This window comes from Sphingobium sp. B8D3A, from assembly GCF_025961995.1.
Lineage (GTDB): Bacteria > Pseudomonadota > Alphaproteobacteria > Sphingomonadales > Sphingomonadaceae > Sphingobium.
In genome coordinates, this window is sequence record NZ_JAOQOS010000001.1 from 166,855 (window position 1) to 222,632 (window position 55,778).

The window sequence follows — 55,778 nt, forward strand, 5'->3', positions numbered from 1 at the left end:
CCCGCGGTTGTGGCTTCCGGGGCAACGATGGGGGCGGTCGTTAAGGCGCTCGATGAAGGCGCTGCCGGGCTCTGCGTGACGATCGGAGCCACGGTCGTCAGCGGCGGCGCGGTTGTCGGGAGCGGGACCGCCGCAGGCGCACGCTGCGCATCCGGAATCACGATCTCACTCCCTGCGGGATCGACCGCGGGTGGAGCGGTTCCGGCCTCCTGCGCCAGAGCCGAGGTGGAGCCAAGCGCCAAGACGGCGGCAATCGCGGTCAGCGCTGTACGAGGGGTTTCATGGTTGCGTGTCATAGTATGGGAAAAACCGCTGAACACGTCGGCTGGTTTCGCGTCCCCCGGCTGAATCCGGCCAGTTGTTAGGCAATGGCGACAAGTTGAACGGAAAATTTACTTGGCAGCCGGCGCGTAAGGCAATGAGTTTTCGTTGTTTTTTCGTCACTGATCTATTGGGGGCCGACTCTATCCTCATGTTCCCCCAGAAAAGTCCTACTTCAGCCGTTTTTCCTTCTCCAGCAGGACCGTCTTGCGATCCGTCCCATAGGCATAACCGCCCAATCCGCCATCGCTGCGAAGAACCCGGTGGCAGGGAATGAGCACCGCCAGCTTGTTATCGCCACAGGCCGACCCCGCCGCGCGGACGGCAGCCGGCTTGCCGACCGCTGCTGCGATCTGCGTGTAGGTGCGCGTTTCACCGATGGGGATCGCCCGCAAGGCCGCCCATACCGCCTGCTGGAATGCTGTGCCGGCGACATCGACCGGCAGATCGACCGCGCGTGTCGGATCGTCGACCAGCGCCACGACCTGCGCTACCAATGCCGCAAAATCGGCACCCCCGGCAACGATCGTCGCGCGCGGGAAATGCCGCCGCAGGTCGCTTTCCTGCTCGTCGAAGCTGATCCGGCACAGGCCCTTGGCGGTCGCCGCGACCAGCATGTCGCCCAGAGAGGTCGCCGTGACCGTGAAGCGAATCGTCACGTCCGCGCCGCCGTTGCGCCAGGCGGACGGTGTCATGCCAAGTCGCGTCCGCGCATCGGCATAAGCGCGGCTGGGTGCTTCATAGCCGGCATCGTAGATCGCATCTGTGATCCTTTCGGCCTTGTGGAGCGCGCGCGTCAGCCGATCCGCCCGAAGGCCGCGCCAGTAAGCCGCCGGCGAGACTCCGACGGCCCGCTTGAACAGGCGCTGGAAATGGTGGGGCGTGTAGCCGACGGCGCGTGCCAGCTCGGCCAGCGGCGGCATGACCTCACCAGCTTCTAGCAACGCCAGCGCTTGCGTGACGGCAGCGCGATCCGGCGCGACATCGTCCGGGCGGCAGCGCAGGCAGGGACGGTAACCCTCCGCTCGTGCCGCGCCGCCATCGGGCAGGATCGTGACATGCTCCGGCCGGGGGCGGCGCGCAGGACAGCTCGGTCGACAATAGATGCCGGTCGTCTTGACCGCGACGACGAAATGCCCGTCCATGCGGCGGTCGCGCGCCGCGAAGGCCGCCCATGCCGTCTCTTCATCAATGGCCGGCGCGATGGCGGGCATAGCAATTTTCCTGTCTCTTCCGCAATCGAGCGGGGGCTATCCGATGTAAGCGGGCCGGTCATGCTTACGCAAGGCGCGGGGTCAGCGGCGGGTCCTTGTCGCACCGGCAATGCGGGCAAGCTTCCCGTAAATTGCTTTCAAAGCGCGTGGACCGTGAAAACCTCTGTCGAGAGCTCGAAGGGCGCGTTAAAGGTTCCCCATGATCAAGCCTCGCACCGGACTGTTCGGTTCCTTCAAAGCGGTCCTCCACCTCGCCCTTGCGCTGCTGCTGCCTCTTGCCCTGACGCCGGCGCTGGCAGATGTGCAGGACATCGCCGCCGCCTCGCGCAGCGTCGTGCGGGTGGCGCTGGTGGCAACGGACGGCCAGAATGCCTATTTCGTGGGCCATGGCAGCGGCGTCATGATCGCGCCGGGCCGCGTGCTCACCAACGCCCATGTCGTCGAACTCGCCCGCAGCGAGTCCAACATCGTCATCGGCATCATCCCCTCCGAGGGCACGAACAGCTATGGCGGCCGCATCCTGGCCTATTCGCCGGGCAATGATCTGGCCTTGCTGGCGGTTGATGACGCGCCGTCGATCCCCATCGCGACCTTCCTGGCCGGCCCGGTGGAAGACGGCACGCGGGTGACCGCCATTGGCTATCCCGGCTCGGTCGATCGCGCGCAGGGCATGAGCATCGAGGATATCATCCGCCCCATGAGCGCCGTGCGCACCTCTGGCAATGTCTCGGCAGGGCGCGCCTCCCGCCAGTTCGACACCGTGCTGCACACCGCCCCACTGGCGGCGGGAAACAGTGGCGGGCCGCTAGTGGACGATTGCGGCCGCGTCATCGGCATCAACAGCTTTGGCTCGCTCTCGGACGGCAGCGATGCTGAATATGGTTTTGCGGTATCGACGCGCGAGATTGCGAGCTTTCTGCGGCAGGCCAATGTTCAGGTACGCCGATCCAGCGAAACCTGCCGATCCATGGCGGAAATCGATGCCGCCCAACAGGCCGCCGACGAGCGCGCTCGGGCTGAGGCGGCGCGACGGCAGAACGAAGCCGCCCTGAAGGACCGCGAGCGCGCCATCGCCGCGCGCGAGCAGGCCCAGCAGCAGGTCATCGCCCGGCGCGAGAACATGATCGCCATCGCCGCGCTGCTTCTCGCCGCTGCGGCTCTGACCGGTGGTGCCGCCGTACTGGGCCAGTCGCGCGGCAACATCCGCCACGCCCGGAGGTTCGGGGGTGCGGCAGGTGTGCTGCTGCTGGCTGCAGTGCTGACCTTCGCGTTGCGCCCGAGTTTCGACAGCGCCGACGCACCGGCCGAGCCGCTGCCGGATGCCGGCAATGCGGTCGGCAACGAGACGGACGGCGCGGCGTCGGCCGAAAGCGGTCGCTGGCTATGCCGGCTCGAACCGGGGCTGAGCCGGGTGACCGTCTCGGAAACGGCGGACCTGAGCTTTACTTGGACGCAGCAGGGGTGCCTCGACGGGCGCACCCAGTTCCAGAATGGCGCGACCGGCTGGTCCCGCGCCCTCGTGCCGGCAGACGAGGCCGCTGTTTCGGTGCGGCGCTTCGACCCCGCTATCGGCCGCTACCGCACCGATAACTATCTCGTGAGCGCACAGAGCGCCGCAGAGATGCGCGCGCTGCGGGACAAGATCGGCTGGTCCGGCTGCTCGAGCGACCCAGAGCGGCTCGCCAAGCTGATGCAGATTCAGGGCGAGATCGAGGCGCGGCTGCCATCCAGCCCGAACGAGCGCCTCGTCTATCGCTGCGAGCGGCAGGCGCCGAAGGCGGCGGGGCAAAGCACAGCACCCTGAGGCCTGACGCCCTGCCCGCCACCATGGCCCCTCAGTGGCTGACAGACTGGATGCGCAGCCGCCGCCGCTTGCCGCTGCGGTCCGGCCAGTTGATTGACTGACCCTGGCGCAGGCCGATCAGCGCCGCGCCGATCAGAGTGAGGATGGAGACGCGCCCGGCATTGATGTCCGCCTCGCCGGGATAGACGAGCTGGACAGACCGCTCGGCGCCGCTTTCTTCATCGATGAACGCCACCGTGGATTGCATCCTGACGACATCGGGGCCGATCTGGCTGGCGGTCTTCACCGTCGCGCGCCCGACTTCGTCGAGCAACAAGGCGCTGACCTCGGGAAACCGGTCTTCGGCGCCGAGCGCCAGTTCGGTCAGGCGATCGGCTTCGGTGTCGATCATATGGATGGCCGGCCTGCGGCCCGCCTGTGTGCTGGTCATGGATGGATCTTTCAAGATGGAGGGCCAGCGCCACCTATCGGGGACGCTGGGCAAGATGCGCGAATTCACCCCGACAGTCGGGGCGAGCTGCGCCGACTCCCGGGGCTATCGTCCCGTGAGGATCTGACCTCGATAAGATCGGTTGCCCGACGGGCAACGAGGCTGGCCACCATGCTCAGTCATGCCTGCAAGCTGTCATTGCCTGATCGGGAAGTCAATCGACGCGCCCCGGCGCGCCATCCTAGCGCCTGCGGAGCAGGCCCGCGCAGGCAGCGGCGTCCATGTCATCGCCCGCGCTGTTGCGTGCATCGACATGCGTCACAACGGGCTCCCGATTCGCGGCCGGGGGATAGAGATAGGCATCCAGCACGCACTGGCCGTTGGCGAACTGCAGCTTGCGCACTGCAGGATCGCGAATGTCCAGCCGAGGCTCCCCGAAGAGCCGTTGCAGGCCCCGCGCATCCGCCCCGACGATGCCGCCCGGCTGGGGCCGCTTAGCAGGGGCATAGCCGACCGCGGGCGCCTGGCCGCCAGTCTGCGGGACCAGCGACGCGCCGCAGCCGGAGAGGAGCAGGGCAAGCAGGGGAAAGCCAAAGCGCAAGAGCATCTGTTCAGGTCTTCCGCCGCGCGTGGAACATGTGCGCGGCCATAGCCACGCTCCAGATCGGCGCCAACAGGTTCACGACGGGTGGCAGGAATAGAAGCGCCGAAACGAGGCCCAGCTGCCAGCGCTGGCCAGCCGTGAACACCGTCAGGCCCGGATGCCGCCCCTTGATCAGTTCGGCAAGGTCGCGGCCGAGCAGATAGGCATTGAGCACAAGGAACAGGATCGGTGCGCCAACGCCGGTGACCAGCAGCGCCAGATAGAGCGGCAGCACCGCCAGATTCCAGCCGACCGCGCGGCCGACCGAGCGCAAGGCGATCCGCATTCCGGTGGCGAAAGGCACGGCCGCCGCCTGCGCATGGCGTGTGGGATAGTCCGTCTGCTCGACCACCGCCACGATGCGATCCGCGTAAAGCCCGACGATGGCGATGGCCACGGCGCGAAACAGCAGCCAGCCGATGACCAGCGCGATTGCGACGGCGAGCGCTGCGCCGGCGAAACCGTCTGCATCCAGCCAGCCGGTCCGGGTCAGCAGCAGGCGCAATCCAAACCAGACGCCCGCGCCGATAAGCGCAAAGATCGCCACGGTGATGGCGAGACTCTGCCAGAGCACCGCGCGAATGCCGGGCAACAGGATTTGCGGGAGGGCGCGCAGCAAGGCGGGAAACACCATGGGACAGGTTTTGCCCGAGCACGCGCGGCGGTCAAGCGGCCGGCGTTCCCCATGCCCTGTCCCACGCTGCTTGCCGGGGCGAGATCAGGCGGATAAGGACGGGCTTCTCCCGCCCTGCCTCATCCTTCATGAAGGAATGCCTTTTGTCCGAAGCTGTTCTTGATGTCGTCGCCATCGGCAATGCCATTGTCGATGTGATTTCCCAGGAAAACGATGCCTTCATCGCCAGCCGCGCGCTCACCAAGGGCGGGATGCAGCTTATCGATGCCGAGCAGGCCGAGGCGCTCTATGCCGATATGGCGAGCGGCCTCGAGATTTCCGGTGGGTCGGCGGCCAATACCCTAGCCGGCATGGCCGCGCTGGGCGGCAAATGCGGCTTCATCGGCCAGGTCGCTGACGACCAGCTGGGCCGCATCTTCGCGCATGATATTCGCGCACTGGGCATTCGCTATGAAACCGAGGTGGCGAGCGACGGTCCGCCCACCGCGCGCTGCCTCATCATGGTGACGCCCGATGCTCAGCGGACGATGAACACCTTCCTTGGCGCATCCCAGTTCCTGCCCGCGGCCGCGCTCGATCTCGACATGATCCGCTCGGCCCGCATCCTGTATCTCGAAGGCTATCTGTGGGACCCGGAGCAGCCCCGCGCCGCGATGCGCGATGCCATCGCCGCCGCGCGCGAGGCCGGCCGCGAGGTGGCCTTCACGCTGTCCGACGCCTTCGTCATCGAGCGCCATCGCGAGGACTTCATCAGCCTGATCGACGGCGGGATGATCGACATCCTCTTCTCCAACGAAACCGAGATCTGCTCGCTGGCGCAAACGCAGGACTGCGAAAAGGCCATTGCGCGCTTTGCCGACAAGCTGCCGACGCTGATCGTCACCCGCAGCGAGAAGGGCGCCATCGCCATCCAGAACGGCACGCGCTATGAAGTGGCGGCAGCGCCCGTCGAGCGAGTGATCGACACGACCGGCGCGGGCGATCTCTTCGCCGCTGGCTTCCTGACCGGCCATGTGCGTGGGCAGGACCCGACGACCTGCCTTACGCTCGGCGCCATCGCCGCTGCAGAGGTCATCTCACATTATGGCGCGCGGCCCGAGGCCGATCTCAAGGACCTGGCCGGCACGCTGCTCGCCTGAGGCTTGGCAGGCGCCGGAACACCGGCGCCTATCCTGCCCGCACCAGCAACCAGCACCGGATCGCGCTGGCGAGGTTGGGCGGCTCGCTCTGTTGAATCCGCTCGGCATCGATGCGGGCGACGAGCGCGCTCAGCGGCAGGTCTGCCGCGCGGGCACTGTCTTCCAGCGCTCGCCAGAAGACAGGCTCCAGGCTGATCGAGGTCGTGTGGCCGGCAATGGTCATGCTGCGCTTGACCGGGCCGGCATAAAGCGGTGGCGTCTCTTCCACCGCCCGGCTCAATACATGTGCTGGCCGCCGTTGATCGACAGGGTCGATCCGGTCACGAACCCGGCATCCTCGCTGCACAGGAAGGCGACGCCGCGCGCGATTTCTTCCGCATGGCCCAGACGCCCGACGGGAATGCGCGCCACGATCTTCTCCAGCACCGCGGCCGGCACGGCGGCGACCATGTCGGTATCGATATAGCCCGGCGCGATGGCGTTGACGGTGACGCCATATTTGGCGCCTTCCTGCGCCAGCGCCTTGGTAAAGCCGTGGATGCCCGACTTGGCGGCGGCATAGTTCACCTGGCCATATTGGCCGGCCTGACCGTTGATCGAGCCGATGTTGACGATGCGCCCCCAGCCGCGCTCGCGCATGCCGGGGAAGGTGGCCTTGGCCATGTTGAAGCAGCCGCCGAGGTTGATGCGCATCACCTCGTTCCAGTCCTCGAAGCTCATCTTCATGAGCACGCCGTCTCGCGTGATGCCGGCGTTGTTCACGACAACGTCGATCGGGCCGAGATCGGACGCGACTTGGGCGCAGCCATCGAGGCAGGCCTGATGATCACCCACGTCCCACGCGTAGGACCGAATGCCGGTCTTGTCCGTGAAGGCCTTGGCGCGCTCGCTATTGCCCGCATAGTTGGCAGCGACCTCAAACCCCTTCTCGCGCAGTGCCAGACTGATTGCTTCGCCGATGCCGCGGGTTCCGCCGGTCACGATCGCTACTCTGCTCATTCAATGCCTCTCCTGCGCGTCATCAAGGGTTCGGTCAAATGCTGGACGGCTCTACCCAGCCGGCAAGTTCTCGCCCGAGAAGCTGCCGATACATGGCAATAGCGTCCGCCTGAGCGTTAAGACAGGGCAAAAAGGCGAAATGCTCGCCACCCGCGGCGACGAAGCTCTCCTTGCCGCGCAGGGCGATTTCCTCGAGCGTCTCCAGGCAGTCCGCCGAGAAGCCCGGAGTCATCACCGCCACTGAGCGCACGCCCTGGCCGGGCAGTCCCTCAAGCACGGTGTCCGTCGCCGGCTCCAGCCATTTGGCGGGGCCGAAGCGGGACTGGAAGGTGACGATGATCTCACGCCCGAGCGCCTCGCCGAGCAGACGCGCCGTCTCCACGCACTGCGCATAATAAGGATCGCCCAGTTCGCGGGTGCGCTTGGGCATGCCGTGGAAGCTCACCAGCAGGCGATCCGGGGCGAATGGCAGGGCCGCCAACTGGCTTTGCGTGCGGGCGCGCAATGCTTCGATATAGGCGGAATCGTCGAAATAGGGCGGCAGGGTGCGGATGGCGGGCTGCCACCGCATCGCTTCCAGCGCCTGACCGACCGCATCCATCACGCTCGCCGTCGTGGCGCCGCAATATTGGGGATAGAGCGGGGCGATCAGAATGCGCTCGTGGCCGCTCTCTTTCAGCGCGGTCAGCCGGTCGGCAATGGATGGCGCGCCATAGCGCATCGCCCAGTCGACCGTGATCGCATCCCCCCAGATGACCCGCAGGCCCCGCGCCGTATCCCGCGTGTGCATCGCCAGCGGAGAGCCATCGTCCGTCCACACCTGCTGATAGGCATGCGCCGACTTGCGCGGGCGCACATTGAGCACGACACCGCGCAAGATCGGCTGCCAGACCGCTTGCGGAATCTCGACGACGCGCGGATCGGACAGAAACTCGCGCAGATAGCGCTTCACCGCTGCTGGCGTCGGCGCATCAGGGGTGCCGAGATTGACGACCAGCACGGCCACCCGGCCACCTTGAGCGCCGATAGCGTCGCCCGTCATCTGCGATTCGTTCATCCATCCTCTCCCATGACCGGCAAGCGACGGTAGCGCCTCCCCGTGACCGTCGCCAGCGCACTGGCGAGCGCTGGCGCAACCGCCGGCACGCCGATTTCCCCAAGGCCGGACTGGGCCGCGCTGCTGTCGATGAATTCCACGCTCACCTCCCCCACATCCGCCATGCGCGGCAGGGCATAATCGCCAAGCTGCAGACCGGCTGGCAATGATCCGGCATAAGCCGGCGCGCCACCGAGCGCCATGGCGAGGCCGAAGATTAGCCCCCCTTCGATCTGCTGACGCGCGATCCCCGGATTGATCAGCTTCCCGCAGTCGGCAACCGCGCAGATTTTCTTCACCGCGACCCGTCCCTGCGACAAGCCAGCCTCCACCAGCACCGCGATGTGGCCGCCAGCCATGCTGTGGCAGGCGATGCCCTGGCCGCTGCCCGGCACGCCGCCCTGCCAATCGCCAAGCGCGGTGACGGCGGTGAGGCATTGCGCCAGACGGGGATTGTTGCCGAGCAACTGCATCCGGAAGGAGAGCGGCTCGATCTGCGACACCACCGCCAGTTCGTCGATGAAGCTCTCGGAAAAGAAGCAGCCATAGCTGTCCGCATTGCCCCGCCAGCGACCGGTCGCCAGCGCGAGGTCGGCGGGGAAATGATCCACCGCGGAATTGGGAATCGCATAGGGCAGGTCCATGCCGGAGACGGCCAGAGCGTCGGCCTTGTTTGCTGTGTCGGCCCGCGCTTGCGCGCGCGTGCGGCCATGCGCGATTCGCCGCCACTGCTGGGCCAGCGTGGCGGGCGCAGCCACCTTCGCGGACCAGCCCTCGATCAGACCGGTCGGCCCCAGCTTGGCAACCATCCGCGCGCGGGCCGGCGGCCGCGGATAATCGCGGATGATATCCTCCGCACGGGACCACATGAGCTGCACCGGGGCATTGGCGGCACGGGCGATGAGCGCCGCCTGAACGCCAGCATCGACCTCCATCTTGAGCCCGAAGGAGCCGCCCGCGAACAAGGGATAAATGGTCACGTCGCGGGCTGACACGCCCAGTGCCTTGGCCACGGCATCGCGGGCCAGTGTCGGGGCCTGCGTCGGCATCCACAGCTCCACGCCCTCCGGCCGCACGCGCGCCGTTGCCGCCAGCGGTTCAAGCGCCAGATGCAGCGCCGGCGCCACATCGTAGACGGCGCTGACGACCTGCGCACCGGCAAAGACCGGCTCCAGATCGCCACGGTGGAAATAGCGCCCGCCCTGGCCGCTCTCGAACGCGGCTTCCAGCGCGGTATCGATGACTGCATCGTCCAGCTCCGGCCCATCGAGCCGGAATACGGGATCGAGCCGGCTCAACGCCTGATTCGCCGCCCACCAGGTGCGGCCGGTCACCGCGACCCAGCCTATCTCCCGCACGATGTCGATCATGCCGGGCACAGCACGCGCCTCCGCCTCGTTGATCGATTCGAGCGCGATGGCATTGACTGGCCCCTGCCGAATCGAGGCGTAGATCATGTCCGGCAACCGAATGTCGGCCGCATAATTGGCCGATCCGTCGATCTTCGCCGGCACATCCAACCTGGGTGCTTCGGTGCCGATCAAGGCATCCTCGCGCCCTTCTGGCCGGAAGGGCAGCGGATCGGGCGGCGTGAAAGCGGCGGCCTCTTCGGCCAGCGCGCCGATCCGCGCCTTGTTCGTCCCATCGCTGACAATCCCCGCGACGATATCGCAGCTTTCCCAGCCGACCCCCCAGCGATCCGCCGCCGCCATGCAGAGCAGCACCCGCGCGGTTGCACCGGCCTCGCGCAAGGCGTTGCGGAAATTGGCAACCGAGGTCGCCCCGCCCGTCAGGACCAGATTATACCGACGCGCATATTCCTCGATCGCCCGAAAGCTCAGATCCCCGAACTGCTCGGTGACCGGCCCGGAGAACCATTGCCGCAGGAGCGTGGGATTGGCGTAAAGCGGTCCGGGCGGGGCGGGCTGGACCGCGACGGTGCGCCAGTCAGCGCCGAGTTCATCCGCAACGAGTTGCGCGAACAGCGTGAAGACGCCCTGCCCCAGCTCCGCTTGCGGCACCATGACGATGACCTGCCCATTCCGGTCGATCTTCAGGAACGCGCCGAACGCGGTCTCGCTCTCCGTTGCATCCGCGGTTTGCGCGTAGTCGCGCGGCCAGAGCCCCCAGGCCAGGGCCAGTCCGCCGCCTGCCGCAGCCCCGATCAGGAGCGTTCGGCGGTTGATGGATGAAGGAAGTCCCTTGCCGGACTTCTCTGCGCCGCCGCTGCTGCCCATCCTGTTGCGCGGCGTCTGCATCAACCGGCCGTGGCGCCCGACCCGTTTCGATCAAGCCAGCGGGCAACCCGCTCGGCAATGGCGCGGAACGGCTGGCCAGCCACGCCCTCATCCGCAGCGGGCGGCTTGCCCGCATCCGATGCGGTGCGGACTGCGATATCCAGCGGCACGCGCCCGAGGAACGGTAGACCCATTTGCGCGGCGCTCGCTTCTGCTCCGCCGGACCCGAACGGATCGGATACCTCGCCGCAATGCGGGCAGACATAGCCTGCCATATTCTCCACCATGCCGATGACCGGCACCTTCGCCTGATCGAAGAAGCTGACCGCGCGCGTTGCATCGATTAGCGCCAGATCCTGCGGCGTGGAGATGATCACCGCCCCGGCCGGCTTGTAGCGCTGGATCATGGTGAGCTGCACGTCGCCTGTGCCCGGCGGCAAATCGACCACCAGAAGGTCGATGCCCTGCCAGTCCGCATCCAGCAATTGCCCGAGTGCATTGCCGGCCATCGGACCACGCCAGGCAATCGCCTGCCCCTTTTTGGCCAGATGCCCCATGGACAGCATCGGGATGCCATAGGCGTTCTGGACCGGAAACAGGCGGTTGCCTTCCGCCTTGGGTTTAGCATCCTCGCTGTCCAGCAGGCGGGGCAGAGAGGGGCCATAAATGTCCGCATCCACCATGCCGACACGTTTGCCGAGCGCCTTGAGGGCGACGGCGAGGTTCACCGAGAGCGTCGACTTGCCGACACCGCCCTTGCCCGACCCCACCGCGATGATCGTGGGGCGCGCGGCGCGTTCCGCCGTCATCGCGACCCGCACATCCTCCAGACCGAATTCGCTCGTGCCCGCCGCGACGAGTTGGGCGGCGAGGGAATCGCGCTGCTCGGCGTCCAGTCCGCTCACATCCAGCACCAGGCTGAGGACATTGTCGCGCAGGCGAAGTCCCCCGGCGCGGCCCGCTGCCAGGCCTTCAATCCGGGCGGTCAGAGCGGGCGGAAGGGCGGACGCATCATCGATCGGAGAGTCAGTCATGCGGGCGCTCTAGAACATGCCGACTGTTTTGTGAATCGAAGAGCGCCCGAATACGCCCTCACCAAGGGGCAATTATCGCAGCACGGCCCTGTATTTCCGCAAAGACCGTCCCTATAACCACGGCATGAGTAAGGAATTGATGGAAAATCCCGGCCAGACTTTGCCAATGAGCGAAGGTGGTCCTTGGGGCACGCAGGGCGAGGAGCCGTCTTCCGGTAAAGGCAAGGAAGGTCCGCGCAACCCGTGGACCCCACCGCCCCGCGATGACAGAGGTGGCGCGGATTCGCGCGGCCCGAGCGCAATCGATGAGTTGATGCGCCGCGCGCGGGACAGCTTCGGCGGCCAGGGCGGCGGTACGCCGCGCAGCCCGGGTGGACGCGCGATCTGGTTCTATGCCGCCATCGCCATCGTCGTGCTTTGGATCGCCACCACCAGCATTCACCGGATCGGCCCGCAAGAGCGCGGCATCGTCTCCATCCTGGGCAGCTACAGCCGCACCCTTGGCCCCGGCATCAACTGGTCGCTGCCCGCCCCGCTCGAAAATGTGACCATCCTCGACGTCGAAGAGATCCGCACCGTCGATCTCGGCTCGGCTGGCGATGAGTCAGAGAAGCTGGTGCTCACTGGGGACCAGAACATCATCAATCTGGGCTATTCTGTCCGCTGGAATATCCGCGACCCGCAGCAATATCTCTTCCAGATCGCCAATCCTGAGGAAACGATCACCGCCGTTTCCGAATCCGCCATGCGCGCAGTGGTGGCGACAGTCTCGCTGACCGACGCGCTCGGCGCCGGGCGGAATGCCATCGAGGCACAGGTGCAGGAGCGGATGCAGCAGATTCTCGACAGCTACGGCGCGGGCGTGCGCATTCAGGGCGTCGCCATCAAGCAGGCCGATCCGCCAGCCGCCGTGAACGATGCCTTCAAGGAAGTCAGTGCGGCGCAGCAGGCTGCCGAAACCTATCTCAATCAGGCCCGCGCCTATGCGCAGCAGCTCTCTGCCCGCTCACAGGGTGAGGCCGCCGCGTTCGACAAGGTGTATGAGGAGTATCGCCTCGCACCCGACGTGACGCGTCGCCGCATGTATTATGAAACCATGGAAAGTGTGCTCTCCGGCGTGAACAAGACCATTGTCGAAACCCCCGGTGTGACGCCCTATCTGCCGCTCCCAGCCCTTCGCCCCCGCGCGAATGTGAGTGTGGAGACGCCCGCACAGCCGCAAGCCCAGCAGCAGGGAGGAGCACAATGAACCTCTCCTTGCGCAACCCCATCCTGCTGGCCGTTCTGGCGACTGTCGGCCTGATCCTGCTGGCCAGCACCTTCTCGATCGTCCCGGAAACCAAGCAGGCCGTCGTGCTGCGCTTCGGCGAACCGGTCCGCATCTACAATGCCTACAAGCCCAATGAGGTGTTCGGGAACACCGGTGCCGGCCTCAAGGTCCGGCTGCCGTTCGTCGATCAGGTCGTGTGGATCGACAAGCGCGTGCAGTCGGTCGCCATGGAGCGCCAGCAGGTGCTCTCCACCGATCAGCTGCGTCTGCAGGTCGATGCCTTTGCACGCTACCGCATCGTCGACCCCCGACGCATGTTCATCTCGGCCGGTAGCGAGACCCGAGTTGAGGACGCGCTGCGCCCGATCCTGGGTTCGGCCCTGCGTAACGAGCTGGGCCGCCGCCGCTTCGACCTGTTGCTCAGCCCGGAACGCAGCGAGGTGATGAACAACATCACCGCCAGCCTGAACCGGGTCGCGCGGCAGTATGGCGCCGAGATCATCGACGTGCGGATCATGCGCGCCGACCTGCCCGACGGTACACCGCTGCAGAGCGCGTTCCAGCGGATGCGCACCGCGCGCGAGCAGGAGGCGCTGACCATCCGCGCAGAGGGCGCCCGGCGCGCCCAGCTGATCCGCGCCGATGCCGATGCCGCCGCAGCAAAGGTGTATGCGGCCAGCTTCGGCAAGGATGCGCAGTTCTACGATTTCTATCGCGCCATGCAGTCCTACCGGACGACCTTTGCCGAAACCGCACCGGGCGAGACCAGCGCCGTCCTGTCCACGGACAACGACTATCTCCGCCAGTTCCGGGGGCGCTAAAGTTGATTGAGGGCGCGGCGTCTTTACGTCGCGCCCTGACCATTCAATGCCCGTTCATCCGGGCGATTCCATGGCCGGTGGGTCACTCCCCGGCTCCGGGCCTTCCGTTCCGGAACACCCGGCGAAAGATGAAGAGAAGAGGAACATCTTCGTGCGCTACGCTTATGCTATTACCGCAGCCCTCCTCCTCGGCGGCACCGCCATTGCCCTGACATCCAATTCATCCACCGTCGTCGCGCAGACCGCGCAGAACGAAAACATGGCCGCAGCCGCGCCGCGCGGCGCGCCAATGAGCTTCGCCGACATGGCGCAGCGCCTGCAGCCGGCCGTGGTGAATATTTCCACCCGCCAGCGCGTGCAGGTGCAGAACCCGTTTGCAGGCACGCCGTTCGGCGCCCTGTTCGGCTCGGGCGACCAGCCCCAGACTCGCCAGGCGCAGTCGCTCGGTTCGGGCTTCATCATCTCGGCAGATGGTTATGTGGTCACCAACAATCATGTGATCGCGCCGGGTGCGCGGGGCGCACGGGTCGACTCGATCACCGTCACGCTCCCCGACCGCACGGAATATGAGGCCAAGCTGATCGGCACCGATCCGCGCTCGGACCTTGCCGTGCTCAAGATCTCCACCACCAAGCCACTGCCCTTCGTGAAGTTCGGCGACTCGACCCGTGCCCGCGTCGGTGATTGGGTGATCGCCATCGGCAATCCCTTCGGCATCGGCAGCACGGTCACCGCCGGGATCATCTCGGCGCTCCACCGTAACACCGGCGGCGGCGAGCGCTTCATCCAGACCGACGCGTCGATCAACCAGGGCAATAGCGGCGGCCCGATGTTCGACATGAACGGCAATGTGATCGGGATCAACAGCCAGATCCTTTCGCCCACCGGCGGCAATATCGGCATCGGCTTCGCAATCCCGGCCGAGCAGGCTGTCCCGATCATTGAGACGCTGCGCAAGGGCCAGACGATCACGCGCGGCTATCTTGGCATCCAGATCGGCCAGCTTTCCGAAGACATGGCCGATTCGCTTGGCCTGCCCCGCAACCGTGGCGAGTTTGTGCATGGCGTCGAGCCGGGCCGCGCGGCCGACAAGGCCGGCATCAAGGCCGGCGATGTCATCGTGAAGGTCAACAATCGCGAGGTGAACCCGGACGAGACGCTGTCCTACATCGTCGCCAATCTGCCGGTTGGCTCCAGCGTGCCGATCGAGCTGATCCGCAATGGCAAGCGCATGACCATTCGCGCGACGATCGAGGAGCGTCCGGCGGAAGAGGAACTGGCCAACTTCAGCCAGCCGGCCGAGGACGATTTCTCGGACCAGGATGCCCAGGCCACCAAGGAAGCCTCGCAGCAGTTGCTCGGCATCGCCGTTCAGTCGCTGACGCCCGCCATCGCCCGCCAGCTTGGCGTGCCGGCGGATACGCGCGGCGTGGTGGTGACAGCTGTCGACCCCGCGACCGATGCCGGACAGAAGGGGCTGCGCCGCGGCTTCGTCATTACCACGGCCAATGGCCAGCCGGTCACCAGCGAGGCGGAACTGGGCAAGGCCGCGCAGGCTGCCAAGGATGCCGGCCGCAACGCCGTGCTCCTGCAGGTGGTCCGCCGCGGATCGCAGCCGGCCTTCGTGCCGATCCGCCTGCGCGGCATGTAAGCGCGGGGCATCCCGACGGAGTGAAAGGGCGCGATGACCTCGCGCCCTTTTCTGTTTGTGCCGCTTTTCTTGCTCCCTTTGCCAAGCTACCTCTGGCCTGTGGTTGGAGAACGGGCATGAGCGACGACACGAGCATCTTCATTGGCCAAAGTCTCGACGGCGAACCGCAGCGTCTGGTCCTGCGTCGCGCCAACCGGCACGGCCTGATTGCCGGCGCAACTGGAACCGGCAAGACGGTCACGCTGCAGGGATTGGCCGAGAGCTTTTCGGCGCAGGGCGTTCCGGTCTTTCTTGCCGATGTGAAGGGCGACTTGTCCGGCATCGCCATGGCCGGCTCGCCGACCGCCAAGAACGCCGACAAGCTGATCGCCCGCGCACAGGAAATCGGCATGACCGATTATACCTTCTCGGATAATCCGGCGATCTTCTGGGATCTCTATGGCGAGCAGGGCCATCCGGTCCGCGCCACCATTTCCGAAATGGGGCCGTTGCTGCTCGCCCGGCTGATGGGGTTGAATGAAACGCAGGAAGGCGTGCTGACCATCGCCTTTCGTTATGCGGACGACGAAGGGCTTCTGCTCCTCGATCTGGGCGATCTGCAGGCGATGCTGGCTTATTGCGCCGACAATGCCGACATGCTCACCAGCCGCTATGGCAATGTGACCAAGGCCAGCGTCGGCGCCATCCAGCGCCAGCTTTTGCAGCTCGAATCGCAGGGTGGCGACAAATTCTTCGGCGAGCCCGCGCTGGAGATCAGCGACCTGATCCGCACCGATGAAAAGGGGCGCGGGTTCATCAACATCCTCGCCGCCGACAAGCTGATGCGTAGCCCGAAGCTGTATGCGACTTTCCTGCTCTGGCTGCTGTCCGAGCTCTTCGAAACGCTGCCCGAGGTCGGCGACCCTGCAAAGCCCGTGCTCGTCTTCTTCTTCGATGAAGCGCATCTGCTTTTCGACGACGCCCCCAAGGCCCTGGTCGACAAGATCGAGCAGGTTGTGCGCCTGATCCGCTCCAAGGGCGTGGGCGTGTATTTCGTGACGCAGAACCCTATCGACGTGCCGGAGGATGTGGCGGGGCAACTCGGCAACCGAGTGCAACATGCCCTGCGCGCCTTCACTCCGCGTGAGCAGAAGGCGATCAAGGCCGCTGCCGAGACGTTTCGCGCCAATCCAGCTCTGAACGTCGAAACCGCGATCATCGAACTGCGCGTGGGCGAGGCACTCGTCTCCCTGCTGCAGGAAGATGGTGCGCCCTCGATGGTCCAGCGCACGCTGATCGCGCCGCCCCGCTCGCGGCTGGGCGTGCTGGAGCCCAAGGAGCGCGCGATCATCCAGTCCATTTCGCCCTGTGACGGCAAATATGACGAGGCGATCAATCGCGAGTCTGCCGAGGAAATCCTGCTGGCCCGCACGCAGGCGGCAGCTGCCGCCGCAGACGCAGCGAAGGCACAGGCCGAGGCGGACAAGGCAGCCGCGCAGCAGGCCAGGTTGGAAGCGAAACAGCGCGAGGCAGAAGCCCGCGCTCAGGCGCGAGAAGCTGCCAAGCCGAGCAATCTCGACCGCGCCATCCAGTCCGCGACGCGCTCGGCCGCTTCATCGGTAGGCCGGCAGGTCGCAAATGAGATCGGCAAGGCGATTCTCGGTGGATCGAGTCGCAAGAGCAGCGGCGGGCTGGTCGGGCGTCTCGTGCGCGGCGTGTTGGGCGGACTGCTTAAATAACGGTTCGCTCGGGCGCCCGCTTAGCCCCGGCCGCGATAGCCGGGGACATCCTGAGCGGGGAGCCATACGCCCTCCAGTGGCGGGCCGGACTGCCAGAACACATCGATGGGAATACCACCACGCGGATACCAATAGCCGCCGATGCGCAGCCAGAGCGGCTGCATTTCGGCCGTCAGCCGTTCACCGATGCCGACGGTGCAATCCTCGTGGAAGCCGGCATGGTTGCGGAAGCTGCCGAGGAAGAGCTTGAGCGACTTGGATTCCACGATCGTCTCGCCCGGCACATAATCGATGACCAGATGCGCAAAATCGGGCTGGCCGGTAACGGGACAAAGCGATGTGAACTCCGGCGCGGTGAAGCGCACCAGATAGGGCCGGCCCTTGCGGGGATTAGGCACATAATCGAGAACGGCCTCCTCCGGGCTTGCCGGAAGGCCGCTTGTCTGACCGAGATGCTTGAGTGTCATGCCACGCGCCTTAATATGATTCGCGGCCGGCGCGAACCCCTTGCGCCAACCAACCCACCTCAAGGATGCGTCTCCATGGATATGCTGGTTTCCACCGATTGGCTCGCAAAGGCGCTCGGCGCCCCGGACCTCAAGGTCCTCGACGCCACGGCCTTCTTGCCGGGGACGCCGCGTGACCCCAAGGCCGAGTATCTGGCGCAGCATATTCCCGGCGCTGTGTTCCTCGATCTCTCGACGCTCAACGACGCGAGCGATCCGCGCCCCGCGATGGTGCCAACCAACGCCCAGTTCGCCGAGCGGATGGCGGCCCTCGGCATCGGGCAGGACGACCGCATCGTCATCTACGACAATAGTCCGCTGAGCAGCGCGGGCCGGGCGTGGTGGCTGCTACGCATCTTTGGCGCACCTCAGGTTGCTATTTTGGATGGCGGGTTGGCGCGCTGGACGGCAGAAGGCCGCCCGACCGAAGCAGGCGAGGCAGCCGGCTCGAACAGTGGTGCATTCACCGCCGCCCGTGATGACAGCGCGATTGCCAGCAAGGCCGATGTGCTCGCCAATCTGGAGAGTTGCGCCGCGCAAGTCGTGGATGCCCGCAGCGCCGACCGATTCCGGGGCGATGCCGCCGAGCCGCGCCCCGGCATGGCGGAAGGCCATATCCCCGGTTCGGCCAATCTGCCGTCGAACCTGTTGCTGGACGAACAGGGACGCTGGAAGCAGGGCGACGCGCTGCGGCAAGCCTTTGACGATGCAGGCGTCGACCTCGACAAGCCGCTGATCATGAGCTGCGGCAGCGGGGTCACCGCCTGCAATCTGCTGTTCGGCGCAGCACTGCTGGGCAAGGAGGATGTACGGATCTACGACGGGAGCTGGTCCGAATGGGGCGCGGATCCCGCGACGCCCAAGGCGGTCGGCCCGGCATGAGCGGCACCAGCGACGACGGAAAGACCGGCAAACCTCTTGGCCCGGGCACAAGACTGGTCCAGGCCGGTCGCCGCCCGGAATGGACCGGGATGCCCGGGCAACCCGGCGGGATCGTCAACCCACCCGTCTGGCGCGCATCCACCATATTGTATGAGGACGTGGCGCATCTGCGCAGCGCCACGACCGCCGATCCGCACCGCCTCTATTATGGCCGGCGTGGCGCGCCGACGAGCTGGTCGCTGGCTGAGGCCATCACCCAGTTGGAGCCGGAAGCGGCCGGCACGATGCTCTACCCCTCGGGCGTCGCCGCCATTGCCGGCGCCTTGCTCGCGGTGCTGAAGCCCGGCGACGAACTGCTGATGGTCGACAGCGTCTATGGCCCGACCCGCGCGATGTGCGATGGAATGCTGCGCGAGTTCGGCGTGCGGACGATGTATTATGATCCGCTCATCGGCGCCGATATCGCTGCGCTTTGCACCGAGCATACCCGAGCCATCTTCCTCGAAAGCCCCGGCAGCCTGACCTTCGAGGTGCAGGACGTGCCCGCCATTGTCGCAGTGGCAAAGGCGCGCGGGATCATCACGCTGATCGACAACACCTGGGCGACACCCTTGCTGCTGCCGGCCCTCGGCCTGGGGGTTGATGTGTCGATCCTCGCCTGCACAAAGTATCTTTGCGGCCATAGTGACGTCATGATGGGGTCGGTCACCGCCAATGCGGCGCTGTGGCCGGCCATCCACAAGCGCGGCCACATGCTGGGCCAGACCGTCAGCCCGGACGATGCCTGGCTGGTGCTGCGCGGCATGCGGACGCTGGCCGTGCGCCTCAAGCATCAGGGCGAAAGCGGGCTGGCGCTGGCCCGCTGGCTGGAAGCGCGGCCAGAGGTCGCGCGCGTGCTGCACCCGGCTTTGGCATCCTGCCCCGGTCATGAAGCGTGGCGCCGCGATTTCGCCGGGAGCGCCGGCCTGTTTGCTTTCGAACTGGCGAGCAACGACGACTCGGCCCGCGCGGCTTTAATCGACGCGCTGACGCTGTTCGGTATCGGCTATAGCTGGGGCGGGTTCGAGAGCCTTGCCCTGCCGGTCGATCCCGCCAGCCTGCGCACGGCGCGACAGTGGGAGGCCAAGGGTTTGCTGGTGCGGATCAATGTCGGGCTGGAAGAGCCTGACGATCTCATCGCGGACCTCGAAGAGGGGCTTCAGCGTTGGCACCTTGCGATGGAGCACCACGCCGCTCCTTGAGTCGCCCGCTGCTTGCACTGCACCCTGGCTGAACGCCGATGGGGGCACTTCGCGCCTGAACAAGTCTGGCGAAACCTCCAGATGCGCCTGCTTCCCCTACGGTTTCGGTCAATAGCCAGCGTGGCGCGGCTGCAACACTTCATGAGTTCGCAACACATATGTGCAGTTTCTGTCTTGTGCGTCGCACAAGACAGAGGCATCAGGATCGCGGCTTGCCGGCAAGTCCGCTCAACCGCAGCAAAATGCGGATCCAAAATGAAGCGATCGCCCGGCGCTGCAGGCAGGGACGATCGCATTTTTATCTCGTTAAGGGGAATCCCATGCGTAAGTCCATTCTGGGCCTCTCGGCCCTCGCTATTTTTGCTACTGCCACCCCTGCCCTCGCGCAGGACGATGACAGCGGCCTGACCGTTTCCGGCTCCGCCACCGTTGTGTCCGATTACCGCTTCCGCGGCTTCTCGCAGACGAAGCAGAATGCTGCCATCCAGGCCGGCATCACCGTGACGCACGACAGCGGTTTCTACTTCGGCACCTGGGGTTCGAACGTCGACTTCCCCAATGTGGACGGCGCGGGCAATAACGTGACGGCTGAGCTCGACTTCTTCGCCGGTTACTCGACTGAGCTTACGCCGGGCGTCACGGTCGATGCTGGCCTGCTCTATTATGTCTACCCCAAGGATACGGTCACTGACGTGGCTCTGGACTTCTTCGAGCCCTATGTGACGGTCAAGACCACGCTCGGCCCGGTCGGCCTGGCAGTCACCGCCAATTATGCCTGGAAGCAGGACGCGCTCGGCAAGAACGACGCCTTCTACATCAAGGCTGCTCCGTCGCTTGCCATCCCTGGCACGCCCTTCACGGTTGACGGCAGCATCGGCTACGCAACGAGCGACAGCGCCCTCGGCGGCGTTGACGGCGAAGTGTTCGACTGGTCGGCTGGCGTGAGCGCCAGCTGGAAGCAGCTGACCTTCGGCGTGCGCTATGTCGACACCGACGAGCCCGGCCAGAACCGCGGCAGCGATGCAGCGGTCGTGTTCTCGGTCGGCGCCGCGTTCTGATCGAACAAAGTGCAGCCGTCACCGGGGGGAGACGGCTGAACAAAGGGGTCGCGACATCCGTCGCGGCCCCTTTTTGTTATGGGCGACGCTGGAGCGGCCGCGCTCTTACAACCCGACCTCGAACCAGATCAGTCGGCCTTGGCCCTCCGAGCCGTAAGGATGCGAATGGCAGGCTCGAGCATCTGCCCCTTCATCACGCCTTCACCCTTCGTCGCGCTGCGCGGCGCGTTCCAGATGCTGCGAATGACATCCATGCCGTCGATCACCCGGCCGAAAGCGGCAAAACCCGGCTGATCCTGCGTCGCGTCGAAGCCACGCATGTCGCCGACGATGATGAAGAAATCGCCCGTCGCCGTCCCCGGCGCACCTTGCGCCATGGAAATGACGCCTTCGATATGGCTCAGCCCGGTCTTGCTGGTCGGCTCATGCGGCACGGGTTTCATGATGCGCTTTGGATCGTTCTGCGTTCCGCCCTGGATGAATCCACCGGGCGTGCCGTCCTCCCATTTGAAGGCGCGATAGAAGAACGTGCCATCGAGCCGCTTCCCATCGACATAGGCGAGGAAATTGGCTGCAGTCACGGGTGCACGCTCTGTCTCGATCGCAAGGGTGACGGCGCCGGCGCTGGTCGTCAGGACGACGGGCACGGTCTCAAAGACCTGCGTCTCGACCACCTCCCGCGCCTTGGCAGCCTCCTCCTCAGCCTTGCGTTGGGCCGCGGCCGCTTCGGCCGCCCGCGCGGCGGCCTCGGCACGATTGATCGCTTCCAGCTCGGCGTCGATTTTCGCCTGAATCTCGGCTTCGGATCGCTGGGCGTGGGCCGGGGCCAGCGCCGCTACAGACAGGAGGGTCAAGGCGACGGGCATCGTCAGCCGGCGAAGGCACGCGAGGGTCATCATGACGCCATGCTAACCCGCCCGCTCCCCGCAAGACAAGGCAGCCCTTTCGCTTCACAGCCCGTGACTGCGCGCCTATAGGCGGGAGCGCCATGTCGTTCCTCAGCCTTGCCGCCCTCTTCATCCTCACCGTCGCGCTGATGGAGGGCTTTGCCTATGTGATGCACCGCTGGGTGATGCACGGCCCAGGTTGGTTTCTGCATGCCAGCCACCATCGGCCGCGAAAGGGCAATTGGGAGCTCAACGATCTCTATTTCGTGATCTTCGCCCTGCCCTCGATCCTGATGCTGCTCGGCGGCGTGCAATGGGGCTGGGGCAACTGGGCGACCGCTGTCGGCGCCGGAATCGCCGCTTATGGCGCCATCTACCTCGGCTTCCACGACATCATCGTTCACCAGCGGGTCAAGCATCGTTACGTGGCCCGCTCGCCTTACATGAAGCGCATCGTGCAGGCGCATCGCCTGCATCATGTGGTGGAAACGCGCGAGGGCAATGTGAGCTTCGGCTTCCTGATCGCGCCGGCGCCGGAAGACCTCAAGCGACAACTCGCTGGCATGGATACAGGCCGCATCCGCGATGCCCGGGGCCGGTAGAAGGCTCTCGCCGCCAGGGCTGCTTTCCCTGCCGAGGATATGGCTTGCAGCGCGGCCTGTCATTCTCCGCCCTTGGTGTTGCTGGCGTCTTGCACTATGCAGCGCAAAACTGACGGGGAAAACACTTGACGCTTGCTGTCCTGGCCGCTGCTCAGCCCATCTATTTCCAGAATCTCGGGCTCGATCCGGTCGCCCTCGATCTCGGCTTCTTCGCGATCAAATGGTATAGTCTGGCCTATCTCGCCGGCATTCTGATCGGCTATTGGTATCTGACCGTGCTGCTCCGCCAGCCCGGCGCGCCCATGGCACGGCGCCATGCCGACGATTTCATCTTCAATGCCACGCTCGGCATCATCGTGGGCGGACGGCTCGGCTATATTCTCTTCTATCAGCCCTCGATCCTCCAGAACCCCATCGACATCTTCAAGCTGTGGGAAGGCGGCATGTCGCTGCATGGCGGCACCATCGGCGTGATCGCCGCGATCTGGTGGATGGCCCGGCGCGAGAAGCTCTCCTTCCTGCGGGTTGCTGACTATATCGCCTGCGTCGTGCCGTTCGGATTGTTCTTCGGCCGGCTCGCCAATTTCGTGAATGGCGAGCTGTGGGGCAAGGTCACCACCGTGCCATGGGGGATCGTTTTCCCCGGCGGAGGCGATCTCCCACGCCATCCCAGCCAGCTTTATGAAGCGCTGCTGGAAGGACCGCTGATGCTTGCGATCCTCGCCTTCTTCTTCTGGAAGACCAAGGCCCGCTACGACCCCGGCAAGCTGTTTGGCATTGCCGCGCTTTGCTACGGCGCCGCCCGCTTCTTCGTCGAGTTCTACCGCGAGGCGGATTCGCAGCTGATGGAATTTGCCGAACGCACCGGCCTGCATATGGGCCAGTGGCTGACCCTGCCGATGCTGGTGCTCGGCCTCTATCTGGTGGCCACCGCGAAGGGCCGTCGGACCCGCGTTGAGCCGATTGCCGGGCAGGACAGTGTCGCCTGACATCTGGCAGGGCCGCGACACCCTTTCGCTCCACGACTTCATGGCGGCAGCCAATGCCGCTTATTATGCCGGGCGCGATCCCTTGGGGACACGCGGCGACTTCATCACCGCGCCAGAGATCAGCCAGATGTTCGGCGAGTTGATCGGGCTTTGGATGGCCGATCTTGCCTTGCGCGCCGGCGTCGGCCCTTCGTTCGCCTATGTCGAGCTGGGACCGGGCCGGGGGACACTCGCGGCCGACGCCCTGCGAGCGATGGGCCAAGCCAGGCTCGTACCGCCGGTCCATCTCGTCGAGACCAGCCCCACACTGCGCGCACGCCAGCAGGCCGCGGTGCCGGGGGCAATCTGGCATGACAGCGTGGCGACACTGCCCGATGATCGCCCGCTCATTATCATCGCCAACGAGTTTTTCGATGCCCTGCCGATCCGCCAGTTCCAGCGCACCGGCGCGGGCTGGCGCGAACGCTTCGTGCAGCGCGAGCCCGCCGCTTTCATCCTTGATCCTGAGGATTGCGGCCAGCACATTCCCCTTGCGCTCGGCGATGCGCCTTTGGGATCCATGGTCGAGCGCAATTTTGCGGCCGAAGCCATCGTCGCCGATCTCGCACAGCGGCTCTGCCGACAGGCCGGCGCGCTGCTGACCATCGATTATGGCTATGAGGGACCGGCATCGGGCGATACGCTGCAAGCGATGAGCCAGCACCGCTTTGCCGATCCGCTCGATGCGCCGGGCACCCGTGACCTGACCGCCCATGTCGACTTCGGCATGATCGCCGCCGTGGGCCGGACGCACGGGCTGCGGCCACAGCCATGCATCGGGCAGGGCGCCCTGCTCACGGCGCTGGGCATCGATGCGCGCGCAGCCACGCTTACCCGCGCAAATCCTGCGCGTGCCGAGGATCTGCGCGCCGCGCGCGACCGGTTAGTTGAGCCCGATCAGATGGGTACTCTGTTCAAGGCCCTCGCCCTGCGTCACCCGGACTGGCCGGCATCGGCGGGGTTCGCATGAGCATCGAAGTGCTGCGCGCCGGCGCGCTGGGCGATGTACCCCACGGCTTTCTTGGGCGCACCGGCGGCGTTTCAACCGGCATTCACGCCGGGCTGAATGTCGGCTTGGGTTCGGATGACGAACGCGATGCCGTCCTGACAAATCGCGATCTGGCCCGTGACGCCGTGCTGCCGCAATCGACGCTGGTAACGCTTCATCAGGTCCATTCCGCCCGCGTCGTCATTGCGGACAACGCCTTTCCGCTCGACTCCCGACCGGAAGCCGATGCGCTGGTGACAGCCCGCCCCGGGCTGCTGCTGGGCGTTCTCACTGCCGATTGCGTGCCGATCCTCTTTGCCGATCCCACCCATGGCGTCGTGGGGGCGGCCCATGCGGGATGGAAAGGCGCGCTCCACGGCGTGGCGGAAGCAACCATCGACGCCATGACATCCTTGGGCGCCACACGCGCCACCATCGCCTGCGCCATCGGCCCATGCATCGGCAAGGCGAGCTATGAGGTGAGTGCCGGTTTCGAGCGCCCGTTCCTCGAACGCGATCCGGATGACGAGCGCTTTTTCGCCGAGGGCCGCCCTGGCCATCTGCAGTTCGACATCGCCGGCTATGTCGGAGCGCGACTGGCGCAGGCGGGCATCGGCACGGTCACCTTGCTGGATGAGGATACATACAGCCAGCCCGCGCGCTTCTTCTCCTACCGTCGCGCCTGCCATGCCGGAGAGCCGGGCTATGGGCGGCAGATTTCGTTGATCGGATTGCCGGCTTAAACGCGGCCCTGTGTCGCGCCGCGCAACTTCACCAGTGCAGAACGGGCCAGCCTTCTTCCGCCGCCAGTGACGCCAAGGCACTATGGGGGTTCGCCGCATAGCCCTCGTCCGCAAAGCCCAAGAGCGGCGCATCAGTGACATGATCACTATAGGCGCGGACGTGCGCATCGGCCCGGGCAATCCCTTCGCGGGACATCCACGCCTCGATCATCCGCAACTTTGCGACGTCATAGCAGTTCTCTCCTGCAATGCGTGCCCGGATGTAATCGACACCCTGGCTGAAATGATCGGTAGCAATCACATCATCAAAGCCCAGCCTCTTCGCAATCGGCTCGACATAAAGCCGGAAGGATGCCGAAGCGATCACCAGCCGGCAGCCGGAGGCGCGATCCTGCGCGATCTGGGCCAGCGCGCCAGCGCGGATGTTGCGCGCAATCACCTTGTCGGCATAGGCCTCCACGGCCGGGCGGATCCTCTCGCGATTGACCCGTCGCCCGATCAGCAGCGCCTGATTGAGTTCCTTCGCCCGGCCACGATCGACCAGCCGCAACACGTAACCGAGCATGACGATGCCCGCCAAAGGCAGGAAAATCAGCCGCCACGGCGCCAGCGAGAGAGCCATGTGCGTGAGAAACGCCGCATAGGTGCCGCGCACGGTGATCGTGCGGTCCATGTCGTAGATCGCGATCCTCTGCACCGCTCAATGTCTCCCTGTGCTCTCGGGCTGCAGCCCGCCAGATGGTCCAATTCGGCTTGCCGTGCAACGCAAACTGGCCCACTGTGGCTCAGATGACGCAATCTGCCGACCTCATCGAGAGCAACGATGCAACAGGCCGGACGGTTGCCTTCACCGGCAGCCTTGCGCTCGCCCAGCTTGGCGATCTGCCCAATCGCACCGAGGCGATAGAGGGCGATGTCGCCCGGATCGACCTCACGCAGGTCACCCAGATCGACACAATCGGCGCGTGGATCGTCCACAGCCTCGCCAAACGCACGCAGGCGGAAATCACCGGCGCCAGTGACGACGCAATGCGCCTGATCGATGTCGTCTCGCGCAACGATCAACCGCTGGAAACGCGCAATGTGCCGCCCCATCCTATCGTGCGCATTCTGGAGGAAGTGGGTGTTGCGACCCGGATGACCTTCAACACGATGATCGGCCTGCTCGGCTTTCTGGGCGCCGTCGTCATCACATCGTTCATGCTGCTGCGGCATCCGGCTCGCATCCGTCTGATCGCCGTCGTCCAGCGTATCGAGGTCGTCGGAATCTCGGCGCTCTTCATCATCGGGCTGATGAGCTTCCTCGTCGGCATCGTGATCGCGCAGCAAGGGTCGGTGCAGCTCGAGCAGTTCGGTATGGAGGTGCTGACCGTCAATCTCGTCGGGCGCCTGACGTTCCGCGAACTGGGCGTGCTGATGACGGCCATCATGGTCGCCGGCCGCTCGGGATCGGCCTTTGCCGCGCAGATCGGCACGATGCAGCTCAATGAAGAAGTGGACGCGATGCGCACCATCGGCGTCTCGCCCATGGAAGCGCTGGTGATGCCGCGCATCATGGCCGCGGTCATCATGATGCCGCTGCTCGGCTTCTATGCCTCGGTCATGGCGGTGATCGGCGGTGCCTTCCTGTGCGCGGTCTCGCTCGATATTCCGCCCGTCACCTTCTTCCAGCGGCTGCGTGAAGTCGTGCCGCTGACCGACCTTTATATCGGCCTTATCAAGGCGCCGGTCTTTGGCCTCATCATCGCGATCGCAGGCTGCTTCCAGGGCCTGCAGGTGCGCGGCAATGCCGAGGAAGTCGGCCTGCGCACCACCGCCGCTGTGGTGCAGGCGATCTTCATCGTAATCGTGCTCGATGCCATCTTCGCGGTGTTCTTCACCTGGCTGGGGTGGAAATGAGCGCTAGCGACGATCCGGTCATCTCCATCCGGGGACTGGTCAATCGCTTCGGCGACCAGACCGTGCATGACGGGCTGGACCTCGACGTGCGGCGCGGCGAGATTCTCGGCGTCGTGGGTGGATCAGGCACCGGCAAGTCGGTGCTGATGCGCTCGATCATCGGCCTGCAAAGCCCTTATGCCGGCTCCATCGAGGTGTTCGGCGAGCAGATGCTGGACCGCGACCCTGCGGACCCGGAATTGCTCGCGATCCGCAAGCGCTGGGGCATCCTGTTCCAGAACGGCGCGCTGTTCTCCACGCTGACCGTCTCCGAGAATGTGCAGGTGCCCCTGCGCGAATATTATCCCGATCTGCCGGTTCAGCTGCGCGAGGAAATCGCCGCCTACAAGATTCTGATGACCGGCCTTCCGGATAATGCGGGGCCGAAATTCCCATCCGAGCTCTCCGGCGGGATGCGCAAGCGAGCCGGCCTCGCCCGCGCACTGGCCCTCGATCCCGCCTTGCTATTCCTCGATGAGCCGACTGCAGGGCTCGACCCCATCGGTGCTGCGGCGTTCGACGAGCAGACGCGGGCCTTGCAGGAGACGCTGGGCCTCACCGTGTTCCTAATCACGCACGATCTCGACACGCTCCACGCCATTTGCGACCGCGTTGCCGTGCTCGCCGATCAGAAGGTCATCGCGGTCGGAACGATCGACGAGTTGCTGGCGCTCGATCATCCCTGGATCCAGGAATATTTCAACGGGCCGCGCGGGCGCGTTGCCCATGGCCAGAGCGCCAAAATGAGAGGCGCGTGATGCACAATCGGCCGCAGACATGGACAGGGTGGAACCACGGCGCCATAAAGCCGTTGGGGGAAAGCAGGAAATAGATGGAAACACGATCCAACAATGTGTTCGTGGGCGCGGTCGTCCTGCTCCTGATGGCCTTGACGGTCGGGGCAGCCTTCTGGTTCTCACGCATCGGCGAATCCGATCGCAAGGAATACGACATCTTCTTCAAGCAGTCGGTGAGCGGCATCGCCCGTGGATCGGCGGTGACTTATGCTGGCGTGCCCTCGGGGCAGGTCCAGTCGATCGAGCTTTGGGAGCGCGACCCCCAGTTCGTGCGCGTGCGCATCGTCGTCAGCCGGACGACGCCTGTCCTGCAAGGCACGACCGCGACGATCAATGGCGTGGGCTTTACCGGCGTCTCGGAAATTCAGCTTGAGGGCGCAGTGCGCGGCGCTCCGCCGATTGTCTGCCCGGAGCGCAATACGCAGGCGGTATGCCCGGAAGGCGTGCCTGTCATCCCGACCAAACCCGGTGCGCTTGGCGAACTGCTCAACAGCGCCCCGATGCTGCTGGAGCGGCTGACGACGCTCACCGAGCGACTGACCGAGCTGCTGGATGATCGCAACCAGAAGCATATTGCCGGCATTCTGCAGAATCTCGATAAGCTGACAGGCGACATCGCCGCGCGTGGACCGGAACTGGCTGATACCATCACACAAGCCAAGCTGACGCTCGAAAATGCCTCCAAGGCGGCCGAATCGCTCGCCCAGGCTGCGAACAACACCAATGCGCTCGTGAACGAAGAGGGTCGCCCCCTCATCCGAGACCTGCGCACGACGATCCGCAATGCCGGCGCGACGCTGGAAACGCTGGATGCGACGCTGAAGGAAGCACAGCCTGGCATGCGGACCTTTACCCGCGACACCATGCCGCAAATCGGCTTGCTGGTCCGCGATCTGCGTCAGGTCTCCCGTTCGCTTCAGGCTGTGACGGATACCGTTGAACAACAGGGTGCAGGCGCCTTGATCGGCTCGCCCAAATTGCCGGATTACAAGCCATGACCAACAGCAGAGCGAACGTGCAGACAGCCCCGGCGACCAGCGGAGCAGCGATGCGCAAGGCAGCGCGGGCGGCCCTGATCACGGGTCTGCTGATCTCGGCGGCCGGGTGCGTGAAGTTCGGTGCCGAGCCGCCCGACCGGCTGCTCGCCATTGCCAGCACGGCGACGGTGCCGGCCGGGGTATCGGCGTCCAGTGCCAGTGAATCCGCCCTGTTCATCGACGTGCCGAACGTGCCCAAAGCCCTCGCGACACCGCGCGTGGCTGTGCGCGAGAACAGCACGAGCTTTGCCTATGTGAAGGATGCGATCTGGGTCGATACGCCGGCCCGGCAATTCCAGTCGCTGCTGTCCGAGACGATCCGGTCCCGCAGCAATATCCTCGTGCTCGACCCCGGCCAGTATCTCGCCCGCACTGGCTACATCCTCAATGGCGATCTGGTCGAATTCGGCATCGATGCGACGCGCCGGGAAGCGGTCGTCACGTTCGATGCGACCATGCTCTCGCCCGACGGCCTGACGGTGACGCGCCAGCGGTTCACCGCCTCCGCGCCGGTGAGCCGCATCGACGCAGATGGCGTCGCCCCGGCGATCAGCGCCGCCGCCAACGATGTCGCCAATGCCGTGGCGACATGGGTCTCCAGCCGGACCTGACGTCCGGCCGCAGCCGTATCCCGCTCAGGCGAGGCTCTTCGTCGCCTGCTCCATCACGTCCCGCGACAGGCCGGGTTCGGCGATGATCCGCTCCAGCGCCGCACGCATCGCGGCACCCCGCTGCGCATCGAACCGGCGCCAGCGACCAAGTGGCGGCACGAGCCGCGCGGCGGTCTGCGGATTGAGCTTGTCGAGCGCGATGATGGCGCCTGCCACCATCTCATAGCCCTTGCCGTCCGCCCGATGGAACGCCCATTGGTTGGCGGCAAACGCACCGTAAAGCGCGCGGGCGCGGTTCGGATTGGTCAAGGTGAAATCGGGGTGGCTGCTCAGCGCCGCGACATTATCGACCGTCTCCGGATGGAAGGCCAAAGCCTGGGTCTGGAACCATTTGTCGATGACCAGCGCATTGCCCGCATAGCGCGCGTGGAACGCCGCCAGTGCTGCGTCCCGCTCTGCCGCCGTGCCGTTGGCGAGAACAGCCAGCGCGGCCTGGCGCTCGGTCATATTATCCGCCTGCTCGAACTGGGCGAAGGCAAGCGCCGGGCCATCCGATGCGCCTGATGCGACCAGATAGCTCAAGGCAACTCCGCGCAGCTTGCGGGCCGCGCGCGCGTCCGCCGAGAGTGAGAAGCCGTTACGCGCGCAATCGGCATGGAGCCTGCGCCAGTCCTGCTCCAGTTGCGCGCCGATCTCGTGCTGCAGCGCCTCGCGCGCTGCATGGATGGCGTCGGGATCGACGACCTGCATCTGGTCGCCAAGATAGGCCTCGCTTGGCAGCTTCACCGCTTCGGCGATCAGCGCCCGGTCCAGCGTGTCGTCGCTGATCGTCCGGCGGATCGAGTCGATGATCACGCCGCTCTCCAGCGGTCCGCCCGCAATGTGGCTGAGCAGGCCATTGATCATGAGTTGCTGCAGGGCCTCATAGCGGCTGAACGCATCGTCATCGCGCGCGGCCAGAAAGGCCAGATCCTCGGCGCTCTGCTCGGCGTCCACGACGATTGGCGCAGAGAAGCTGCGATTGAGCGACAGCACCGGTGGCTGCGCGAAGCCGGTGCGCGTGATGACCGTGTCCGCCTGCGTCAGAACTTCCAGTTCCTCGCCCCCATGCGCGCCCGTTTCGCGGTCGAACAGGGCGAAGAGGAATGGGATCGCCATGGGTTGCTTCTCGCCCTGCCCCGGCGTCGGCGGCACCGTCTGCCGCAAGGTGAGCGTCACCGTGCCGCTTGTCGCATCATGCGCAGCCTCGACCGTTACGCGCGGGGTGCCGGCCTGGCTGTACCAGAGCCGGAACTGCGCAAGATCGATCCCGCCGCCATCTTCCATCGCCCGCACGAAATCTTCGCAGGTCGCCGCCTGCCCGTCATGCCGCTCAAAATAGAGATCGGAGCCCTTGCGGAACCGCTCCGGCCCCAGCAGCCGCGCCATCATGCGGATCAGTTCGGCGCCTTTGTTATAAACGGTCGCCGTATAGAAGTTGCTGATCTCCATGTAGGATTCTGGCCGCACCGGATGGGCGAGCGGACCGCCATCCTCCTGGAACTGGGCCGCGCGCAGTACCCGCACATCCTCGATCCGCTTGACCGCTGCCGAGCCCATGTCGGCAGAGAATTCCTGATCGCGATAGACGGTGAAGCCCTCCTTGAGGGAGAGCTGGAACCAGTCCCGGCAGGTCACCCGATCGCCGGACCAGTTATGGAAATATTCGTGCGCCACCACCGCTTCGATGGCGTCGTAATCCGGGTCGGTCGCCGTTTCCGGGTCTGCCAGAATGTAGCGCGTGTTGAAGATGTTGAGGCCCTTGTTCTCCATCGCGCCGAAGTTGAAATCCGCCACCGCCACGATGTTGAAAACGTCGAGATCATATTCGCGGCCATAGACGCGCTCATCCCACGCCATCGAATCCTTGAGCGCCTTCATGGCATGATCCGTGCGCGGCAGATCGCTTTCCGCCACCCAGATGCCGAGCTTCACCGGCCGGCCGCTCATGGTCGTGAAGCTGTCCGCATTGCAGGCGAGATTGCCCGCGACCAGCGCGAACAGATAGCTCGGCTTGGGGAACGGATCGGTCCAGCGCGCCCAATGCCGCCCGCCCTCCAGATCGCCCGCCTCGACAGGATCGCCATTGGCGAGCAGCACGGGATAGGTCGCCTTGTCGGCGCGTAGGGTCACATCATAACGCGAGAGCACATCCGGCCGGTCGGGGAAGAAGGTGATGCGACGGAAGCCCTCCGGCTCGCACTGGGTGCAGAGCAGGCCCCCAGAAGCGTAGAGCCCCATCAACTGCGTATTGGCCGCGGGATTGATCTCCACCTCGGTCTCGACGACGTGGCTCTCGCCGGTCAGCGGGATCAGCAGCGCGCCATCCTCGAGCCGCCAGTCGGAGGGGGCGAGCGCGCGGCCGTCGACAGCGACCCGCAGCGGCGTCAGTCCGTCGCCATCCAGTCGCAGCGGCTGCGCATGGTCGCCGGTGCGCGTGACCTCAAGCCGGGCCTTGACGCGGGTGGCGCGGGCATCGAGATCGAAGTCGAGGCCGATCTGCGGCACCTGCCAGAGCGGCGGACGATAATCCTCGCGGCGGATGACAGGCGGCGTGGCGGCGGCTTGGGTGGTCTGAATATCCATGCCCCAGTCCTATGCCCGCATCAGGCGAGGCACAAGCGGGGGAAGCCGCCGATGGCGAGAACTCCACCACCACGTTCCCGTTCGTGTCGAGCGAAGTCGAGACACGTTAGGACCGTCCTTGGTGTCTCGACTTCAGCCCGAGGCTGTAGTTTATCCTGAGCGCCCGCCCGGCGAGCAGTCGAAGGGCTCGACACGAACGGATGTTGCGCTGCTTATTCCGTGGTGTTTGCGCCACTCCGCCCGTTGTTCGGCCCGGGCGGCAGATCGAACGGGTCCTCCGCGCGCTCCATGGAGCGGTCGAGCAGATCCGCCTGCCGGTCCGGCTTTGCCTGGGTGGATGGCGTCATGAGCTGCTTGGGCGTCTCCCGCTCGGGCGCGGCGGCGGCCTTGGGCACTTGGCCCATGCCCTCCTTGGGGCGCAGATCCTTCACCGAGCCGCAGCCCGAAAGACTAGCCGCCACGAGCAGCGCCAGAGCGGCACGCGCGATCATCTTGTGATTCATCGCCTTCATCGACCGGTCTCTCCATCCAGCGCGGCTTGCGCTTCGGCAATCCGCGCGCGCACCTGATCGGGTGCGGTGCCCCCATAGCTCTTGCGGCTGGCGACAGAGGCATCCACCGTCAGCACCGCAAAAACGCGCTCGTCGATCCGCGCATCAATGGCCTTGAGCGTCTCGATCGGCAGCGCCGCCAGTTGCACGCCCGCCTCTTCCGCGGCCTTGACCGCACGCCCGGTGATGTGATGCGCCTCGCGAAACGGCACATTGCCTTCCCGCACCAGCCAGTCGGCAAGGTCGGTTGCGGTTGCGAAGCCGCTTTCGGCCAGCGCCCGCATCCGTTCGGTGCGGAAGGTGGTTGTCTCCACCATGCCGGTCATCGCGGTGATGGAGAGGCCGAGCAGATCATGCGCCTCGAACAAAGGCGGCTTATCGTCCTGCATGTCCTTGGAATAAGCCAGCGGCAGGCCCTTCATGGTGACGCACAGCGACGTCATGCAGCCCATGATCCGCCCGGCATGGCCGCGCACCAGCTCGGCGGCATCGGGATTGCGCTTTTGCGGCATGATCGAGCTGCCGGTGGAATAGGCATCGGGCAGCGAAATGAAGCCGAAGGGCTGGCTTGCCCAGATCACGAACTCTTCCGCCAGCCGCGAGAGGTGCAGGCTGCACTGGGTGGCGGCCATGAGATAATCGAGCGCGAAATCCCGGTCGGAAACGCTGTCGAGGCTGTTGCGCGTCGGCCCGTCGAAGCCGAGCGCTTGCGCGGTCATATGCCGATCGGTCGGAAAGCCCGTGCCCGCCAGCGCCGCCGCACCGAGTGGCGAGAGATTGAGCCGCGCGCGCGCATCGGCAAAGCGCGAACGATCCCGCGCGATCATCTCATAATAGGCCATGAGGTGATGGCCGAGCGTCACCGGCTGGGCGCTCTGCAAATGGGTGAACCCGGGCATGACGCTCTGCGCATGCTCGCCCGCCCGACCGATCAGCGCGCGTTGCAGCGCCTTGAGGCTGGCATCGACCTCATCAATGGCATCGCGCACGAAGAGGCGGAAATCGGTCGCCACCTGATCGTTGCGCGAGCGCGCCGTGTGCAGCCGCCCGGCGACGGGACCGATCTTCTCGGCCAGCCGCGCCTCGGTGGCCATATGAATGTCCTCAAGGTCGAGATCTTCGGGCAGATCACCGGCTTCATACTCGGCCTGGATCGCCTCCAGCCCGCCGATGATCGTCGCTGCCTCGTCCTGCGCAAGGATGCCTTGCGCGCCGAGCATCCGGGCGTGCGCGATGGAGCCGGCAATGTCCTGCCGCCACAAGCGCTTGTCGAACGGAAGCGAGGCATTTATCTCGCGCATGACGGCGGCCGGCCCGGCCGCGAAGCGACCGCCCCACATGCTGTTCGCGCCCTTGCTTGCGGAGTCTGCCATGCGCTCTATTTCTGCCCTTGCTATGCTGATCGGCCTCTCACTGGCCGCGAGCGGCTGCGATAGGCAATCCGCTCAAAACGCGCAAGGCGCCGGCAACGACGCCGCGGTGGGCAATGCCCTCTCCCCCGATGAAGTGAGCCCGGACGAAGCTGCACCGGGGAGCGCGGGCAAGACCTTCTCCCATGTCATCGACCGCAGCCACAAGGGCGAGGCGATGCCGGACAAGCCCTTCACCACCATCGAGGGCAAGCCGGCGACGCTCAAGGCCATTGCGCGGGGCAAGCCGATGCTGGTCAATCTGTGGGCGACCTGGTGCGCGCCTTGCGTGGCCGAATTGCCTGCCCTCGACCGCGCCGCCAAGGCTGCGGAGGGCAAGGGCGTTAAAGTGATCGCCGTTTCTCAGGACATGGAGCCGGATGGCGTCCCCGCCTTCTGGTCGGCCCGCAAGCTCTCTACGCTGCAGACCTGGTTGGACCGGGAGAATGCGCTCGGCTTCCATTATGGCACCGGCACGTTGCCGACGACCATTCTGTACGATGGCGCGGGCAAGGAAGTCGCACGCATCGTCGGTGCGCTGGAGTGGGATGAGGAAGATGGGCAGAAACTGATCGCCGAAATCGGCGAGTAAGCCGTCCCGACTCCCCTAGCCGGAGATCATCGCCCGCAAGCTTTCGATCCGGTCGGCCTCATGGGCGGGCTTGTCATTGCGGATGCGGCTGATGCGCGGGAAGCGCATGGCGAGACCGGATTTGTGGCGCTTGCTTTCGTGGATCGAATCGAACGCGACTTCGAAGACCAGGCTCTTATCCGTCTCGCGCACCGGGCCGAAGCGATTGACGGTGTGGCGGCGGACGTGAGAATCGAGCCACTTCAGCTCCTCGTCGGTAAAGCCGAAATAGGCCTTGCCGACAGGCAGCAGCTCCGCGCCGGCATCGGGATCGCCATCCCAGCAGCCGAAAGTGAAATCGCTGTAGAAGGAGGAGCGCTTGCCGCTGCCGCGCTGGGCATACATCAGCACGCAATCGGCGAGCAGGGGATCGCGCTTCCACTTGTACCACAGGCCCGTGCGGCGGCCGGCGACATAAGGGCTATCCCGCCGCTTGAGCATCACGCCCTCGATGGCGTCATCGCGGGCGCGCTCGCGAATGGCGGCAAGATCGGCAAGGCTTGCAGCCTCGATCAGCGGCGAAATGTCGAAGCGGGTGGGGTCGAGCCGGGGGAGCAGCGCCTCCAGCACGGCGCGGCGCTGCTCCCAACTGAGCGCGCGGTGATCCTCGCCGTCGGAGAGCAAGACGTCGTAGAGGCGGACGAAGGCGGGAAAATCGGTGAGCATCGCCTTTGAGACGGTCTTGCGCCCCAGCCGCTGCTGCAAGGCGTTGAAGCTCGCCGCGCCGCCTTCTTCGCCGCCCTGATGGCTCCCCCGCACCAGCAGTTCGCCATCGAGCACGCCGGGCTCGCGAAATGCCGCCGCGATATCCGGGAAGCTGCCGGTGATGTCGTCCCCGGTGCGTGAGAAGAGCCGCGTGTCCCCGCCCGGCCCGGCGCCATCCGCCTCAGGCACATGGACGATCTGCACGCGGATGCCGTCCCATTTCCACTCGGCGCCATAGTCGGCCATATCGAGCGTTTCGCGCGCGATGACATCATCCTCCAGGGGATGCGCCAGCATGAAGGGACGGAAGGTGGGGATATGGTCGACGCGCGGCGGAGGACCACCCTTGGCGGCCCAATCGAACAGCGCGCCATAAGGCGGCGTCTGGCCGTGCCAATATTCCTCGACATCGTCCACCGGCACATCGAACGCCTGCGCGAAGGCGACCTTGGCGAGCCGCGCCGAAATGCCGATGCGCATCGCACCCGTCGCCATCTTGATGAGCGCGTAGCGGCCATTCACATCTAGCCGATCCATGAGCCGCGCCAGCGCTGGGGCGACGGACTGGCGGGTCATGGCGGACAGCGCCGCCACCGTTTCGCTCAGGCTCGGCGGATCGAGCGCAGCGGGATTGTCCGGCCAGAGCAGGCTCGCCGTCTCCGCCGTATCGCCGACGAAATCCCGGCTGAGCTTGAACAGGACCGGATCGACGCGGTCCATCAGCAAGGCGCGGATCGTGCCGGCCTTCACCGCCGGAAAATCGAGGCCGTCCGTCAGCGCAGCCAGCGCCCAGCCCCGGTCAGGATCGGGCGTCTCGCGCAGATAGGCGGCGATAAGGGCAAGCTTGCCGTTGCGCGAGCGGGTGTAGACGAGCGCATCCAGCAGGGCGGCGAAGGCCTCCATCAGTCGTCCTCATCCTCATAGCCGACAAGGGCGAGCGCGCGGGCACGGCGCTGATGCAGCTCGCACCAGCGCAGCAGCGCATCCTCCCGGCCATGGGTGATCCAGGTCTGCGCCGGATTCACCTCCGCAATCGTGGTCGTCAGTTCTGCCCAGTCGGCATGGTCCGAGATCACCAAGGGCAGCTCCACATTGCGCTGCCGCGCACGCTGCCGCACCCGCATCCAGCCGCTTGCCATGGCCGTGACCGGATCGGGCAGGCGACGGCTCCAGCGATCGTTGAGCGCCGAGGGCGGACACAGGATGATCTGCCCGGCCAGCGCACCCTTGGGCATTCCGGCGATCAATCTCAGCTCGCCGAGATCGACGCCGAGGTCTTCATACAACCGGCACATCCGCTCCAGCGCGCCGTGCAGATAGATCGGCTCGACATAACCAGCTTGGCGCAGCTCGGCGATGACCCGCTGCGCCTTGCCCAGCGCATAGGCCCCCACAAGGATGCAGCGTTCGGGATTGGCCTCGCGGGCCTTGAGCAGCTTGCCAATCTCCTCGCCGATGGGCGGGTGACGGAAGACCGGCAGGCCGAACGTGGCTTCGGTGATGAAGACATCGCAGGGCGTAATCTCAAAGGGCGGGCATGTCGGATCGGCCCGGCGCTTGTAATCGCCAGTAACGATCACCCGCTCGCCGGCATGTTCAAACAGGATCTGCGCGGACCCGAGCACATGCCCCGCCGGCAGGAATGTGGCCTGCACGCTCCCCGGCAGGCTGATCGTCTCGCCATAGGCCACCGGTTGCGCGGCGCCGGGCGGACCGTAACGCAAGTCCATGATGGCCAGCGTCTCCGGCGTCGCGATGCAGCGGCCATGGCCGCCCCGGGCATGATCGGCATGGCCATGCGTGACGAGGGCCGTCTCCACCGGATCGGCCGGATCGACCCAGGCCTTGGCCGGCACCACATGCAGCCCATGCGCCTCTGCGCGAATCCAGGAGAAGTCGGCCATGGCCTCTAAATGGCGACCGGCACGTCCCGGTTCCAGCGCGGCTTTGCGATGTGCCCCAAAGGACCTATATCATGGCCATGACAGATGCTGCTCCCCAGACCACAGACGTGCGTTCCTTCCTGTATCGCGATGGGTCTCTCGACCCGGATAGCGCCCGCCGGCTCACCGCCGAGGCGCTTACCGGCTGCGAGGATGGCGAGCTTTACTTGCAATATGTCGCGACCGAGAGCTTCGGGTTCGATGATGGGCGGTTGAAGACAGCGGATTATTCCACCGATGCCGGATTTGGCCTGCGCGGCGTCTCTGGCGAGATGACCGGCTTCGCGCACGCCAATGACATCAGCGAGCGGGCGATCCGCAAGGCAGCGCAGACGCTCCAGCTGCTCGACCCGGCGCGTGAGCCGATGACAACGCCGCCTCAGCGCACCAACCGGCATCTTTATACCGACGCCAACCCGCTCGATCTCGTCCCCTTCGCGCAGAAGGTCGACCTGATGGCCAAGATTGACGCCGCAGCGCGGGCCCGCGATCCGCGCGTGGTGCAGGTCTCTGCGGTGCTGGCCGGTAGTTGGTCGGTCGTTGAGATCGTGCGGCCGGATGGCTTCGTGGCGACCGACGTGCGTCCCCTCGTCCGCCTCAACGTCTCGATCATCATGGAAGAGAATGGGCGGCGCGAAACCGGCTATTTTGGCATTGGCGGGCGCTATCTCTACGATTCCCTGTTCGAGGAGGCGACCTGGCAGCGCGCGATCGACGAGGCGCTCAAGCAGGCGCAGGTCAACCTCCGCTCGGTGCCCGCCCCGGTAGGCGAGATGACCGTGCTGCTTGGTCCCGGCTGGCCGGGCGTGATGCTGCACGAGGCGGTCGGTCATGGCCTGGAAGGCGATTTCAACCGCAAGGGCACGAGTGCCTTCTCGGGCAAGATCGGCGAGCGCGTGGCGGCGCCGGGCGTGACGGTGGTCGACAATGGCGCGATGGACGCGCGACGCGGGTCGCTCAGCATCGACGATGAGGGCACCCCCACGCAGGAGAATGTGCTGATCGAAGACGGCATTCTGCGGGGCTACATGCAGGACCGGCTCAACGCGCGGCTGATGGGCGTGGCACCGACTGGCAACGGCCGGCGCGAAAGCTACGCCCATGCGCCGATGCCGCGCATGACCAACACTTATGCGCGCGCGGGCAACGACGATCCCGCCGAGCTGCTCAGCCGCGTGAAGACCGGCATCTTCGCGCGCAGCTTTGGCGGCGGTCAGGTGGACATCGTCTCGGGCAAGTTCGTTTTCTCCTGCACCGAGGCGTACAAGGTGGAAAATGGCAGGATCGGCGACCCCATAAAGGGCGCAACGCTGATCGGCGACGGCCCCGCCGCGCTGCACCGCATCGTCGGCATCGGCAACGACCTCGCGCTCGATGAAGGGATCGGCATGTGCGGCAAGGCGGGACAGGGCGTGCCGGCGGGCGTGGGCCAGCCGACGCTGCTGCTCGAAGGGCTGACAATCGGCGGCACGGGCGGCTGAGGCGCCGGTCGGGACGACTAGACGATGCCCTCACACCCCGGTCAGCAGCATGTCGAGCGCGTTCTTGATCCGGTATTCTTCTTGCGCGAGGGAGCCGGTGATTTCTTGGATTTCCGACACCGACACTGCACCTGCAAACTGGGTGACGAGCACCCAGTCTTCGCCCTGCATACGAAAGCGGGGATTGAGGCCCGGCCGGGGCGGCGGCGCGTCGTTTGGATAAGCCAGCGGAACGACAAACCGTGTGTTGATGCCCGACAGCACCTCAGCCTGACAGTCTACGACATACTGCCCCGACCTCAGCCGAACGACATCATACTGAGCCATTAAAACATGCGGTAACGGGCAAGGGGAAGGCCGTTCTTCTCAACCCACGCGTTGTGGGCTTCGACCCACTCCTTGTTCTCCTCCTGCCAGCGCCGCTCGCGCTCTGCCTTCGCCGCCGCGCGCAGGGCGGCTTCGCAGGTCTGGGAGAGATTGATCCCAGCCTCGCGCGCCGCTTCCACCACGCCGGTATCGAGCGAGAGATTGACTGGCTTGCGCTTGCCGGAGGCGATAGGATCAAGCTTCATATGCGCAAGCTATGCGCATGATCCATGCGCGTCAATGTGCGCATCCGACCAGCAAGACCTGAGGCCCCATGTCTGAATTCTTCACTGCCATTTCCGACAAGCAACGCAGCTTCATCGAGAAACAGCCGGTCTTCTTTGTCGCCACCGCGGCAGACGGCGCGCGGATCAACCTCAGTCCCAAGGGCATGGACAGCTTCCGCGTGCTGGGCCCCAATCTGGTCGGCTATCTGGATGTCGGCGGATCGGGCAACGAGACGCAGGCCCATCTTTCAGCGGACGGGCGCATCACCATCATGTTCTGTGCGTTCGACCAGCCCCCGCTGATCCTGCGACTCTATGGGCGCGGCAAGGCGGTGCTGCCTCAGGATGATGAATGGGATTTCGCCTCCCGGCCCTTCACGATCCTTCCCGGCACAAGGCAGATCTTCATGATGACGGTGGAGAGCGTGCAGGAAAGCTGTGGCTGGGGCGTGCCCTTCATGAGGCACGAGAAGGAGCGCGACACGCTCTCTCGTTATCATGAGCAGAACGAAACGCCGGAACGGCTGGCGCGCATTTCGACCCGGACGCAAAGCATCGATGGCCTGCCGGTGCGCGTGCAGGACCATTTTCCCGAGCGCAAGCCGGTGCAGGTGCATGTTGATCCCGACTGGGTACCGGCGGTGCTCAACCATTGGCTCAATGAGATCGGCCCGGAGGGCTGGTTCGATTCGAGCGAGGAAGAGGATGTGCGACTGACGCATCTCTTCCGCTCGCTTTGGGAAGCGCAGCGCGACAAGCCTGCCGATATGTTCGTGGCCGATGCCGACACGGCGCTGGCGGCGCTCATTCTGTTCGACCAGTTTCCCCGCAACATGTTCCGGGGCGAGGCCCGGGCCTTCGCAACCGATCCGCTCGCCCGCGAGATTGCGCGCGTGGCGCTGGAGCGTGGCTTCGACAAGGCATTCGTGGAGGGCGCCCGCGCCTTCTTCTACATGCCGTTCATGCACAGCGAGGATCTGGCCGATCAGGATTTGTGCGTGGCGTTGTTCAGCGAGCCGGGCTTCGAGCACAATCTGAAATTCGCCAAGGCCCACCGCGAGATCATCGTCCGCTTCGGCCGCTTCCCGCATCGCAATGCCGCGCTTGGCCGGGAAACCCGGCCCGAGGAGCAAGAGGCGGTCGCGGAGGGCAGCGGCTGGTAACCCTCCGCCGCTCGCAGCGGATCGTCGTCAGTCCGGCAGGCGCCAACTCAGGCGGACATCTGCATCGCCATTGGGCGCGATCAGCAGGCGCTGGTCCGGAATTTGTTGGGCACGCAGAATCTCGCGCACCATCTCGGCGCGTGCGGCCTGCCCCGCGATGGTGATGCCCAACGGCACTCGCCGCGCCGCCCAGACGGCCAGATCGAGATCGGCGGCCCCTTGCTGCGTCAATGCCTCGCCCGAAAAGCCGATGACCGGCAGCGGGGCGGGCGGCGGCGTCAACACCAGCGTCCAGCCATCCAGGCCGTCGGAGGCACGCCGTTCCAGCTGACGATACAGATCGAGCGACGCACCGGCCAGCGGCTGGGCTGCAACCGTGGCTTGCCGCCGGCCCCGGTCCACCAGCACCGCATCGCTTGACACGCCAGCGACGAGGGCCAGCCGGTCCACCGCCGTCGTCGCAAAGCGCTCAAGGCTCTGCGTGCGCTCGCGGGACTGTGCAGCGGCCACCTGAGCTGCCTCGCTATTGCCCGCCCCCACCTGGATCTGGTCGATGGTGACATCCAACTCCCGCTGCAGCGCATCGCGCAGGCTGGTCGCGGTGTCCCGCTCGGCATCCTTCGCATAAGTGGGCGTAAGCACGGTGGCGACGACCCGCATGGGCTGGCGGTTGAAGTCGGTTTCCAGATCGCTGATGCGTGCCGTCTGGGGGAACTGGCGCTGGATCACGTCCCGCACCTGGCGGGCGGCCAGCGTTTCCCAGGCGATGTGCCGCAAGGTAAGCGCCAGCGGCACCGAGAGCGCCGTCATGCAGACCACCATCACGATGCTTTGCAGCCGGGTATGGGCCGGGGTGAGGTGGGAACCAAAGCCGTAGAGCCGCGCCATGAATGCGGCCGTGAGCGTGATCGTGACCGTGTTGGTCATGAAGAGCAGGAAAGCACCGCCAGCGATGGTCCAGTTCCATGTGGCAATGCCGAAGCCGACGGCGGCCAGCGGCGGCATGAGGGCGATGGCGATGGCAACGCCCACGACCGTCTCGCCCCGCCCGCGAATAAGTGCATAACCGCCCGCGAGCGCCGAGAAGAATGCGACGAGGAGGTCGAAGAGATTGGGCCGCGTGCGGGCCGCAATTTCCGTCGTCACGGTCTGCACCGGTGAAACGAGGACGAACAGCGCGGTGAACGCAATGGCGATCACCGCCCCGACCGCCAGCGCGAAGCCGGATGCGCGCATTTCCGCAAAGTCCAGCGTCGCGAGCGCAAAGCCCAGGCCGATGATCGGCATCATCAGCGGAGACAGCAGCATGGCGCCGATGAGGACCGCGCTGGACGGCAGCAGCAGCCCGAGAATGGCGATGCCGGCGGATATGACCGTCATGAAGACATAACGCGGCGACCAGCCGGATTCCTCGACGATTCGCCGCAGGATCGCATCGTGATCCACCGTGGCAATCGAGCGTTCCCGCCAGCTGACCCAGAGGGGGTTGCGCGAAACCGCGTAGGTCTTGTTGGTCAAGCGATCGGCTCCTCTGCTACGTCCGTCATTCCACCGACGCCCTAGCAGGGAAAATTGCTGCGTTTCCAGTCCGCTGCCCCTGCGGGCGAGCCCGGATGTTACAACCGCCGAAGCTCGGTGCCGTCCAGAATCGCTTCGCAACCCAGCGCCAGCGGGTCGTCGGCCTCATCCAGCGCGGCGATGGTCACCCAGCCTTCCGCCCGGAGCGCCGCAGCCCGGGCACCATCATGGCCGATCGGCAAAAAGGCCCGCTGCGCGGCGGTGGTGCCGAACCCGGCGTCGATGAGCGGATCAGGGTAGAGCGAGAAGCCCATGGCCGGCTCAGCCTTGCCGTCAGCGCCCGCCACCGCGTAGCTGCCACCTCGGCCGATCTCGCCGATGAAGCCCTCGGCAAAGACAGAAAAGCCGAACCAGCTCTGATATTCAAAACCGTGGCGCTCGGTCGGATCGAGCGTGAGCGTGATGTCCCAGCCGATCGGCTTGGCAATCGCCCGCAGCGCCGCAATGAGGTTATCCAGCTTGCCTTTGGCTGGCCCCGCGTTGAAGGCCTGCAGCCGGTCCATGGCGGGGTGGAATGGCCCGGTCGCCTCGATGAGCGCCAGATAGGGCCGCGCGGCTTCGCCCAGCGCCGCCAGCGAACCTGCGTCCTTCGCGTCGAGACTGTCGCGGACCGCCTCGACGTCGCCCTGGGGGAGCGGCATCGGGCCATCGGCCAGCATCGTCACGAGATCGGGCAAGGTGAAGTCGATGGTGATGCCGCTGACACCGGCGCGCTGCAGCGCTTCGATGGCGACATTGACGATCTCGACTGCCGCCGCGACGCTGTCTGTGCCGATGATCTCGGCGCCGACCTGCATCCGCTCGCGCTCGGGCCGCAGCTGGTCGGCCCGCAGCTTCATCACCGGTCCGCCATAGCACAGGCGCAGCGGACGCGGGGTCGCAGCCATGCGGGTGGCGGCGATGCGGCCGATCTGGGCGGTCATGTCCGGCCGGATCGCCAGACTGCGTTGGGAGAGCGGATCGACGGCGCGGAGCAGATCTTCGGCGCGGGCCGACTGCAGGCGCGCGACCAGCGTTTCCTCAAACTCGGCCAGGGCCGGCATCACGCGCCGATAGCCATGCGATGCGACGGTATCGAGCACTTCGCGCACGAGGCGGGCGGAGGCCTCCGCCTTGGGCGGCAGACGATCGGCAAGCCCTTCGGGCAGCAATCCGGGAGCGATGGCTTCAGTCATGGCGCGGCATTTAGCCGATTCCGCTCGCCAAGCGAGGATAAATTACAAGCGTGACCGGCCCGACGCGATGACACGCCGGGCCGGGCCTTAATTTAGAACTTGAGCGGGCAGACCCGGTGCACGTTCGGCAGGGCGCAGATCTTGTCGACCAGCGTCTGCGGCACGGTATCGTCGACCGAGAGCAGCAGGATCGCCTCGCCACCGGCCTCACGACGGCCAAGGTGGAAGGTGCCGATGTTGATCTTGGCCTCGCCAAGAATGCCACCCACGCCACCGATGAAGCCCGGCGCATCGACATTGGCGATGTAGAGCATGGTGCCATCCAGATCGGCCTCGACCTTGATGCCGAACAGTTCGACCAGACGCGGCGCGCCGTTGCCGAACAGCGTGCCGGCCACCGACCGCTCGCCCTGCGAGGTCTTCACCGAGACGCGGATCAGGGTGCTGTAGTCGCCCTCGCGCTCGGTCTTGATCTCGCGCACCTCGATGCCGCGCTCGCGGGCGAGGAAGGGTGCGTTGACCATGTTCACCGTGTCCGTCTGCGTGCGCAGGAAGCCGGCGAGAACGGCCGAGACGATCGGCTTCTGGTTCAGTTCGGCCGCCGCACCCTCGCTGTGGATCGAGATCCGGGGGATGACGTCACGCGAAAGCTGGCCAACCAGGCTGCCCAGCTTCTCGGCCAGCGCCATATAGGGCTTGAGCTTGGGCGCTTCCTCAGCCGACAGGCTCGGCATGTTGAGCGCGTTGGTGACACCGCCGCTCAGCAGATAGTCGCTGAGCTGCTCGGCGACCTGCAGCGCCACGTTCACCTGCGCTTCGCTGGTGGACGCGCCGAGGTGCGGGGTCGAGATAAAGTTGGGCGTGCCGAACAGCGGGCTGTCCGTTGCCGGCTCGGTCTGGAACACGTCCAGCGCCGCGCCGCCGATGTGGCCGCTGTCGAGACCGGCCTTCAGCGCCGCCTCGTCGATCAGGCCGCCGCGCGCGCAGTTGATGATGCGCACGCCCTTCTTGGTCTTCGCCAGATTCTCGGCCGAGAGGATGTTGCGGGTCTGGTCGGTCAGCGGCGTGTGCAGCGTGATGAAATCCGCCTTGGCCAGCAGCGTGTCCAGATCTGCTTTTTCCACACCCATTTCGATGGCGCGCTCGGGCGTCAGGAACGGGTCGAAGGCAACGACCTTCATCTTGAGACCCAACGCGCGGCTGGCGACGATGGATCCGATGTTGCCGGCACCGATCAAGCCAAGCGTCTTGCCCGTGACCTCGACGCCCATGAAGCGGTTCTTCTCCCACTTGCCGGCCTGCGTGGAGGCATCGGCCTCCGGCAGCTGGCGGGCGAGGGCGAACATGAGGGCGATGGCGTGTTCGGCGGTGGTGATCGAGTTGCCGAAGGGCGTGTTCATCACCACGATGCCCTTGGCCGAGGCATAAGGAATATCGACATTGTCGACGCCGATACCGGCGCGGCCAATCACCTTGAGATTGGTCGCCGCGTCGATGATCTCCTTGGTCACCTTGGTGGCCGAGCGGATCGCCAGACCATCATATTTGCCGATGATTTCCTTGAGCTCGTCGGGCTTCAGTCCGGTGATTTCGTCCACCTCGCAGCCGCGCTCGCGGAAAATCTGCGCGGCCTGCGGGTCCATCTTGTCGGAAATGAGAACTTTGGGTTTGGTCATTTTACTGTCCTTCAAAGAGAGACAGTGCCCCTGCTAAAGCAGGGGCCCAGGGCGGAATGGCAATGCTGCTGGGCCCTGGGCTCCTGCTTTCACAGGAGCACCGGAAAGCGGGGGTCAGGCGGCAGTCGCGCTCAGCGCGGCCTTGGTCTCGGCATAGGCCCAGTCGAGCCAGGGGCCGAGCGCCTCGATGTCCGCAGTGTCGACCGTGGCACCGCACCAGATGCGCAGGCCAGCCGGGGCGTCACGATAGCCCGCAACGTCATAGGCGGCATCCGCCTTCTCGAGCAGCGAGGCCATCTTCTTGATGAAGTCGGCATCGGCGCCCTCGACGGTGAGGCATACGCTGGTGATCGAGCGGGTCGCCGGATCGGCGGCAAGATGCCCGAGCCAGTCGCGCGATTCCACAATGGCATTGAGTGCATCGGCATTGGCCTGCGCGCGGGCGATGAGGGCCTTGGCGCCACCGATGGTCTTGGACCATTCGAGCGCAAAGATCGCATCTTCGACCGCCAGCATGGACGGCGTGTTGATCGTCTCGCCCTTGAACACGCCCTCGGCCAGCTTGCCCTTGGACATCAGGCGGAACACCTTGGGCAGCGGCCAGCTCGGCGTGTACTGCTCAAGCCGCTCGACAGCGCGCGGGCCGAGGATCAGCACGCCATGGCCGCCCTCACCACCCAGCACCTTCTGCCAGGAGAAGGTGGCGACGTCGATCTTGTCCCACGGCAGGTCGTAGGCGAACACGGCGCTTGTCGCGTCCGCGAAGGAGAGGCCCTCGCGGTCGTCGGCGATCCAGTCGCCATTGGGAACGCGCACGCCCGACGTGGTGCCATTCCAGGTGAAAAGCACGTCGTTCGACCAGTCGACCGCATTCAGATCGGGGATCTGGCCATAGTCGGCGCGCAGAACCGTCGGATCGAGCTTGAGCTGCTTGGCGGCATCGGTGACCCAACCTTCACCGAAGCTCTCCCAAGCGAGCGTCGTAACCGGGCGAGCGCCCAGCATCGTCCACATCGCCATCTCGAAGGCGCCGGTGTCGGAGCCGGGCACGATGCCGATGCGGTGTGTCTCGGGCAGGTTCAGCAGCTCGCGCATCAGGGCGATGCAATAAGCGAGGCGATCCTTGCCGAGCTTTGAGCGGTGGGAGCGTCCGAGCACTTCGGTGGCCAGCTTCGCCGGATCATAGCCGGGCGGCTTGGCGCAGGGGCCGGACGAGAAATGGGGGCGGGCCGGCGTGGTCGCCGGCTTCGTAACGTCAGTCATGGTATGCGTCTCCTTGCAGAGAGCACGCGCGGCGTTGGGACCGCGTGGCCCGCCGGCGGCCATAGAGATTTGCAGACGGGTGTCAATGTAAGATCGGGCTAAGATCGGGACCGGCGTGCCTCGCCCGGGCTGAACGGAGCTTGGGCGGACATGCGCCAGACCGCGCGCGGCGGTCGAGGCATCCCCTTGCACTGTCTAGGTTTTGTTCAGCTGCGATGCGTGATAAACGGCGCCATGATCCATTGGGCGTCATCGGTCGGATTGAGGGCGGGAATGCGCAGGCTGGTCGGCCTGCTACTGGTCACCAGTCTTGCCGCCTGCGCCGACCGCCCCAGCCCGCGCACGGGTGTAAGGGCGCCGGGCGCCGCAGCGCCCGCACAACGCACAATGCCGAACAGCGAGAGCTATCGCCTGTGCGCGGCGCGCCTCTCGACCGCCAAGGTCCGCTTCGAGCCGCTGCCCAATCAGGATCGCGGCGGCGGCTGCACGACAATCGACACCATCCGCCTGCTGGAGATCGGCACGCCGGTGGCCAATCTGGGGCCGATGACCTGCCCCCTCGCCGCCAATTTCGCGGCCTGGGTGCAATATGCGGTGCGCCCCGCCGCGCGGCTCTATCTGCGCAGCGAAGTGGTGCGCGTCGAGACCTTCGGCACTTATGCCTGCCGCGATGTCCGCGGCACGGGCGGGACCATCGCCGGCAAGCGCAGCGAACATGCCCACGCCAATGCCGTGGACATTTCCGCCTTCGTGCTGGCCGACGGGCGCCGAATCAGCCTGGTGAACGATTGGCAGGGCGAGAGCACCCACGCCCAGTTCCTGCGGGTGCTCCACCAGAGCGCGTGCAAGCGATTCCGCACTGTGCTCGGCCCGGACTATAACAGCGCCCACCGCGACCATTTCCATTTCGACATGGGCGGGCGGGGCACTTTTTGCCGCTGAACCCGCCGGTTTTCTTCTCCGCCGAAATCGTCTAGCGCCACTGGATGACAGACCAGCCTACAGTGCGCGAAAGCAAGTTTCGCCGTGCCCGCGAAGAAGCCGTCGATGCCAAGCGGATCATCCCCACCCCGCAGACAGAAAGCAAATCCTACAAGCTGGCCTTCCAGGACAACGAGTTTCTGCTGCGGGAAGACCTGCGGCCGGTCCGCTTCCAGCTTGAATTGATGAAGCCGGAGCTGCTGCTCGATGAAGCAAAGATCGCCTCGACCTTCGTCTTCTATGGCTCGGCGCGCATTCCCGAGCCGGAGGCCGCGCAGGCGCTGATTGATGCCGCGCCCGACGAGCGCGCCCGCAAGGTCGCCGAGCGTCTCGCCGAAAAGGCGCGTTATTATGAGGAAGCCCGCAAGCTGGCGCGAATCGCGGCGCAATGTCCGCCGAACGAGGCTGGCTGCCATCACTTCGTCGTATGTTCGGGCGGCGGCCCCTCGATCATGGAAGCGGCCAATCGGGGCGCGGCGGACGTCGGCGCGCAAACCATCGGGCTCAACATCGTGCTGCCCCACGAGCAGGCGCCCAACCCCTATGTTACGCCGGATCTATCCTTCCAGTTCCACTATTTCGCGCTGCGCAAGATGCACTTCACGCTGCGCGCCCGCGCGCTGGCAGTGTTTCCCGGCGGTTTCGGCACGTTCGACGAATTTTTCGAGCTGCTCACCCTGGTGCAGACCGGCAAGATGAAGCGCATCCCCATCCTGCTGTTCGGCAAGGACTTCTGGACGCGCGTCGTGAATTTCGAGGCTTTGGCCGAGGAAGGCGTAATCAGCCCGCGCGATCTCGATCTGATCAGCTGGGTCGAAACGGCAGAAGAAGGCTGGGCCGTGGTCGAGAGCTTTTATGCGGATAGCCAGCCGGGCTGCTGAGGTCATCGCCCGTCCGCTCGCTGATAACAGCGGGCCAGATAACAAAAGCGGCGCGGGTTGCCCCGCGCCTGCTTGAATATTTGGCCGAACCCAAGCCGGGCTCTGGCTAACGAGATTATTCGTGCGGCGTCGCAGCGTTGGCGGCAGCGCCCTCAGTGCCCGCTTCCGCCGCATTGCCTGCAGCGGCTGCATTGTCGGCACCGCCCTCTGCCGCAGCGGCCTCGGCCGGTGCATCAGCGGCCGGGAGAGGCAGGTTCGAGCCCTGCGTGTTCAGATAGGCGATCAAATTGGCGCGATCTTCAGGCTTGCTGAGACCGGCGAAGCTCATCTTGGTGCCGTTGGCGAAGGAGCGCGGCGAGGTCAGCCAGTGATCCAGCTGCTCGAAGGTCCAGTTGCCGCCCACCTTCTTGAGCGCATCCGAGAAAGCGAAGCCGCCACGGCCATGGCCGATCGGGTCGCCAACAATGGCCCAGAGGTTGGGGCCGATGCCATTGGCGCCGCCCTGATTGACCGTGTGGCAGGCCACGCACTTGGCGAAGACCTTCTCACCAGCCGCCACGTCCGCCGAGGCGAGCAGCGTGTTCAGCGAAGGACCGGACGCACCGCCCTCGCCTTCCGCCTCAACGCCCTCGATCGCGTAGCCCATGGGCTCGGGACGCTCGGCGTGAAACAGCTTGCTGCTCACAATGCCGCTGCCAAGCGCAATGATGCCGCCAAACAGTGCCCAGCCTGCAATGGTATTGAAACGATCGCTCATGCGCCCTCAATCTCCAGAAATCTACCCGACGCGCGACCTCCTCAATCGCGGCGCTGCCGGTGCCCGTCGGCGCTCCCCTTAATGACTGCATTGCGCGGGTGCAAGCCTGTCGGAAGGCCTGTGTCGCGACACAGGCGCCGGCGCCTTGCGCGGCAAGGCCCAAAGCCCTAAGCGCAGCGGCCATCATGGACACTTACCCGCTCCCCGCGCAGCGCCTTGTCGCCGAGATGACGGACGCCGCCGCGCGCGCGCCTGAGCGTGCGATCAGCTTTCAGGGCGCGCCGGGCGCCAATTCGCATCTGGCGGTGATGGATTTTGCGCCGGACGGCCTGCCCCTGCCCTGCTTCAGCTTCGAAGACGCGCTGGATGCCGTGCGCGATGGCCGTGCCGACCGCGCGATGATTCCCATCGAGAATTCGCTGCATGGGCGGGTTGCGGACATGCACTTTCTGCTGCCCGAATCCGGCCTGTCGATCATCGACGAATATTTCCTCCCGATCCACCACAGCCTGATGAGCGCGGACGAGACGCCGCCGGTCAGCGCGCTCAGCCATGTGCAGGCGCTGGGGCAGTGCCGGAAATATCTGCGCAGCCGTGGCATCCGCCCGATCGTCTATGCCGACACCGCCGGCGCGGCCGCGCTGGTCGCCGAGGTCCGCGAGCCCGGCGCAGCGGCGATTGCGCCCTCGCTCGCCGCGCGACTCTATGGCCTCACGATCCATGATGAGAAGATTGAGGACAGCAGCGACAACATGACGCGCTTCGTCGTGCTGGGCCGCGATGCGGTCATGCCCTCGCGCGACGGGCCGGTGATGACCAGCTTCCTCTTCGAGGTGAAGAACATCCCCGCCGCGCTCTATAAGGCAATGGGCGGCTTTGCGACCAACGGGGTCAATATGACCAAGCTGGAGAGCTATCAGCGCGGCGCCAGCTTCTCGGCGACGGAATTCTACGCCGATATCGAGGGGATGCCCGGCGACCCCGCCGTCGATCGCGCGCTGGAAGAACTGGCGTTCCACAGCAAATGGGTCCGTCTGCTGGGCAGTTATCCGCAGGGGCGCTCTCGCTCGATCTGACGTCGCTGGGCCTCGAGGCCCTATCCACCTGATAACTGCGAACGGTCTGTGCGTACTTTTTAAGCACTGCTCACACATGCCGCCTCAATTTGAGGCAATCGCCTCAGCGAGGCCCGACTGCCGACCGCTTTAACGCCTCGTTTATGATTTGGCACAGCTCTTGCTTGGCATTCCCCTGCAACCAATGGGGGCGCAAGAGATGAAACTCATTATGGCAATCATCAAGCCGTTCAAGCTGGACGAGGTGCGTGAAGCTCTCTCTGCGCTGGGCGTAGCTGGCATGACAGTAAGTGAAGTGAAGGGTTTTGGCCGCCAGAAGGGCCAGACCGAAATCTACCGCGGTGCGGAATATTCCACCAACATGGTCCCGAAGATCAAGGTCGAGGTCGTCTGTGACGATGCCCTCGCGCCGCGTGTTGTGGAAGCCGTGCAGCAGGCCGCCAACAGCGGCGCCATCGGCGATGGCAAGATCTTCGTCCTCGACGTGGGACAAGCCATCCGCATCCGCACCGGCGAAACCGGCGAAACCGCGCTGTAAGTTAAAGGGGGTAACGCATGACACCTTTCAAGACATTCTGCGGCGCGGCGGGGGCTCTGGGCCTTTCGCTCTTCGCCGCCTTGCCCGCATGGGCGCAGGAGGCCGCAGCGGAAGCCGCGCCTGCCGTTCCCAATCCGGGTAACAACGCATGGATGATGACGTCCACCGTCCTCGTTCTCCTCATGATCCTGCCCGGCCTCGCCCTGTTCTACGGCGGCCTGACGCGTTCCAAGAACATGATCGCCACCATGACGCAGATCGGCGCCGTAGCGGCGCTCGCGATGCTCATCTGGGTGATGTACGGCTACGGCCTCGCCTTCGGTCCTGAAGGCAATCAGTTCATCAGCTGGGGCAAGTTCTTCCTTGCTGGCATCACGCCGGATTCGACCGCCGCGACCTTCACGTCTGAAGTGATCTCGGAATATGTGTTCGTCAGCTTCCAGATGACCTTCGCCGCGATCACCATCGCCCTCGTGCTTGGCGGCATCGTCGAGCGCATGAAGTTCTCGGCCATCATGGTCTTTGCCATCGTCTGGCTGACCATCGTCTACTTCCCGGTCGCCCACATGGTCTGGGAAGCGCGCGGCGTGTTCTTCGCCATGGGTGCTCTGGACTTCGCCGGCGGTACGGTGGTGCATATCAATGCGGGCGTTTCCGCACTGGTCGCCGCCCTCATCCTCGGCAAGCGCAAGGGCTTCCCCAGCGAGCCGATGCCCCCGCACAGCCTGACGCTGACCATGGTCGGCACCGGCCTGCTGTGGGTCGGCTGGTTCGGCTTCAACGCCGGTTCCGCGCTTGAGGCCAATGGCTCTGCGGCTCTCGCCATGATCAACACCTTCGTCGCCACCGCCTCGGCCGGTCTCTTCTGGATGCTCACCGAGCGCGTGATGGGCCACAAGGGTTCGGCTCTCGGCTTCTGCTCGGGCATCATCGCCGGCCTCGTCGCCGTGACACCCGCTGCGGGCAACTCCGGTCCGTTCGGTGCCATCGTTCTCGGTGCCGTTGCCTCCATCGTCTGCTACTTCTTCGTCGCGAAGGTGAAGCCGGCGCTGGGTTATGACGACTCGCTCGACGCCTTCGGCATCCACGGCGTGGGCGGCATCATCGGCGCCATCGGCACCGCAGTGGTCTATTCGCCCTCGCTCGGCGGCCCTGGTGGCGCCGACTATGCGATGGGCGACCAGCTGGTCACCCAGATCACGGCCGTGCTTGCCACGATCGTCATCGCCACCGTCGGCACCGTCATCGCCATGTTCATCGCAAAGGCCCTCACTGGCCTGCGGGTGAGCACCGAAGTCGAGCAGGAAGGCCTCGACCTCGGCGAGCACGGCGAGCGCGCTTACAACTGATCCGAATTCGGCGGGGGCGAGAGGTCCCCGCCGTCCGTTGTTCCTCCTGCGAACATCCCTGGGCCGGCGTGAAAGCGCCGGCCTTTTTTTGGGCGGCCGCAGCTGACGATTTGCAGTCCCGGACACGGCAATTTCATTTCGCGCCTGACCGTCCTATTCCTCGTCCGGCGAAAGACGCCCGATGAGGAGACTGAACGATGCAGGTTGAACTGATCATTCTGGCCTGGGGCTGCCTGCTGGCCCTCGTTCACATCTTCGCTGCCGTGCGGGCGAAGACCGCGCAATATGGCACCGCCTGGAATGTCGGCGCGCGCGATCAGTCGCTGCCCGAGCCCAAGCCCCTCGTCGGGCGGCTGGCGCGAGCGCAGGCAAATTATTTCGAGACCTTTCCGATCGTCGCCATTGCCATCCTCATCGATGCGCAGCTCGGCCTGTTCGATCGGTGGACGGCCATTGGCGCCGCGCTCTGGCTCGGCGCGCGCATCGTCTATCTTCCGCTTTATGCTGCAGGGGTTCCGGTGGTGCGGACGATGGTATTCGGCTTCAGCATGATTGGCGTGCTGATGTTGCTCTGGCCGGCGCTGAGCCTCGCGTTCTGAACAGGAGCGCTGGCGGGGTCAGTCACCCCTTCTGGCTGGCCAGTGCGTGCATCATCTCGCGAATCGGCGAGAGATCATAGCCAGCCGCAGCCGCCTGCTCGGCCAGGACGTCGGGCGAGTCGCCGGCACGTGCCCGCGCCAAGGCCCAAAGCAAGGTGCTGCGGGTGCCGGAGCGGCAATAACAGAGCGCTTTGCCCTCGCCATTTTTCGCGAATGCCTCATCCAGCGCATCGAGCTGCCAGGGCGCAAAGCCGCTATGCGAGACGGGAATGGCAACATAATCGAGCCCCGCCGCCCGCGCCGCCGCCTCGATCGTGTCGCCGGAGGTCTGGTCCGCCGATTCACCCTCGGGTCGGTTGTTCACGATGAGCGAGATGCCCATTGCCGCAGCCTGCGCCACGACATCCGCATCGATCTGCGGGGCGACGAATAGGGATGGGGTCAGTTGCCGCAACATGGCGCGTCTCCGATAAGGGCCTTGCCCGTCCCTAGGCCCGGCAGTCCCCTGCGCGCAAGAGAGGGGTTGCCGGCACGGATTTGCGAAGCGGTCAAAGCGGCTTCTGGTAGATCACATAGCTGCGGTTAATGCGGCTCTCGATCGCCTCGGCAATGGCTTTCATGCCCTGATTATCATCGAGGATCCAGCCGATCTCCCCTCGCGTCGCGCCATAATGGGTGATGGCATCGCGGCGGATATATTCGATCATCATGAAGGCCAGCTGGCTCGCCATGCGCGAGGATTGGAGCCGCTGGACCACGCCCATCAGCGGCACGCGCATGGTGCGGACCTTGGGCTTGCGCAGCCACCAGAGCAGCTTTGCCCAGCCGAAGGGGAAGAGCGTGCCGTTAAGGCGGGCGAGCGCTTCGTTCATGTCCGGCAGCGTCATCATGAAGGCCACCGGCTCGCCATCCAGTTCGGCAATGCGAATCAGATCCTCGAACACCAGCGGCTTGAGCGCCTTGCCGAAATGCGCGACCTCATGGTCGGTGATCGGCACAAAGCCCCAGTTGCGGCCCCAGGCATCGTTGAGAATGTGCAGGATGATTGCCGCATCCCGGTCGAACTCGCTCTTGTCGACATGGCGAATGCGAATGCGCTCGTTGCGCTCGCCGGATTGGACGATCCGCTGGATCAGCGGCGGAAATTCCTGCGTGATGTCGAGCTCATAAGTATCGAGCTGCTTGGCATGGGCATAGCCGGCCGCTTCGATCCAGGCGCGATATTCCGGCCGGTTGTGGCCCATCATCACCGTAGGCGAATGGTCGAAGCCCTTCACGAGAAGGCCTGGCTCCTCCCAGATGGAGAGCGAGATCGGGCCGAGCACCCGGGTCATCCCCCGCTCGCGCAGCCAGCCTTCCGCCGTCGCGATCAGCGCGTGCGCGGTTGCTTCATCCATGGCTTCGAACATGCCGAAATTGCCGGTCCCCGGCCCCATGCCCTGCTCGGCGGGCATGGAAATGGCGAGATGATCGATATGCGCGCTGATGCGCCCTACGACCTTGCCACCGCGCCGCGCGAGGAAATATTGATGCTCGGCATGTTCGTGAAACGGGTTCTTGCCCGGTGTCAGCAGGCCGCGCACTTCGCTCTTCAGCGGCGGCACCCAATGGGGATCATCGGCATAGATGGTCCATGCCAAATCGATGAACGCCGCCATGTCGGCCTTGCCGGAGACGGGAGTGATCACTAAATCGGCTGACGTCACGGCGATACCCCTGTCCCGCGCTTCGACGATGAGGCGCTGCTGAGAGGGCACAGCACTGCGGAACTGGCGGCGGATTTGTCAAGCCGCGCGCCGTGGCGGCAGAACAAAATCACATTGCTGCCATGATCTGTGCTCATTCGACCGATAGGACCCCTTTGCATGACCGCAATCGACCAGAGACTGGACGCAGCGCCGTCCGCGCCAGCCGGCAAGGCCCCCGCCGCAGCGGGCCCTGCGCTGGCAACCACGCCCGATGACATGGCGATGCTCCGCGCCGCCGTGGATTTGACGCGCGATCTGGCGACCGCGCGGCCCGGCATCTACTGGCCCGATTTCCTGGCCTCCGCGCTGATCGGCTACGCGGCTATGGCGCTCGCCATGCTGGCCTCGCAAGGTTGGGTGGTGGCCCTCGCTGGCTTGATTTCCGCTCTCGCACTGTATCGGGCGACGAGTTTCATCCACGAACTGACGCACATCCGGGCAGGTGCGCTGCCGGGCTTTCGTTTCACGTGGAACCTGCTGATCGGCATTCCATTGCTGTTCCCCTCCTTTCTCTATGAGGGCGTGCACACCCAGCATCATGCCAAGACGCGCTATGGCACCATCGATGACCCGGAATATCTGCCGCTTGCGCTGATGAAGCCGTGGAGCCTGCCGCTGTTCATCCTCGTGGCTGCTCTGGCCCCGGTGGCGTTCATCGTGCGCTTCGGCGTGCTGGCACCGCTCAGCCTCGTCATTCCCCCGCTGCGCCGGTTCATCGTGGAGCGCTACTCGGCCTTGTCCATCAATCCAGATTATCGGCGCCGGGCGCCGGAGGGTGACTTTGCGCGGATGTGGGCCTGGCAGGAAGCCGGGACCAGCCTGTGGTCGATGGCGCTCATCGCCAGCGTGCCGCTGCTGGGCTGGCGTCCGCTGCTCACCTATCTTGCGATTCTCTCCGTGGCGATGGTCGCCAATCAGCTCCGTACGCTGGTCGCCCATCTCTGGGAGAATGAGGGCGAAACGATGACGGTCACCGGCCAGTTCCTGGATTCCGTCAATGTCCCACCGCCTGCCCCGCTGGCCGCGCTGTGGGCCCCCGTCGGCCTGCGCTATCACGCGCTCCACCATTTGCTGCCGAGCATGCCCTATCATGCGCTGGGCGAGGCTCACCGCCGGATCGCTCAGCATCTCGGCGCGGGATCGACCTATGATCGGGCCAACTATCCGGGCATGGTCCCACTGGTCGTTCGGATCGCGCGGAGCACGATGGTCGCGCGATAGTCACCACCGGGGAAAATCACGCTCCCGAGCGGCGTATTTTCCCCATCGCCTTCCCACGGCGAACCTGCCATTTGGGCTTCATGCCCACGATCGCGCTGCTGCTCGCCTCCAACATCTTGATGACCACGGCTTGGTACTGGCACCTCAAGGGCGGCATGAGCAAACCGCTCGCCCTGGTCATCCTGATCAGCTGGGGCATCGCCTTTTTCGAATATTGCTTTGCGGTGCCAGCCAATCGCATCGGCTATGCCAGCGGCTGGAGCGCGGGCCAGCTCAAGATCACGCAGGAAGTCATCGCGCTAACCGTTTTCGGCGTCTTCATGGTCACCTTCCTGGGTGAACCGCTCCACTGGCGCCATTTCGGTGCCCTGGCCTGCCTCATCGGCGCGGTGGCGTTCCTCTTCTGGGGCAAGGCCTGACGCTGGCAGCAGCGAGGCGCGCGTCAGAAATCGTAGACCAGCGTCGCGCGCGTAATCGTATCCGTCATCTCCGAGCCTGCGGGCGGC

At 65.4% G+C, this 55,778-nt stretch carries 55 protein-coding genes (1 of these 55 running past the window's edge); 28 read left to right on the forward strand and 27 right to left on the reverse strand.

Features of this window, described 5'->3' with window-relative positions; all coding sequences use genetic code 11:
* Positions 1 to 491: 491 nt before the first annotated feature.
* Entirely contained in the window at positions 492 to 1,535 is a 1,044-nt protein-coding gene (gene ada, locus M2342_RS00850; RefSeq protein ID WP_264577691.1) for a bifunctional DNA-binding transcriptional regulator/O6-methylguanine-DNA methyltransferase Ada, read from the reverse strand.
* Between the two features lie 199 nt (positions 1,536 to 1,734).
* On the opposite strand from ada, the gene M2342_RS00855 reads away from it, so the two are divergent.
* The gene (locus M2342_RS00855) at positions 1,735 to 3,339 is read left to right on the forward strand and encodes a S1C family serine protease (RefSeq protein WP_264577692.1); all 1,605 of its coding nucleotides are present in this window, start codon (positions 1,735 to 1,737) and stop codon (positions 3,337 to 3,339) included.
* 31 nt (positions 3,340 to 3,370) lie between these two features.
* On the opposite strand, the gene rnk is transcribed toward M2342_RS00855, so the two are convergent.
* The 3 genes from rnk to M2342_RS00870 all read right to left on the reverse strand — a co-directional run bounded on the left by rnk (position 3,371) and on the right by M2342_RS00870 (position 5,046).
* The gene (gene rnk, locus M2342_RS00860; RefSeq protein ID WP_264577693.1) at positions 3,371 to 3,769 is read right to left on the reverse strand and encodes a nucleoside diphosphate kinase regulator; all 399 of its coding nucleotides are present in this window, start codon (positions 3,767 to 3,769) and stop codon (positions 3,371 to 3,373) included.
* A gap of 241 nt (positions 3,770 to 4,010) precedes the next feature.
* The gene (locus M2342_RS00865; RefSeq protein WP_264571685.1) at positions 4,011 to 4,376 is read right to left on the reverse strand and encodes a hypothetical protein; all 366 of its coding nucleotides are present in this window, start codon (positions 4,374 to 4,376) and stop codon (positions 4,011 to 4,013) included.
* 4 nt (positions 4,377 to 4,380) lie between these two features.
* Positions 4,381 to 5,046 carry an EI24 domain-containing protein gene (locus M2342_RS00870; protein WP_264577694.1) on the reverse strand — a complete coding sequence of 222 codons (666 nt, stop codon included), beginning with the start codon at positions 5,044 to 5,046 and terminating at the stop codon, positions 4,381 to 4,383.
* A 128-nt stretch (positions 5,047 to 5,174) separates the two neighbouring features.
* On the opposite strand from M2342_RS00870, the gene M2342_RS00875 reads away from it, so the two are divergent.
* Positions 5,175 to 6,185, forward strand: coding sequence for an adenosine kinase (locus tag M2342_RS00875; protein ID WP_264577695.1), 1,011 nt, complete (start codon positions 5,175 to 5,177; stop codon positions 6,183 to 6,185).
* Between the two features lie 28 nt (positions 6,186 to 6,213).
* On the opposite strand, the gene M2342_RS00880 is transcribed toward M2342_RS00875, so the two are convergent.
* From M2342_RS00880 to M2342_RS00900, 5 genes are read right to left on the reverse strand one after another with little or no spacing between them, the layout of a single operon-like run.
* Complete coding sequence (locus M2342_RS00880; RefSeq protein ID WP_264577696.1) at positions 6,214 to 6,453, reverse strand: ribbon-helix-helix domain-containing protein; 240 nt, start codon at positions 6,451 to 6,453, stop codon at positions 6,214 to 6,216.
* 8 nt (positions 6,454 to 6,461) lie between these two features.
* Positions 6,462 to 7,184 (reverse strand): acetoacetyl-CoA reductase, encoded by a 723-nt coding sequence (gene phbB / locus M2342_RS00885; protein ID WP_181561125.1) that lies wholly within the window; start codon positions 7,182 to 7,184, stop codon positions 6,462 to 6,464.
* Between the two features lie 34 nt (positions 7,185 to 7,218).
* Positions 7,219 to 8,241, reverse strand: coding sequence for a ferrochelatase (hemH, locus tag M2342_RS00890; protein ID WP_264577697.1), 1,023 nt, complete (start codon positions 8,239 to 8,241; stop codon positions 7,219 to 7,221).
* Entirely contained in the window at positions 8,238 to 10,538 is a 2,301-nt protein-coding gene (locus tag M2342_RS00895) for a molybdopterin cofactor-binding domain-containing protein (RefSeq protein ID WP_413715047.1), read from the reverse strand. The genes hemH and M2342_RS00895 overlap by 4 nt, the downstream gene beginning before the upstream one ends.
* A complete protein-coding gene (locus M2342_RS00900) occupies positions 10,538 to 11,551 on the reverse strand; it encodes an Mrp/NBP35 family ATP-binding protein (protein WP_319799457.1) in 1,014 nt (337 codons plus the stop codon). The genes M2342_RS00895 and M2342_RS00900 overlap by 1 nt, the downstream gene beginning before the upstream one ends.
* 124 nt (positions 11,552 to 11,675) lie before the next feature.
* Between M2342_RS00900 and hflK the strand changes: the two genes are divergently transcribed.
* The 4 genes from hflK to M2342_RS00920 all read left to right on the forward strand — a co-directional run bounded on the left by hflK (position 11,676) and on the right by M2342_RS00920 (position 17,011).
* A complete protein-coding gene (gene hflK / locus M2342_RS00905) occupies positions 11,676 to 12,800 on the forward strand; it encodes an FtsH protease activity modulator HflK (protein ID WP_181561123.1) in 1,125 nt (374 codons plus the stop codon).
* Positions 12,797 to 13,642 (forward strand): protease modulator HflC, encoded by an 846-nt coding sequence (gene hflC, locus M2342_RS00910; RefSeq protein WP_264571680.1) that lies wholly within the window; start codon positions 12,797 to 12,799, stop codon positions 13,640 to 13,642. The genes hflK and hflC overlap by 4 nt, the downstream gene beginning before the upstream one ends.
* Positions 13,643 to 13,793: 151 nt before the next feature.
* Positions 13,794 to 15,293, forward strand: coding sequence for a DegQ family serine endoprotease (locus M2342_RS00915; RefSeq protein ID WP_264577698.1), 1,500 nt, complete (start codon positions 13,794 to 13,796; stop codon positions 15,291 to 15,293).
* A 116-nt stretch (positions 15,294 to 15,409) separates the two neighbouring features.
* A complete protein-coding gene (locus M2342_RS00920) occupies positions 15,410 to 17,011 on the forward strand; it encodes a DUF853 domain-containing protein (RefSeq protein ID WP_264577699.1) in 1,602 nt (533 codons plus the stop codon).
* A gap of 20 nt (positions 17,012 to 17,031) precedes the next feature.
* Here M2342_RS00920 and queF read toward each other — a convergent pair whose 3' ends face one another.
* The gene (queF, locus tag M2342_RS00925) at positions 17,032 to 17,478 is read right to left on the reverse strand and encodes a preQ(1) synthase (RefSeq protein WP_264571677.1); all 447 of its coding nucleotides are present in this window, start codon (positions 17,476 to 17,478) and stop codon (positions 17,032 to 17,034) included.
* Positions 17,479 to 17,553: 75 nt separating this feature from the next.
* Here queF and sseA point away from each other — a divergent pair, with 75 nt between their 5' ends.
* From sseA to M2342_RS00940, 3 genes are all read left to right on the forward strand, one after another.
* The gene (gene sseA / locus M2342_RS00930) at positions 17,554 to 18,399 is read left to right on the forward strand and encodes a 3-mercaptopyruvate sulfurtransferase (protein ID WP_264577700.1); all 846 of its coding nucleotides are present in this window, start codon (positions 17,554 to 17,556) and stop codon (positions 18,397 to 18,399) included.
* Complete coding sequence (gene metC, locus M2342_RS00935) at positions 18,396 to 19,640, forward strand: cystathionine beta-lyase (protein ID WP_264579952.1); 1,245 nt, start codon at positions 18,396 to 18,398, stop codon at positions 19,638 to 19,640. Before sseA ends, metC begins: the two co-directional genes overlap by 4 nt.
* Positions 19,641 to 19,960: 320 nt before the next feature.
* The gene (locus tag M2342_RS00940; protein WP_264577701.1) at positions 19,961 to 20,698 is read left to right on the forward strand and encodes a TorF family putative porin; all 738 of its coding nucleotides are present in this window, start codon (positions 19,961 to 19,963) and stop codon (positions 20,696 to 20,698) included.
* 128 nt (positions 20,699 to 20,826) lie between these two features.
* Here M2342_RS00940 and M2342_RS00945 read toward each other — a convergent pair whose 3' ends face one another.
* A complete protein-coding gene (locus tag M2342_RS00945; protein WP_264579953.1) occupies positions 20,827 to 21,372 on the reverse strand; it encodes a peptidylprolyl isomerase in 546 nt (181 codons plus the stop codon).
* A 314-nt stretch (positions 21,373 to 21,686) separates the two neighbouring features.
* Here M2342_RS00945 and M2342_RS00950 point away from each other — a divergent pair, with 314 nt between their 5' ends.
* From M2342_RS00950 to pgeF, 4 genes are all read left to right on the forward strand, one after another.
* Positions 21,687 to 22,187, forward strand: coding sequence for a sterol desaturase family protein (locus tag M2342_RS00950; RefSeq protein ID WP_264577702.1), 501 nt, complete (start codon positions 21,687 to 21,689; stop codon positions 22,185 to 22,187).
* A 125-nt stretch (positions 22,188 to 22,312) separates the two neighbouring features.
* A complete protein-coding gene (gene lgt / locus M2342_RS00955; protein ID WP_264577703.1) occupies positions 22,313 to 23,176 on the forward strand; it encodes a prolipoprotein diacylglyceryl transferase in 864 nt (287 codons plus the stop codon).
* Positions 23,166 to 24,185: a class I SAM-dependent methyltransferase gene (locus M2342_RS00960; protein ID WP_264577704.1), complete on the forward strand. Its 1,020-nt coding sequence runs from the start codon at positions 23,166 to 23,168 to the stop codon at positions 24,183 to 24,185. The genes lgt and M2342_RS00960 overlap by 11 nt, the downstream gene beginning before the upstream one ends.
* Entirely contained in the window at positions 24,182 to 24,946 is a 765-nt protein-coding gene (gene pgeF / locus M2342_RS00965) for a peptidoglycan editing factor PgeF (RefSeq protein ID WP_264577705.1), read from the forward strand. Before M2342_RS00960 ends, pgeF begins: the two co-directional genes overlap by 4 nt.
* 28 nt (positions 24,947 to 24,974) lie before the next feature.
* Here pgeF and M2342_RS00970 read toward each other — a convergent pair whose 3' ends face one another.
* The gene (locus M2342_RS00970; protein ID WP_264579954.1) at positions 24,975 to 25,619 is read right to left on the reverse strand and encodes an HAD family hydrolase; all 645 of its coding nucleotides are present in this window, start codon (positions 25,617 to 25,619) and stop codon (positions 24,975 to 24,977) included.
* Between the two features lie 116 nt (positions 25,620 to 25,735).
* Here M2342_RS00970 and M2342_RS00975 point away from each other — a divergent pair, with 116 nt between their 5' ends.
* From M2342_RS00975 to M2342_RS00990, 4 genes are all read left to right on the forward strand, one after another.
* Positions 25,736 to 26,845 carry an ABC transporter permease gene (locus tag M2342_RS00975; RefSeq protein ID WP_264577706.1) on the forward strand — a complete coding sequence of 370 codons (1,110 nt, stop codon included), beginning with the start codon at positions 25,736 to 25,738 and terminating at the stop codon, positions 26,843 to 26,845.
* Positions 26,842 to 27,642, forward strand: a complete 801-nt coding sequence (locus tag M2342_RS00980; protein ID WP_264571668.1) for an ABC transporter ATP-binding protein — start codon at positions 26,842 to 26,844, stop codon at positions 27,640 to 27,642. The genes M2342_RS00975 and M2342_RS00980 overlap by 4 nt, the downstream gene beginning before the upstream one ends.
* Before the next feature lie 74 nt (positions 27,643 to 27,716).
* Positions 27,717 to 28,679 (forward strand): MlaD family protein, encoded by a 963-nt coding sequence (locus M2342_RS00985; protein ID WP_264571667.1) that lies wholly within the window; start codon positions 27,717 to 27,719, stop codon positions 28,677 to 28,679.
* Positions 28,676 to 29,329: an ABC-type transport auxiliary lipoprotein family protein gene (locus tag M2342_RS00990; RefSeq protein ID WP_264577707.1), complete on the forward strand. Its 654-nt coding sequence runs from the start codon at positions 28,676 to 28,678 to the stop codon at positions 29,327 to 29,329. The genes M2342_RS00985 and M2342_RS00990 overlap by 4 nt, the downstream gene beginning before the upstream one ends.
* Before the next feature lie 24 nt (positions 29,330 to 29,353).
* Here the strand turns inward: M2342_RS00990 and pepN are convergent, their stop codons facing one another.
* The 3 genes from pepN to argH form a co-directional block, all read right to left on the reverse strand.
* Positions 29,354 to 31,954, reverse strand: a complete 2,601-nt coding sequence (pepN, locus tag M2342_RS00995; protein WP_264577708.1) for an aminopeptidase N — start codon at positions 31,952 to 31,954, stop codon at positions 29,354 to 29,356.
* 212 nt (positions 31,955 to 32,166) lie between these two features.
* A complete protein-coding gene (locus tag M2342_RS01000) occupies positions 32,167 to 32,466 on the reverse strand; it encodes a hypothetical protein (RefSeq protein WP_264577709.1) in 300 nt (99 codons plus the stop codon).
* A complete protein-coding gene (gene argH / locus M2342_RS01005) occupies positions 32,463 to 33,845 on the reverse strand; it encodes an argininosuccinate lyase (RefSeq protein WP_264579955.1) in 1,383 nt (460 codons plus the stop codon). Before argH ends, M2342_RS01000 begins: the two co-directional genes overlap by 4 nt.
* Before the next feature lie 31 nt (positions 33,846 to 33,876).
* Here argH and M2342_RS01010 point away from each other — a divergent pair, with 31 nt between their 5' ends.
* Entirely contained in the window at positions 33,877 to 34,506 is a 630-nt protein-coding gene (locus M2342_RS01010; RefSeq protein WP_264577710.1) for a TlpA family protein disulfide reductase, read from the forward strand.
* Positions 34,507 to 34,521: 15 nt separating this feature from the next.
* Here the strand turns inward: M2342_RS01010 and M2342_RS01015 are convergent, their stop codons facing one another.
* Both M2342_RS01015 and M2342_RS01020 read right to left on the reverse strand, forming a co-directional pair.
* The gene (locus tag M2342_RS01015; protein ID WP_264577711.1) at positions 34,522 to 36,153 is read right to left on the reverse strand and encodes a cisplatin damage response ATP-dependent DNA ligase; all 1,632 of its coding nucleotides are present in this window, start codon (positions 36,151 to 36,153) and stop codon (positions 34,522 to 34,524) included.
* Positions 36,153 to 37,154, reverse strand: coding sequence for a ligase-associated DNA damage response exonuclease (locus M2342_RS01020; RefSeq protein WP_264577712.1), 1,002 nt, complete (start codon positions 37,152 to 37,154; stop codon positions 36,153 to 36,155). Before M2342_RS01020 ends, M2342_RS01015 begins: the two co-directional genes overlap by 1 nt.
* Before the next feature lie 77 nt (positions 37,155 to 37,231).
* Between M2342_RS01020 and tldD the strand changes: the two genes are divergently transcribed.
* Entirely contained in the window at positions 37,232 to 38,674 is a 1,443-nt protein-coding gene (gene tldD / locus M2342_RS01025; protein WP_264579956.1) for a metalloprotease TldD, read from the forward strand.
* Between the two features lie 30 nt (positions 38,675 to 38,704).
* On the opposite strand, the gene M2342_RS01030 is transcribed toward tldD, so the two are convergent.
* Both M2342_RS01030 and M2342_RS01035 read right to left on the reverse strand, forming a co-directional pair.
* Positions 38,705 to 39,001 (reverse strand): CcdB family protein, encoded by a 297-nt coding sequence (locus tag M2342_RS01030; RefSeq protein ID WP_264577713.1) that lies wholly within the window; start codon positions 38,999 to 39,001, stop codon positions 38,705 to 38,707.
* Positions 39,001 to 39,246, reverse strand: coding sequence for a type II toxin-antitoxin system CcdA family antitoxin (locus M2342_RS01035; protein WP_181561102.1), 246 nt, complete (start codon positions 39,244 to 39,246; stop codon positions 39,001 to 39,003). The genes M2342_RS01030 and M2342_RS01035 overlap by 1 nt, the downstream gene beginning before the upstream one ends.
* Before the next feature lie 68 nt (positions 39,247 to 39,314).
* On the opposite strand from M2342_RS01035, the gene M2342_RS17040 reads away from it, so the two are divergent.
* Positions 39,315 to 40,430: a DUF924 family protein gene (locus M2342_RS17040; RefSeq protein WP_319801070.1), complete on the forward strand. Its 1,116-nt coding sequence runs from the start codon at positions 39,315 to 39,317 to the stop codon at positions 40,428 to 40,430.
* Positions 40,431 to 40,457: 27 nt separating this feature from the next.
* On the opposite strand, the gene M2342_RS01050 is transcribed toward M2342_RS17040, so the two are convergent.
* From M2342_RS01050 to M2342_RS01065, 4 genes are all read right to left on the reverse strand, one after another.
* Positions 40,458 to 41,948, reverse strand: a complete 1,491-nt coding sequence (locus tag M2342_RS01050; protein ID WP_264577714.1) for a DUF389 domain-containing protein — start codon at positions 41,946 to 41,948, stop codon at positions 40,458 to 40,460.
* 98 nt (positions 41,949 to 42,046) lie between these two features.
* Entirely contained in the window at positions 42,047 to 43,183 is a 1,137-nt protein-coding gene (locus M2342_RS01055) for an ATP phosphoribosyltransferase regulatory subunit (RefSeq protein ID WP_264577715.1), read from the reverse strand.
* A gap of 92 nt (positions 43,184 to 43,275) precedes the next feature.
* Complete coding sequence (gene serA / locus M2342_RS01060) at positions 43,276 to 44,859, reverse strand: phosphoglycerate dehydrogenase (protein ID WP_264577716.1); 1,584 nt, start codon at positions 44,857 to 44,859, stop codon at positions 43,276 to 43,278.
* Positions 44,860 to 44,973: 114 nt separating this feature from the next.
* The gene (locus M2342_RS01065) at positions 44,974 to 46,122 is read right to left on the reverse strand and encodes a phosphoserine transaminase (RefSeq protein ID WP_264577717.1); all 1,149 of its coding nucleotides are present in this window, start codon (positions 46,120 to 46,122) and stop codon (positions 44,974 to 44,976) included.
* Positions 46,123 to 46,395: 273 nt separating this feature from the next.
* On the opposite strand from M2342_RS01065, the gene M2342_RS01070 reads away from it, so the two are divergent.
* Together M2342_RS01070 and M2342_RS01075 are read left to right on the forward strand one after the other, a co-directional pair.
* A complete protein-coding gene (locus M2342_RS01070) occupies positions 46,396 to 47,064 on the forward strand; it encodes an extensin family protein (RefSeq protein ID WP_264577718.1) in 669 nt (222 codons plus the stop codon).
* 44 nt (positions 47,065 to 47,108) lie between these two features.
* Positions 47,109 to 47,984 (forward strand): LOG family protein, encoded by an 876-nt coding sequence (locus M2342_RS01075; protein WP_264577719.1) that lies wholly within the window; start codon positions 47,109 to 47,111, stop codon positions 47,982 to 47,984.
* Positions 47,985 to 48,099: 115 nt separating this feature from the next.
* Here the strand turns inward: M2342_RS01075 and M2342_RS01080 are convergent, their stop codons facing one another.
* Entirely contained in the window at positions 48,100 to 48,741 is a 642-nt protein-coding gene (locus tag M2342_RS01080) for a c-type cytochrome (protein ID WP_264577720.1), read from the reverse strand.
* A 185-nt stretch (positions 48,742 to 48,926) separates the two neighbouring features.
* On the opposite strand from M2342_RS01080, the gene M2342_RS01085 reads away from it, so the two are divergent.
* The 4 genes from M2342_RS01085 (at position 48,927) to M2342_RS01100 (ending at position 52,303) form a co-directional block, all read left to right on the forward strand.
* Positions 48,927 to 49,817, forward strand: a complete 891-nt coding sequence (locus tag M2342_RS01085; protein WP_264577721.1) for a prephenate dehydratase — start codon at positions 48,927 to 48,929, stop codon at positions 49,815 to 49,817.
* Between the two features lie 199 nt (positions 49,818 to 50,016).
* Positions 50,017 to 50,355, forward strand: a complete 339-nt coding sequence (locus tag M2342_RS01090) for a P-II family nitrogen regulator (RefSeq protein WP_181561093.1) — start codon at positions 50,017 to 50,019, stop codon at positions 50,353 to 50,355.
* A gap of 17 nt (positions 50,356 to 50,372) precedes the next feature.
* Entirely contained in the window at positions 50,373 to 51,704 is a 1,332-nt protein-coding gene (locus M2342_RS01095; protein WP_264577722.1) for an ammonium transporter, read from the forward strand.
* Between the two features lie 197 nt (positions 51,705 to 51,901).
* Positions 51,902 to 52,303, forward strand: coding sequence for an MAPEG family protein (locus M2342_RS01100; RefSeq protein WP_264577723.1), 402 nt, complete (start codon positions 51,902 to 51,904; stop codon positions 52,301 to 52,303).
* A 22-nt stretch (positions 52,304 to 52,325) separates the two neighbouring features.
* On the opposite strand, the gene M2342_RS01105 is transcribed toward M2342_RS01100, so the two are convergent.
* The gene (locus M2342_RS01105; RefSeq protein ID WP_264577724.1) at positions 52,326 to 52,760 is read right to left on the reverse strand and encodes a TIGR01244 family sulfur transferase; all 435 of its coding nucleotides are present in this window, start codon (positions 52,758 to 52,760) and stop codon (positions 52,326 to 52,328) included.
* Positions 52,761 to 52,851: 91 nt separating this feature from the next.
* Complete coding sequence (locus tag M2342_RS01110) at positions 52,852 to 53,961, reverse strand: N-acetyltransferase (RefSeq protein WP_413715153.1); 1,110 nt, start codon at positions 53,959 to 53,961, stop codon at positions 52,852 to 52,854.
* Between the two features lie 207 nt (positions 53,962 to 54,168).
* Between M2342_RS01110 and M2342_RS01115 the strand changes: the two genes are divergently transcribed.
* Positions 54,169 to 55,272 (forward strand): fatty acid desaturase family protein, encoded by a 1,104-nt coding sequence (locus tag M2342_RS01115; RefSeq protein WP_413715052.1) that lies wholly within the window; start codon positions 54,169 to 54,171, stop codon positions 55,270 to 55,272.
* An 80-nt stretch (positions 55,273 to 55,352) separates the two neighbouring features.
* Entirely contained in the window at positions 55,353 to 55,691 is a 339-nt protein-coding gene (locus M2342_RS01120; RefSeq protein ID WP_264577726.1) for a DMT family protein, read from the forward strand.
* Between the two features lie 23 nt (positions 55,692 to 55,714).
* On the opposite strand, the gene M2342_RS01125 is transcribed toward M2342_RS01120, so the two are convergent.
* On the reverse strand, positions 55,715 to 55,778 hold the end of the coding sequence (locus M2342_RS01125; protein WP_264571646.1) for a YdiY family protein. It continues 842 nt past the right edge of the window; the window shows 64 of its 906 coding nt (coding positions 843-906); its start codon lies off the right edge, out of view; it ends in the stop codon at positions 55,715 to 55,717.

Coding starts and splice junctions, on each gene's coding strand:
- M2342_RS01070 (WP_264577718.1), top strand. CDS start 46,396: ATGCGCAGGCTGGTCGGCCTGCTACTGGTCACCAGTCTTGCCGCCTGC.
- M2342_RS01095 (WP_264577722.1), top strand. CDS start 50,373: ATGACACCTTTCAAGACATTCTGCGGCGCGGCGGGGGCTCTGGGCCTT.
- M2342_RS01055 (WP_264577715.1), bottom strand. CDS start 43,183: ATGACTGAAGCCATCGCTCCCGGATTGCTGCCCGAAGGGCTTGCCGAT.
- M2342_RS01115 (WP_413715052.1), top strand. CDS start 54,169: ATGACCGCAATCGACCAGAGACTGGACGCAGCGCCGTCCGCGCCAGCC.
- M2342_RS01075 (WP_264577719.1), top strand. CDS start 47,109: ATGACAGACCAGCCTACAGTGCGCGAAAGCAAGTTTCGCCGTGCCCGC.
- serA (WP_264577716.1), bottom strand. CDS start 44,859: ATGACCAAACCCAAAGTTCTCATTTCCGACAAGATGGACCCGCAGGCC.
- M2342_RS00870 (WP_264577694.1), bottom strand. CDS start 5,046: ATGGTGTTTCCCGCCTTGCTGCGCGCCCTCCCGCAAATCCTGTTGCCC.
- pepN (WP_264577708.1), bottom strand. CDS start 31,954: ATGGATATTCAGACCACCCAAGCCGCCGCCACGCCGCCTGTCATCCGC.
- hflC (WP_264571680.1), top strand. CDS start 12,797: ATGAACCTCTCCTTGCGCAACCCCATCCTGCTGGCCGTTCTGGCGACT.
- M2342_RS01010 (WP_264577710.1), top strand. CDS start 33,877: ATGCGCTCTATTTCTGCCCTTGCTATGCTGATCGGCCTCTCACTGGCC.
- M2342_RS00855 (WP_264577692.1), top strand. CDS start 1,735: ATGATCAAGCCTCGCACCGGACTGTTCGGTTCCTTCAAAGCGGTCCTC.
- phbB (WP_181561125.1), bottom strand. CDS start 7,184: ATGAGCAGAGTAGCGATCGTGACCGGCGGAACCCGCGGCATCGGCGAA.
- M2342_RS01085 (WP_264577721.1), top strand. CDS start 48,927: ATGGACACTTACCCGCTCCCCGCGCAGCGCCTTGTCGCCGAGATGACG.
- queF (WP_264571677.1), bottom strand. CDS start 17,478: ATGACACTCAAGCATCTCGGTCAGACAAGCGGCCTTCCGGCAAGCCCG.
- M2342_RS00895 (WP_413715047.1), bottom strand. CDS start 10,538: ATGCAGACGCCGCGCAACAGGATGGGCAGCAGCGGCGGCGCAGAGAAG.
- M2342_RS00940 (WP_264577701.1), top strand. CDS start 19,961: ATGCGTAAGTCCATTCTGGGCCTCTCGGCCCTCGCTATTTTTGCTACT.
- M2342_RS01100 (WP_264577723.1), top strand. CDS start 51,902: ATGCAGGTTGAACTGATCATTCTGGCCTGGGGCTGCCTGCTGGCCCTC.
- M2342_RS01120 (WP_264577726.1), top strand. CDS start 55,353: ATGCCCACGATCGCGCTGCTGCTCGCCTCCAACATCTTGATGACCACG.
- M2342_RS00990 (WP_264577707.1), top strand. CDS start 28,676: ATGACCAACAGCAGAGCGAACGTGCAGACAGCCCCGGCGACCAGCGGA.
- M2342_RS00985 (WP_264571667.1), top strand. CDS start 27,717: ATGGAAACACGATCCAACAATGTGTTCGTGGGCGCGGTCGTCCTGCTC.
- tldD (WP_264579956.1), top strand. CDS start 37,232: ATGACAGATGCTGCTCCCCAGACCACAGACGTGCGTTCCTTCCTGTAT.
- M2342_RS01020 (WP_264577712.1), bottom strand. CDS start 37,154: ATGGCCGACTTCTCCTGGATTCGCGCAGAGGCGCATGGGCTGCATGTG.
- M2342_RS01065 (WP_264577717.1), bottom strand. CDS start 46,122: ATGACTGACGTTACGAAGCCGGCGACCACGCCGGCCCGCCCCCATTTC.
- M2342_RS00900 (WP_319799457.1), bottom strand. CDS start 11,551: ATGACTGACTCTCCGATCGATGATGCGTCCGCCCTTCCGCCCGCTCTG.
- M2342_RS00865 (WP_264571685.1), bottom strand. CDS start 4,376: ATGCTCTTGCGCTTTGGCTTTCCCCTGCTTGCCCTGCTCCTCTCCGGC.
- metC (WP_264579952.1), top strand. CDS start 18,396: ATGAGCGGCACCAGCGACGACGGAAAGACCGGCAAACCTCTTGGCCCG.
- hemH (WP_264577697.1), bottom strand. CDS start 8,241: ATGAACGAATCGCAGATGACGGGCGACGCTATCGGCGCTCAAGGTGGC.
- M2342_RS00920 (WP_264577699.1), top strand. CDS start 15,410: ATGAGCGACGACACGAGCATCTTCATTGGCCAAAGTCTCGACGGCGAA.
- M2342_RS01015 (WP_264577711.1), bottom strand. CDS start 36,153: ATGGAGGCCTTCGCCGCCCTGCTGGATGCGCTCGTCTACACCCGCTCG.
- ada (WP_264577691.1), bottom strand. CDS start 1,535: ATGCCCGCCATCGCGCCGGCCATTGATGAAGAGACGGCATGGGCGGCC.
- M2342_RS00975 (WP_264577706.1), top strand. CDS start 25,736: ATGACGCAATCTGCCGACCTCATCGAGAGCAACGATGCAACAGGCCGG.
- M2342_RS01080 (WP_264577720.1), bottom strand. CDS start 48,741: ATGAGCGATCGTTTCAATACCATTGCAGGCTGGGCACTGTTTGGCGGC.
- M2342_RS01000 (WP_264577709.1), bottom strand. CDS start 32,466: ATGAAGGCGATGAATCACAAGATGATCGCGCGTGCCGCTCTGGCGCTG.
- M2342_RS01110 (WP_413715153.1), bottom strand. CDS start 53,961: ATGGCGGCGTTCATCGATTTGGCATGGACCATCTATGCCGATGATCCC.
- M2342_RS00970 (WP_264579954.1), bottom strand. CDS start 25,619: ATGGACCGCACGATCACCGTGCGCGGCACCTATGCGGCGTTTCTCACG.
- M2342_RS00980 (WP_264571668.1), top strand. CDS start 26,842: ATGAGCGCTAGCGACGATCCGGTCATCTCCATCCGGGGACTGGTCAAT.
- pgeF (WP_264577705.1), top strand. CDS start 24,182: ATGAGCATCGAAGTGCTGCGCGCCGGCGCGCTGGGCGATGTACCCCAC.
- M2342_RS01035 (WP_181561102.1), bottom strand. CDS start 39,246: ATGAAGCTTGATCCTATCGCCTCCGGCAAGCGCAAGCCAGTCAATCTC.
- M2342_RS17040 (WP_319801070.1), top strand. CDS start 39,315: ATGTCTGAATTCTTCACTGCCATTTCCGACAAGCAACGCAGCTTCATC.
- argH (WP_264579955.1), bottom strand. CDS start 33,845: ATGTGGGGCGGTCGCTTCGCGGCCGGGCCGGCCGCCGTCATGCGCGAG.
- M2342_RS00950 (WP_264577702.1), top strand. CDS start 21,687: ATGTCGTTCCTCAGCCTTGCCGCCCTCTTCATCCTCACCGTCGCGCTG.
- M2342_RS01030 (WP_264577713.1), bottom strand. CDS start 39,001: ATGGCTCAGTATGATGTCGTTCGGCTGAGGTCGGGGCAGTATGTCGTA.
- M2342_RS01105 (WP_264577724.1), bottom strand. CDS start 52,760: ATGTTGCGGCAACTGACCCCATCCCTATTCGTCGCCCCGCAGATCGAT.
- rnk (WP_264577693.1), bottom strand. CDS start 3,769: ATGACCAGCACACAGGCGGGCCGCAGGCCGGCCATCCATATGATCGAC.
- hflK (WP_181561123.1), top strand. CDS start 11,676: ATGAGTAAGGAATTGATGGAAAATCCCGGCCAGACTTTGCCAATGAGC.
- M2342_RS00875 (WP_264577695.1), top strand. CDS start 5,175: ATGAAGGAATGCCTTTTGTCCGAAGCTGTTCTTGATGTCGTCGCCATC.
- M2342_RS01090 (WP_181561093.1), top strand. CDS start 50,017: ATGAAACTCATTATGGCAATCATCAAGCCGTTCAAGCTGGACGAGGTG.
- sseA (WP_264577700.1), top strand. CDS start 17,554: ATGGATATGCTGGTTTCCACCGATTGGCTCGCAAAGGCGCTCGGCGCC.